This is a genomic window from Pseudomonas sp. UBA7530, from assembly GCF_002479365.1.
Taxonomy (GTDB): Bacteria; Pseudomonadota; Gammaproteobacteria; order Pseudomonadales; family Pseudomonadaceae; genus Aquipseudomonas.
In genome coordinates this window covers 1-57671 of record NZ_DLMS01000003.1, presented here as the reverse complement: position 1 = coordinate 57671, position 57671 = coordinate 1, and the positions used below count along the sequence as shown (strand labels likewise).

Sequence of the window (57671 nt, the reverse complement as noted above, 5' to 3'; positions counted from 1 at the left end):
GCTTCTGATGATGCGCGGGAGCGGCAGCCAGGATGGATCGTCTCGTCCAGCATCTACTGCGGCGGTTACTCGCTATGGAGCTGGCCTGCGATAGTAGGCGTCCCACAGCTTGTTGCGGAATTTGTTGCTTGGGTCGACGCGTTTTTTCAGCGCGAAGAACGCTTCGGCGCGCGGATAGGCGGCGAGGAACTGCTCACGGTTGGCGTGGATTTGATACGGCAGGTAGTAGCTGCCCTGGTGGGCGATGGCGAGGTCGATCAGTTGCCGGGTCCATTCGGCGACGGCATCGCGCTCGCTGGGCGAGACGCCCTGGCGGTAATAGATCACCAGCGCGAAGGTGTCTTCGCGAGCCCAGGCCAGCAGCGTACCCGGGTCGGCCTTGGCATGGCGGATGGAGATATTGGCGACCTTGACCTTGTGCTCCTGGAGCACCTCCTTCATTCCTGCTACGAACTGCTCCAACTGGGCTTGCGGGACGAAATACTCCTGCAGCACGTAGCTGTAGTCGGGGCCGGAAATGGGCTGCAGCTCGCGCACATCCAGGCTGGCTTCATGGTTGCGCCACTGCACCTGCGGTCGTTTGAGCAGTAGCGGGTCGACCAGGCTTTCACGCACCTTGGCGCCGCCATTGCTGCTGGCTACTGCCAATGCGGCGCGCATAGCCTTGTAGTCGCGGTCCAGCGGCACCAGGCCTTCCGTCACGGTCAGCGGTGCGTCCGTACGCAGGTAGGACACGGCGCGAACGCTGTTGTAGTCGTCGGTGTAGAGAATGCCGTTGTGCATCACCATGTCCGGGTTGTCGATGACCTGGCTGGCGAAGAACTGCGCATAGTCACTGAGCGGCATGACTTGCGTCTGACGCATCAGCTTGCTGTTCTCCACCAGCGGCAGGGTGGCTTCGACGATGACGCCCAGCCCGCCGTAACCGCCAATGGCACCGTAGAAGAACTCGCTGTTGTGCGTCGGGCTGGCGTCCACCACCTGGCCGTCGGCCAACACCAGACGCAACGAACGCACGCCGAGCACCAGCGGCCCCTGGCCGACGTAACGGCCGTGGGCATTGACGCTGAGCGCGCCGCCTACGGTGAAGTTGGCGTAGGACTGCATGATCTGCGGCGACAGACCGTGTGGGTCGATGTACTCCAGCACTTCGCGCCAGGTGATGCCGGCCTGCACACGAATCTCCCGGCGCTCTGCGGAAAACTCCAGCACCTGGTTGAAACGGCGCATGTCCAGTTGCAGGGCCTGCTCGGTAGCGATCTGCCCGCCCATGCTGTAGCGACCGCCGCCAATGGCGATGGGCCCGGCATGCCCGCGCACCGCCTCGACGATCTGCTCCAATTCGGTAGGCGCCAGCACCTGCGCGACCTCGATGGGGTTCATGCCGCTGACGTCGTTGACGATTTCCCCGGCATGGGCGGCCTGGCACAGAAGCAGGATAAGGAGGGGGAGGATGCGCATCGGACGTCCTTGTTCGCGGCAGTGAAGCGGATGATGTTGCTGCTGGGGCTGTTGCTCGCGCGGCTATGCAGGTGCCGCCAGGCGAGCGCTGCCGTGCATTGTTCCTCAACTGCGCCTGCGAGTGTCAATTGAAATGTCGGCGGCACCTGGCGGTTGGTATCCGCCGCGCCGGTCAGCCAGGGCTGGGCAAATTCAAGCCGGCAGCGCCGGGCGTACGCGAAGCGTCATGCCGGCATGCACCGCCAGGGTGGCGATTACCAGCGCGCCACCGTAGAGCGTCGCATTGGCCGGCGTCTCCTGCAGGAAGTACCAGACCCAGAGCGTACCCAGCACGCTTTCCAGCAGGTAGAACAGCGCGACTTCGGCAGAGGGCAGATAACGGGTCGCGTTGTTGATCAGCAAGGTCGCCAGCGGCATCTGCACCAGGCCCATGATGGCCAGCGCCCAATAGCTCGAAGCGCCCAGGGCGAAGGGCTGAGCGTTGGGCCAGGCGATCAGTGCCGCCGCCAGCCCGCCGAGGGCGATCAGCGGCATGCGTTCCAGCTTAGGGTGGCGGCGCAGTAGCGTCAGGTTGGCGCCCACCGCCGCCGATGACAGCAGCGCGTAGCCGTTGCCGGCCAGGTCGGTCGCGTTAAACGCGCCGGCGAATACCAGCATGATGCCCAATGCCGCCACGCCGATCGCCAGCCAGGTGCGCAGGGCCACCTGCTCGCCGAGAAAGAAGCGGGTGAACAGCGCGGCGAACAACGGCGCGGTGCACAGAATGACCACCACATTGGCGACCTGGGTATGGATCACCGCCAGCACGAAGAAGATCGAGATCAACGCCAGCAGCAGGGCCGAACAGGCGCTGAGGAGCGGTTGCGCACGGACGCTGGCACGGCTTCTGGCTGACAGCGAGAACACGCCGAGCGCCAGGAACATCAGCAGACCGCGCCAGAACACGATGCTCCAGCCATCGGCCTGCGCCAGGCGCACCAGCAGACCATCGAAGCTGAGTAGGGTGATGCCGCTGGTAACGAGCAGCAAACCGCGCGCTGAATCTTTCATCCGTGTGTCCTCGACGTGCCGCTGTGGGCATCCTGTTGCTGCTGGAGGAAGGCTGCCTCGAAATGGTGCACAGCCAGACGCTGTGTCGATGGTGGACGTGGTTTTTGCTGCAGACCTGCCCAGAAGCGCCGCGAGTGCTGCGGTTCGCGACCTTATCGTCGTGGGGAAGAGCGCGGCTGTTTTCATCTAGCGTTGGCGCTGGCGTGCGGGTTTCTTGCTACGTGAGGCTGCAACTACTGAACAGCCGAGGCGGGTCCTGTGGCTCGCTGTTGGAGAAGGGCGGCAGAGCAGGACACCGGACAGAATAGCCCTGCATACCTTTATTCTCGGGCAAAGCGGCTGCGTTGCAGACCGCTCGCAACGTGCACGACAGCTCTTCATCACGTAGTGCGGGCTGCTACTGGTTTCCTTTCATCTGAGGTGAGCCATTCAAGATTCAGCAGGCTTGAAGTAAGGAATAAATACTTCTATGTATCAAATGAAAAACATTATCATGCGCGCCCGTTAATAAATCACCTTTGTCTGGATGCGTGCTGAGATGTTCTCCCTTTCGCGACTAACCTCCATTTCGCTGGGCTTTTCCGTTCTACTGACAACCGGCTTTGCTTGCGCCGCGACGGCCAACCTGCCTGAGATCGTGGTCTATGGCGAGGCCGACGAGGAAGCCGATAACCCCCGCGTCAAGGAGGTCAGCACCGCCACGCGCACTGCCACGCCGGTGCGTTACGTGCCGCAGGCCATCGATACACTGAAGACGAGCAACGTGCTGAACTATGGCACCAATGATCTGGGCAAGGCGCTCAGCGGCCTGCCCAACGTCAGCAGCGGGGCGGATACCCGTTTCGACAGCCTGCGCATCCGTGGCTTCGATGCCAGCAACGACTTTTACCTGGATGGCGTGCGTGACGACAGCCAGTATGTGCGCGACCTGCACAACATCGAGCGCATCGAAGTGCTCAAGGGGCCGGCAGCCGTGCTCTATGGGCGTGGCAGCCAGGGCGGTATCGTCAACCGCATCAGCAAGGCGCCCGAAGCTGGCCGTCGCTCCACGCTCGAGGCACAGGGCGGCAGCGAAGACCTGCGCAGCCTGTATGCCGACCTCAGCGCCGACCCCTCCGACACCATCAGTCTGCGCCTGAACATGGGCAATGAAGACAGCAACAGCTTCCGTGGCGGCGTCTCCAGCCATCGTCAACTGTTCGCGCCGTCCATGAGCTGGCAGCTGACGCCTGAGCTGAACTGGCTGGTGCAGTATGAATACAGCCGCTTCGACCGCACCCCGGATCGTGGTATCCCCGGCGTTGGCGGGCGCCCGGCGGACGTCAAGCGCGACACCACCTATGGCGATGACCGCGATTTCATCGACGACACCACGCAAACACTGCGCTCCAGGCTCACCTACGAATTGAATGACAACTGGCAACTGCGTCATACCGCCAGCCTCTTCAAACTCGACAGCGACTTTGACAACACCTACCTGACTGGCTTCAACGCTGCTACCCAGCGCGTGACCCGGCAACGTTGGCAGCAGGACCTGCGCACCCGCAACCTGTTCAACAACCTGGAGGCCGAAGGCACCGTCGACACCTTCGGCTTAGAGCATCGTCTGCTGAGCGGTGTGGAAATGGGTAGCCAGCGTCGTGACCCGAAGCTCTACAGCGCGCTCGCCGTTAATCAGGGCGGCCAGGCCGTACCCGCGCTCGACCTGTACAAGCCGGATCGCAGCCAGAGTCACCGGGGCGCCATGACCCTCTCCAGCAACAACCACACCGAAGTCGAAAGCCGTGGCATCTACGTGCAGGATCAACTGCGCCTGAATGACCAATGGCAACTGTTGGCCGGCTTGCGTTACGACGAGTTCGAGGTGGCCACCACCAACAAGCTGCGCAACCTCAAGGAAGATCGCAACAGCTACGGCCTCAGCCCCCGCGCCGGTATCGTCTGGACGCCGCTGCAGCATCACTCCTTCTACGCCTCCTGGAGCAAGACCTTCTCCCCGGTCGGCGGTGGTCTGATCGGTATCACCCCGGGCGCCTCGGGCAATGGCAACGAACTCGAGCCCGAACAGACCCGGCAGAAGGAAGTCGGCGTCAAGAGCGACTGGCTGGACGAGCGCCTGAGCACCACCCTAGCCGTATACGAGCTGGAACTCTACAACCGCCGTACCAGCGACCCGAACGACCCGACCCTGACCATCCTCACCGGCCTGCAGCGCTCGCGTGGTATCGAGCTGACCGCAACCGGCCGACTGGTCGGCAACTGGTACCTGCGCGGCGGCATCGGTTTGCAGGACGCCAGCATCGTCAAGGACAACAACGGCCTGGAAGGCAACCGCGTCAGCAACGTTGCCAAGCGCAATGGCAGCCTGTTCGTCACCTGGAAGCCTGAGCTGGGCTGGTACGCCGAAACCGGTGTGACCTTGGTGGGCGAGCGCTTTGCCGACAACCAGAACACCACCGTACTGCCTGGCTATGGTACCTGGGACGCCCTGGCCGGCTACCGTCACAAGGACTGGGATGTGCGCGCGGCGCTGAACAACATCACTGACCGTACCTACTACAGCTCTGCCACCAGCGCCGGGCAGATCCAGCTGGGCGAACCGCGTAACCTTGTGGTCAGTGCCAGCTACTCGTTCTGATCGGGCGAGAGCCCCCTGTCGTAACGCTCTATCAGCGTTGGCGGGCGTTGAACGTCCGCCAACCGCGCGTGTGCATGGGCGTAGTTGGCTGACCGCCGCAGGTGACGGCGCTCGGCATTTCGTGAAGCCCCCACGCCTGGCGTGGGCATCGCTTCAATGCAGCGCGCGTGAAGGCAGGCGCTCGTCGACCAGTTGCTGAGCCTGCAGGGCGAGCGTGTCGAGGTGCTGGTCGCGCTGCTTTTCCGCCTGTTGCATGGCGCGCTGGCCGTGCTGCTTGAGCAGGTAGGCGTGAATTTGCCGGACCTCCGTGGAGGCGAACACGGGCGCCAGGTCAGCGACGGCGAACATGCCGCTGGAGCGATAGTCGCGGCTGTTCATCACCACCTGCGCACCCTGGGCTGCCAGCACCTGCAAACCCAGGGCCTCGAACAGCGGTACCTTGTCTGCCGTGCAGGCCAGCTCCAGGTGCGGGCGTCGCTCCAGCACGCGTTGCAGCAGCGCCCGGCCGATGCCCTGAGCGCGATGCTCGCTGTGCACCGCCATATAGGCGAGGGTGCAGGCGGCAGCATCGTCCGGGCTGGGCAGGTACAGGGCAAACCCGAGTACACGGGCCGGGTCTTCATCGTCCAGCGCCAGTAGCAACTGCACGGGGCCTTCGACGTCGCCGTTCATGGACTGCAGGTGCAGATGCAGCTCATAGCCGATCACGTACTGGTAAAGCTGATACAGCGGGTTGCTCGGCAGCAGCGGTACCGCGCTGACGTCGGCGAAGTAGTCCACCACCATCTGCTGCACCTGGCTCTTCAGTGACTCGGGCGGAGGGCTGCTGAGGTGAGAAAGGGTGAACATCAGGAGGCTCCGCAGGGCAAGGGCGTGGCCGGGGATTGTAACCCGCCGGCTGCGTCCATGACGTTTCGTAGGCGATGGCGCCGCGAACCCGATCTCGACCTTGATCGGGAATGCCAGCAGATCGGCGCTACGGTGTGCCTCTATCCGCTCGGCCGCGATTCGCCTCCGTCCGGTCATCCACCCGCGTGCTGTTGCGGCCGCCGCGCTTGGACTGATACAGCGCGGTGTCGCCTTGCTCGATCAACGCCGCCAGGCTGGCCGGTGGTCGATCGAACAGCGTGGCGCCGATGCTCAGGGTGACGGCCTCGGGAGTGTCGAATGTTTGCGCTGCCATCGGGTTGAAGCGTTGGCGCAGCGCATCGCTCAAGGCCACGACACGCTCGTTCGACGCATCGCCCAGCAGGATGACGAACTCGTCTCCGCCCAGGCGAGCCGTCAGCGCACGTTCCGGCAGCAGCGCGCGGAGCATCTCGCCGAGGGCGATCAGCAAACGATCCCCCGCAAGGTGGCCGTGGAGATCGTTGACCTGCTTGAAGTTGTCGATGTCGATCAGCAGTAGTGCGCCAAGGCGGGTGGGCGAAGTTTCCTTCAGCAGGTTGCCGGCTCTCGCCTCCAGCGCGCGGCGGTTGTACAGCGCGGTCAGCGGATCGCGAGCGGCCAGGCGCTCGATGCGTTTTTCGCGGCGCCAACGCACGGTGCCGGTCATCGACAGGGCAATCAGCATCAGCGCCATGGCACCTTCCACCAACGAAATCTGGATGATCAGGCCACGAAAGGCGTTGAGGTCGATCAGCGCGCCGGGAATCACTGCGGTCATTGCCTTGGCCGCATAGAACAGGCCGTGCATCAGCAACACATAGCGCAACTGCACGGCGCCCACGCTCAATGACCTGCCGTGAGGACGCAGCAGGGCGCTGGCCTTGAGGGTGACCAGGGCGACCAACATCGAGTTGGTGAACAGCATGACCCTGGACCACAGCGGCCCCTCCGGCAGGAGCAGCATCGCCAGCCAGGCGACGAAAATCAGGTACCAGGCCCGCGAGAAGCGCGCTTCGGTGAAGCGGGCCACACCCAGTAAAAACAGCCAGTGGGCGGTGATCAGCAGGCCATTGGCGAACCAGATGCCAATCAGGATCAGGCCGCTGCCGCGCAACAGGGCAAGGGTCGAGCCGATGGCGATGGTCGCGAAGCCCGCACTCCAGAACAGCAAGGGCGACTCCCGCACGTTGCGCCACTCAACCGCCAGGTACAGCGCAGCGGCCACGGCGAGGGCGATGGTGAGAGTCAGCATGGTCGGGGCGTCGAACGCCATGTTCTACAGGGCCTGTACGGATCGATGAGAAGGGAGCGGTGGGCATTCCGCCTGCGGTCTGTTTGGCGGCAGATTTTAAGGGTTAGGGCGGATTTTCACAGCGCTGGCGGTCGGGTGTCTGCAGTGGCGATTGGACGCTTTGCTCGTTCCCACGCTCTGCGTCATGAACGCCATCGCAGCGTCCTGGCCTATAGCGTCTCGGGTAACATGGCGGGGCATCGAACACAGATCCGGAAGACCCATATGCCATCGCCGAAACGAAGATACTCAGGCATCGAGCGCGAGCTGATCCGCGCGCTGACCCTGGCCTGTGAAACGGCGAAAAGCGAAGTCGTCGGCTTCCAATGGCTGACCCATGATGTGGACTACGAGCAGTTTCCGCAGAGCCTTGTCGTAACCTGGGTGTTCGACACCGAGGCGAACAAGGCGCGGGCACTCGCCAGTGCCGACAAGGCGAGAATGCTGGCGCTGACCCTGGCGGCTTTCGACGAGGTGGGTATCAGCGTATCCCGCATCGCCGACCACGTAGCGTTCTCGGTCGAACGACCGGCAAGGGGCAAGCGTGGCCAAGGACATTGAGAACCCCTGCGTGTCGCTGTGCCAGCTCAACGGCGAGCTGTGCGTCAGCTGTGGACGCACGCGCGAGGAAATCCGCAAATGGCGGGGCATGAAACGCCCCGAGAAGATGGCCACCGTGCAGAAGGCCGCAGCAAGGATGAAGGCGATTGCCAAGAAGAAAGGTAAAAGTCAGTAGGGTGGATGACGCTTTTTTTCATCCACCATCGGGTAGCTCACTCACCATAACCACCCTCGACCTGCTCCGGCACACCACACCAATCTGCTGGGTAAATACCTTCCGCCACTGCCCGATGGAAGCTCGAATAGGGCCAATCCGCCAACCGTGCCACATGGCCGTGTTTAAGCGGGTTGTAGTGGATGTAATCGAAGTGGCGCTGGTAATCGCGTTCGTCACGGATCAGATGTTCCCAGTAGCGCCTTTGCCAAATACCACGCTCACGCCTGTTCTGTTGGTTGACGCTTAGCATTTCGGTGGCGGGTAGGCGTTTGCTGAAAGCGAACTTGATGACCTTCCAGCGCAGGGCAAAATCTGCGTCGCTAGGCGGGAGTGTCCACAGGCAATGCATGTGCTCGGGCAGCACCACCCAGGCATCGATATGGAAGGGGTGACGGGTTTTGGTGGCGCGCACAGTCTCGCGCAGCAAGTCGATTTCGCGGATCAGCAGATCGCTGGTGCGATCGCGCAGGTTGACGGTGAAGAAGTAGGTGGCGCCAGCAACGCGGGCGCGCCGGTAATTGGGCATTGCGGCTCGTCCTTGAGCGGTGGCTGTATCTAAACCATGGTGGACAAGCTTCGCGTTGTCCACCCTACACGGTATGTCGGCGACCCGTAGGGTGGATGACGCTTTTTTCATCCACCGTCAGCGGTTGTCCGGGCTACTCGCTGGCAGCCGACTGCAGCTTCGACGATCAATCAATGGCCGCTTCGCCGAAGCGATAATCCACCGCTACGAGTCGATCCAGCGAGTTGCCGTAATGAAAGGTGAATGGTCGCCCGGCAGCCATGATCCGCTTCAGGCAGTTCGCCTCGAACTTGCCAAGATCGGTGGTGGTAAGGCCGCCTCTGTGGTCGATCAAACCTAGTTCACCGAAGAAGAACACCAGTTCATCGGCCTGGTTGGCACGGGCATTGGCGCTGGTGATCAGCTTGTAGCGGTAATGGCCTTCGGCAACGGCCTTATCGAGGTCGCTGTTGCCGATACTCACCGACGAAGGCAGACGGAAGCTCTGTGTCGCCAGAAACGGGTTGAGCATGTCGACGCTGCCACTCTCGCCGGGGGCGTTCAACTGGTAGTGGATTTGCGGCAGCGGCTTCTCCAGGCCCAGGGTGACCTGGCAGTGCACCGGGCTGGACTGGTACAGGCGGACACCTGGCGCTTCGCGCTCCTGGTACATCAGTCGTGGCGTGTCGAAGTACTCGATGCGGCTGGTGAATTGCGGGCGCATCGTGTTGGCCTTTGCCTGCAGCATCCGGATCGTGTCGGCAAATGGATCACCCTTTACCACTTCGGGCTCCTGCTGCTTGATGCGCAAACGCACCTGTTGCGCCTCGGCACGTGCCTTGAGCAGATCGTTGAAGTAGGTGGTCAGGCTTGTCTGCTGTTGCTGGCTCAGCGCGTCTTCGGGGAATGAGACGGCTACCGCCTTGCCATTGTCGTGTGTGTCGAGCGTCGCCTGGCTGCTGTCGATACCGGCGTTTTGCAGGCCATCCAGAATTGCTTGCTGGTATTGCGAGTCGAGCCCCCAGCCACTGGCAACAGGTTGCTCGAAGTGCAGAACCAGGCGTTCTTCCTTGCAGGCGCCAAGCAGTATCAGCGCGCCAAGCAGCAGGATGCGATGGACGTTCATTAGACCTCTCCCTAGGTCAGCAATGGGCCGCGCATGATAGCGCCTGGTTTGTGCGGGGGAAGGGAAGTGGGGCACGACCGTGGGAATTCCCCTGCGGGGCGTGGGCGATCAACCTTAGCTAACGTCCAGCTGGCGCTGGGTGATGTCCTTCATCTTGGCGCCGAGGATCGCCGCCTCGATTGCCTTCACCGTGTCCTTGGCCGGAGGCATTTCGAAGACGGCACTTTCGGCGAGGGTGTACAGGCGCTCGCCGCTATTCAGGGTCAGTTCGAGAAATGCCACGTGCTCCGACCAGGAGCGGTAGCGGCGCACCATGAAAAGGCTGTGGCTGGCCTTGGTCGAGCTGATTTTCGCCAGGGGAATCCGGCGGTTGCCGTCCTCGCTGCACAGCACCAGTTCGTCCGCGTGGATGAAGGCAGGTTGGCTTTTGGCGATCCGGCGCCATTCCACGATGAAGCGGCCCAAGATGATCAGCATGACGCAGGGCAGAGGCGAGAGCAGGGCGAATTCATCGTTTGCCAGGCCCTTCAGGGTGATGCCGGCCATGAGCAGCAGGAAGAGAAGGGTGATGATCCTGTAGAACTGGACGTTGCCGAACTCCGACTGGGACAGTAAACGGACTTCCATGCGTCATTTTTCCTGGGGGTTATTGCTGCGGAGTTGGGACAGCGTATTGCATCTGTTGCGGTGTTGCTGGGTCTGCTCCGCAAAACGCGGGCGGAGCAATCTGTAGGGATGATGCTTTTATTACCCGCCATCAGCGGTTGTCCGGGCTGCTCGCTTGGTTCGCGTGAATCCGCCGCTTATGTTAGGTCCTTCATACCGGTTCCGCTCTTACAGCGGCTCACTTTTGGCAAACGCCCGGATGGCCGGCCCCGCCAAAAGTAAGCAAAAGGTTTTTGCCCCTACCATCCGGCCCGACTTCGTCGGGTTCCCTCGCTTCATCGTCGTTCCAGGGGCACGCCGCGAAGGGCCATCCCTGGCCCATCGCGGCTCTCGCGGCATCCATGCCGCTCAACCCCTTGACTCGCTTCGCTGGCCCTCCGGGCCAGCCTGCGGCTGTTACTTCGCTGCGCTTCGTTTCACAACGATCCCACTCGGCCTCCTGACGGGGCGTTTGGCATCGTCTGTGAGATTTGTGTCTTAGAAACAAAGCCAGAGCATTGCGGTTCGGCCGCAATGCTCTGGCTTTAAGCTCTGCTTTTGCTTGCTGTTCTGCCTTCCACAAAACGCTCAGGCACCGCGATCCCCGAATCCCGTCAGGAGGCCGAGTGGAGGTGCTGCGGAGAGGGGCGTTTGGCATGGATGCCAAACGAGGAGTGATGGGCCAGGGATGGCCCTTCGCGACGACCCTCGGAACAGCGCCGGAGTGAGGGGAGTTTCGCGCAGCGAAACCCGGATGCCGGGCGCGCTTTCTCTTTGGTTACTTTCTCTTTCGCGCGAGCAAAGAGAAAGTAACTCGCCGTAAGGGCGAAACCAGTAGAAGAGGGTGACGTAGAAAATAAATCTGTCACCTTTTCTGTCATGTTCCTTAGATTCTGTTCTAAGTCGGTAATTGTATTTGTATTGTGTTTTTCGAGTATGGGCGTGACGAAGGTTAGAAAGAAAGCCGCGGTAGACGCACATGAAATTGCTGCCGCAGTCAGAGGATGCTCTTTCTAGTTCACTACTATTCCTCTTGGGTTTATCTAATAGGCGCGTGGCCGAGGTATAGGTCAGCGGTCATATGCTTTTGGGGATGTAGAACCAATCCCTGTTCAATGCCCTCCAGTCTGAACTCTCACGCTTCGGTGCAGTAGTAAACCTGAGCCGCTTTATATCGTCTCGAGGCGGACGCTGAAGCGTCGAGTTTTACATTCTCATACGGAGGGTGATATTGATCAATTTTTACTGCACGGGAGCGTTGGAATGATCAACGGCGACTGTTACTTCTGCTTTTCCTGACTCAAGATCCATTGTTGCTCGAACTGCTGCCTTGTCTTTCACTAGAAAAACTAAGGCAATAACTGCCGCAACAAACATGATGCCAATTACTATAGCAACGACAATACCTAAGTTTTCTTTCATGGCTGCCCCCGTATGACAGATAGTCGACCTCCTTGTCGTCCATAAATTAATTTCCGATCTAATAAGACTGCAAAAAGTAGCAAGTCAGCCACTGCCAGATAGCTATGTTCTTAGCCTCGCAATTTGGCAGCGGCATCTGGATGGTTGATGATCAATCCCAGCTCAACGCCCCACCAGTCTGATACTCGATCACTCGGGTTTCGAAGAAGTTCTTCTCCTTCTTCAGGTCCATGATCTCGCTCATCCACGGGAAGGGGTTGGTGGTACCTGGGTACTCTTCCTTCAGGCCGATCTGGGTCAGGCGGCGGTTGGCGATGAATTTGAGGTAGTCCTCCATCATCGCGGCGTTCATGCCCAGTACGCCGCGCGGCATGGTGTCGCGGGCGTATTCGATTTCCAGTTGAGTGCCCTGCAGGATCATCTGGGTCGCTTCGTCCTTCATCTGGGCATCCCACAGGTGCGGGTTCTCGATCTTGATCTGGTTGATCACGTCGATGCCGAAGTTCAGGTGCATGGACTCGTCACGCAGGATGTACTGGAACTGCTCGGCGGTGCCGGTCATCTTGTTGCGACGACCCATGGAGAGGATCTGGGTGAAGCCGCAGTAGAAGAAGATGCCTTCCAGTACGCAGTAGTAGGCGATCAGGTTGCGCAGGAACTGGCGGTCGGTTTCCGGGGTGCCGGTCTGGAACTGCGGATCGGAGATCGAGCGGGTGTACTTCAGGCCCCAGGAGGCCTTCTTCGCGACGCTCGGGATCTCGTGGTACATGTTGAAGATCTCGCCTTCATCCATGCCCAGCGATTCGATGCAGTACTGGTAGGCGTGGGTGTGGATCGCTTCCTCGAAGGCCTGGCGCAGGATGTACTGGCGGCACTCGGGGTTGGTGATCAGGCGGTACACGGCCAGTACCAGGTTGTTGGCCACCAGGCTGTCGGCGGTGGAGAAGAAACCGAGGTTGCGCATGACGATGCGGCGCTCGTCTTCGGAGAGACCGTCGGTGCTCTTCCACAGCGCGATGTCGGCGTTCATGTTCACTTCCTGCGGCATCCAGTGGTTGGCGCAACCATCCAGATACTTCTGCCAGGCCCAGTCGTACTTGAAGGGGACGAGCTGGTTGAGGTCGGCGCGGGCGTTGATCATCTGCTTGTCGCCGACCTGTACGCGCGCGGAGGCGCCTTCGAGGTCGTCCAGGCCTTCCTGGATGTCGAGGTCGTTCAGGGCTTTCTTGGCGCGGGCGACGGCGTCGGAGTCGTTGGCGTCGACGGCGCGAGCCTGCTCGACCGAGCCGGCAGCTTCGCTGTCGAGCTTGTCGAAGTTGGTGCCGGCGCTTTGTGCGCTGGCTTTGCTTGCGGCGGCGGCTTCTGCGCCGTCTTCCTTGTCGAATTCATCCCAGCTCAGCATGGCTTGGCTCCTGCGTGAGGGCCGGTCAATGAACCGGCCTGTATGGATATACAGATAATTTGAATTATGTTCCGTTGCGTGATGCGCGCAAGGGTAAACGGGTACCACTGGTCAGCAGGCGGTGGGTTGCTGGCTGACCGTTGCCCCTCGACCCGGAGGAGGAGGGGCGGGAATTTGTGAGAGGGGCTAGGCTCGGGTAGGAGTGGATTTATCCGCGAATTTCGCGGCTGAAGCCGCTCCTACGGAAGAGCCTTGCCCTCTCCCTAACCCTCGGTTCGGGCTTCCTGCTTCACCCTACCTCCTGCATCCCTGCAGTCGTCTCCCGCAAGCGGGAGAGGGGACTGACTGTTGCTTTGCTTTAGAACTGCATCAGACCTTCGAGCGTGTAGCTGAGCGAGTGAGCGCTAGGCGCCTGGTAGGTCGGAGCCCCTGAGCGTACTTCAGTACGTGATGGGGGCCGGCCTACCGGGCAACGACGCGGGCGCCGCTCAGATACGCGCGAAAGCCTTACTGGCACGCTTCGCAGTCGGGTTCGTCGATGGCACAGGCCTTGGGAACCGGTGCCGGCGCCGGGGCGGCCTGCTGGGCAGGCGCCTGGGCCTTGGCCGAGAAGCCTTCGTCACCACCAGCGGATACTGCGTTGAGCTTGCCGGTGTTGATGGTGGATTTCTCGGTGCTGGTAGCGGCCAGGGCACGGAGGTAGTAGGTGGTTTTCAGGCCACGGTACCAGGCCATGCGGTAGGTCACGTCCAGCTTCTTGCCCGAGGCGCCGGCGATGTACAGGTTCAGCGACTGAGCCTGGTCGATCCACTTCTGGCGACGGCTGGCGGCGTCGACGATCCACTTGGTTTCCACTTCGAACGCGGTGGCGTACAGGTCTTTCAGATCCTGCGGGATGCGCTCGATCTGCTGCACGGAACCGTCGTAGTACTTCAGGTCGTTGACCATGACCGGGTCCCACAGGCCGCGGTTTTTCAGGTCGCGCACCAGGTAGGGGTTGATCACGGTGAATTCGCCGGAGAGGTTCGATTTCACGTACAGGTTCTGGTAGGTCGGCTCGATGGACTGCGACACGCCAATGATGTTGGAGATGGTCGCGGTCGGCGCGATGGCCATGATGTTCGAGTTGCGAATACCTTTCTTCACGCGCTCGCGGATCGGCGCCCAGTCCAGCGATTCGGACAGGTCGACGTCGATGTACTTCTGGCCACGGGCTTCGATCAGCAGTTGCTGCGAGTCCAGCGGCAGGATGCCCTTGCTCCACAGCGAGCCTTCGAAGGTGCTGTAGCTGCCGCGCTCGTCGGCCAGGTCACAGGACGCCTGGATAGCGTAGTAGCTGATGGCTTCCATCGACTTGTCGGCGAACTCGATGGCCGCGTCGGAGCCGTAGGCGATGTGCTGCAGGTACAGGGCGTCCTGGAAGCCCATCAGGCCGAGGCCGACCGGACGGTGCTTGAAGTTGGAGTTACGTGCCTGATCCACGCTGTAGTAGTTGATGTCGATGACGTTATCGAGCATGCGCACAGCGGTCTTGACGGTGCGACCGAGTTTCTCGATGTCCAGCTTGCCGTCGACGATGTGGTTGACCAGGTTGACCGAGCCCAGGTTGCAGACCGCGATCTCGTCCTTGTTGGTGTTCAGGGTGATCTCGGTGCACAGGTTGGAGCTGTGTACCACGCCCACGTGCTGCTGCGGGCTGCGCAGGTTGCACGGGTCCTTGAAGGTCAGCCACGGGTGGCCGGTCTCGAACAGCATCGAGAGCATCTTGCGCCACAGGTCCTTGGCCTGGATGGTCTTGTACAGCTTGATCTTGCCGTACTCGATCAGGGCTTCGTAGTACTCGTAGCGCTCTTCGAAGGCCTTGCCGGTCAGGTCGTGCAGGTCCGGTACTTCGGACGGGCTGAACAGGGTCCACTTGCCGTCTTCGAAGACGCGCTTCATGAACAGGTCCGGAATCCAGTTGGCGGTGTTCATGTCGTGGGTACGACGACGGTCGTCACCGGTGTTCTTGCGCAGCTCGAGGAATTCCTCGATGTCCATGTGCCAGGTTTCCAGGTAGGCGCACACGGCGCCCTTGCGCTTGCCGCCCTGGTTGACCGCCACTGCGGTGTCGTTGACCACTTTGAGGAACGGCACGACGCCCTGGGACTTGCCGTTGGTGCCCTTGATGTAGGAGCCCAGCGCGCGCACCGGGGTCCAGTCGTTGCCCAGGCCGCCGGCGAATTTGCTCAGCATGGCGTTGTCGTGGATGGCGCCGTAGATGCCCGACAGGTCGTCCGGCACGGTGGTCAGGTAGCAGGAGGACAGCTGCGGACGCAGGGTGCCGGCGTTGAACAGGGTCGGTGTGGACGCCATGTAGTCGAACGAGGACAGCAGGTTGTAGAACTCGATGGCGCGATCTTCGCGGTTCTTCGGCTCTTCGATGGCCAGGCCCATGGCCACGCGCATGAAGAACACCTGCGGCAGTTCGAAACGGATGCCGTCCTTGTGGATGAAGTAGCGGTCGTACAGGGTCTGCAGGCCGAGGTAGGTGAACTGCTGGTCGCGCTCGTGGTTGATGGCGCGGCCCAGTTTCTCCAGATCGAACTCCTTCAGCTTGGCGTCCAGCAGCTCGAACTCCACGCCCTTGTCGACGTAGGCGGGCAGGGCCTTGGCATACAGGTCGGCCATCTCGTGGTGAGTGGCGCTGCCAGCGATGCTGAGGAAGCTCAGGGCCTCGGCGCGGATGTTGTCCATCAGCAGGCGGGCGGTGACGTAGCTGTAGTTCGGCTCACGCTCGACCAGGGTACGGGCAGTCATCACCAGGGCGGTGTTGACGTCCTTCTCGGCCACGCCGTCGTACAGGTTCTTCAGGGTTTCGCGCTCGATCAGACCGCCGTCGACTTCGGCCAGGCCTTCGCAGGCCTCCGTGATGATGGTCTGCAGGCGGCCCATGTCCAGCGGCTGTACTTCGCCAGCGGCGGTGGTGATGCGGATGCTCGGGTGCGGCTGGGCGATTTCGCTGCCGGCACTGGCCTTGCGCTTGCTGGCCTGGGCTTCGCGGTAGATCACGTAGTCGCGGGCGACTTTCTGCTCGCCGGCGCGCATCAGGGCCAGTTCGACCTGGTCCTGGATTTCTTCGATGTGGATGGTGCCGCCGGACGGCATGCGGCGCTTGAAGGTGGCGGTGACCTGCTCGGTCAGACGCGCGACGGTGTCATGGATACGCGACGAAGCGGCAGCGGTGCCGCCTTCTACTGCAAGGAAGGCCTTGGTGATGGCGACGGTGATCTTGTCATCGGTGTAGGGGACGACAGTGCCGTTGCGCTTGATCACACGCAGTTGGCCGGGCGCGGTGGCAGCCAGATCCTGGGAGGATTCAGCGGCCTGCGGCGCCACGGCCTGCGGGTTCTCGCGAGTAGTGTCGGTATGCATGGAGATCTCCGTGTTCTGTAATTTTTGGTTGGACGTCACGATTAGAAACTGTGCCCTGTCCGCCGTTCATTCCATTAGCAGGCCGTTGAAAAACTACCTGCGTTGGCAATCCTGCGTTAAAAACGACCTCAAAATGCTCATTTACAGCACGTAAACTGCGCTTTTTCGGTCGTTTTTGCCTTGTCTTGCCTGCCTCGCCTACGTTTTTCAACGGTCTGCTAACAACTGAGCCGCACGCGGCAGCGGGGCCGGGTACGGGTGTCGCAATAGCTGGCAGGGTGGGCACGACTTCAAGTGCCGTCCTGGCGCATAAGTCACAGCGGGGCATTACCACGCCCCGCCTACTACATATAGTGGTCGACTGGCGGACAAGACCGCTGCCTGACCGGCTCACGCGTAACGTCGAGCGTTGCGGCGTGGCTGTAACCCAGGCCGGGCCTGGGTTAGGGCGAAACGATTGGCCGGAACATCTGGAAAACCCTGTGAAAAGGGCTTGCGCGATTCGTTCTTTTTGTGTCCGGTTTTCTGTGGCAACCCAATATCTGGTGGGTGCTGCGCGATGGGGATACAAGATAGTGCGCTGTTGGAGGCATTGCAAGGCACTGGAAAAGGAACAACCTGTGGATAAGGTGTGAGTGTCTTGTGGGTGCCGGCGGCGTAGCCCGCATGTTCTCTGGCTCTGGCTGCTGATGACCGTTCGTCGCGCCTAAGAGCGGGATTTCAGCGAGTTGGCGAAGCTGTTCTGCGGCGCACAGACTACCACTATATATAGTGCTTTTGGCATGTGCTGTGCTTGACGAGACGGTCAGGCTCGGGCAGCGGGTTTGCCGCTCGCGCCGAGACGCACACAGCCCCTAGAATGGCTGCGGTATTTGCGGCGCTTGCCGGTATGCGAAGGGGATAGGTGTGGAACAAGAAGCGTGGCAGATTCTGATTGTCGAGGATGACCAGCGCCTGGCGCAGTTGACCCGCGAGTATCTGGAGGGCAACGGCCTGCGCGTTGCCATCGAGGCCGACGGCGCCCGTGCGGCGGCGCGAATTCTCGCCGAGCAGCCGGACCTGGTGATTCTCGACCTGATGCTGCCGGGTGAAGACGGCCTGAGCATCTGCCGCAAGGTGCGCGGCGGCTACAAGGGGCCGATTCTCATGCTCACCGCGCGCACCGACGACATGGACCAGGTGCTGGGCCTGGAGATGGGCGCCGATGACTACGTGTGCAAGCCGGTGCGCCCGCGCGTGTTGCTAGCGCGCATTCGCGCGCTGCTGCGCCGCCGCGAGGGGGGCGAGAGCGAGCGTGACGAGAGCCAGGCGCGGCGCCTGCAATTCGGTGCCCTGGCCATCGACAGTGCCATGCGCGAGGCCTGGCTGGGCGAGCAGGGTATCGAGCTGACCAGCGCCGAGTTCGACCTGTTGTGGCTGCTGGCGGTCAATGCCGGGCGCATCCTGTCGCGCGAGGAAATCTTCAATTCCCTGCGAGGCATAGAGTACGACGGCCAGGACCGCTCCATCGACGTGCGCATCTCGCGCATCCGCCCGAAGATCGGTGACGACCCGATGCATCCGCGGATGATCAAGACGGTGCGCAGCAAGGGCTATCTGTTCGTCGCCGAGGCCGCCGAAGCGCTGCCCTTCGGTGATGCACCGCTTCTGCGCGATTGATCGGGCGGCCATGAACTCGATCTTCCTGCGTATCTACGGCGGCATGCTCGCCGCGCTGGTGCTGGTGGCGCTGCTGGGCGTCGGCACGCTGCATCTGGTCAACGAAGTGCGCGGCGATCAGTACCGCGAAGGCCTGGCGCGCGGCACCTTCCGCCTGATGGCGGACAACCTGCTGCCGATGAACGCAGTGGAGCGTAAGCGCGCCCTGGTGGTGTGGTCGCGCCTGCTCGGCATCCCGCTGGAGCTGCAGGCGCTGAGCGACGTGGCGCTGGAGAGCAGCGAGCGCAACCGGCTGCAACGCGGCCACGTGCTGGTGCAGCAGACCGGCCCGCACTCGGCCAAGGTCTACGGCCTGCTCGACGGCACGCAGCCGCTGCTGCTGACCGGCGAGATCCAGCAGATCAGCGAGCAGCTGGCGCGGGCCACCAACTACCTGCTGATCGACGAGCTGGTGCGCTACCCGGTGCATGAGCAGCCGCAGCGCCTGGCCGAGCTGAAGGAGGCCAAGCAGTTTGGCTTCGATCTGCAGCTGGTGCGGCTCGAGGACGCCACCGTCGACCCCGATCAGCGCCGCCGCATCGACGAGGGCGATACGGTGATGGCGCTGGGCAAGGGCGGCGACTCCATCTACGTGTTCTCCGGCATCGTCGATACCCCCTGGGTGCTGGAGATCGGCCCGCTGTACCAGATGAACCCCTATCCGCCGCAGCTGCTGGTGCTGATCGGCGCGCTGGGCCTGAGCCTGATCGGCTTGATCGTCTACCTGCTGGTGCGCTCGCTGGAGCAGCGCCTGCGTGCGCTGGAAAGCGCTGCCACGCATATCGCCAGCGGCCGCCTGGATGCGCGCGTGCCGACGCGCGGCGCGGACTCGGTGGGGCGCCTTGCCAGCAGCTTCAATGCCATGGCCGAGCATCTGCAGACGTCCCTGAGTACCCAGCGTGAGCTGGTACGAGCGGTGTCCCACGAGTTGCGCACGCCGGTGGCGCGGCTGCGTTTCGGCCTGGAAATGATCGCCGATGCGCCCAGCGAAAGTGCCCGGCGCAAATATATGGATGGCATGGACAGCGATATCCAGGACCTCGACAAGCTGGTCGACGAGATGCTGACCTACGCGCGCCTGGAGCAGGGCTCGCCGGCGCTGAATTTCCAGCAGGTGGAGCTCAAGGCGCTGATCGACCAGGTGATCGACGAGCTGGCACCGCTGAGCAACAAGGTGCGCGTGGAATGCGGTGCGGCGCTTAGCGTGCAGGCCGAGGGCGCCTGCTGGGTCGAGGCCGAGCCGCGCTACCTGCATCGGGCGTTGCAGAATCTGGTGAGCAACGCCATGCGTTATGCCGAAGGGCGGGTGCTGATCAGTTGCCAGGTCGGCTACAAGCGTTGCCGCATCGACGTCGAGGATGACGGGCCGGGCGTGCCGGAAGAAGCCTGGGAACGTCTGTTCAGTCCTTTCCTGCGCCTCGACGACAGCCGCACGCGCGCATCCGGTGGTCATGGCCTGGGCCTGTCCATCGTGCGCAGGATCATCTACTGGCACGGCGGCCGCGCGCAGATCGGCCGCAGCGACAGCCTCGGCGGCGCGCGCTTCAGCCTGGTGTGGCCGCGGCGCCAGGGCGAGTAGGCGTCGGCGTAGCGCTGCAGCCCGCAGCCCGGCTGCAATCCGCGGTGATTTCTGCATCATCCCCGGATTTTCATCCGGGCTATGAAACTGTGGGAGCGGCCTTGGCCGCGATGTTTCTAATCCGCCCCGTTCGCGGACAAGTCCGCTCCCACAGTGCACGCTGCCACAAGGGGCAGCAGCTACAAGCGCACCATCACCGTCCGCTCGAGCGCACCATGCGCCGATGAAGCGCGCCGGCCCGGAACCAAAAAGCCCGCACTTGGCGTAATGCTGTTGATAAAGAATCGGTCGAACGCGACCAGCTCTGTAGCCCGGATGCAATCCGGGGCTGGCCGGCCACCTGTTCCCGGATTTCATCCGGGCTACGCCGCGACCGCCGCCTGTTCTGTAGGGGGCGTGCGCACCGAGCTAGCCATGGTGAGGCGATGCATGATTACGCCGCCACCGCCACCAGGCTCAGCACCTTGTTGTCGAACAGGGCGAATTGCCCGTCCAGCTCGCTGCCCGCGCGCCAGTCCTCGTTCAGGTCGATCAGCAGGCGCAGGCGCGCGCTGTCCTTATCGATGTCCAGCAGCTCGGCGTCCTGGAAATAGAAGCGTGTCAGGGTCAGCGGGTAGAGCGCCTTGAACAGGCTTTCCTTGATCGAGAAGGTCAGGCTGATACGTGCGGCGCGGGCATTCTCATCGAGGCCGTGCAGGCGTTGCAGTTCGGCGGGGGTGAGGATTTCGCCCTGCAGACGCTGGGCGCGTTCGGCCGGTAGCAGGCGCTCGATGTCCAGGCCCAGGGCGCGCCATCGATCTTCAGGCGCGACCAGCGCAGCAGCCCAGTTGTTGCCATGGGTAATGGAGCCGACCACGCCACGCGGCCACTGCGGCGCGCGGTCTTCACCCGCTGCCGGCACGCTGGCCTGGCCGGTCACGCGGCGCAGCGCCTCGCGCGCACACAGGCGCCCGGCCATGTATTCGGCCTGACGCTTGGCCACGCCGCGCACGGGCGGAATACCGCAGCGGGCGAGGTCGTCTTCGGCGAGCAGGGCGGGGTCGAAGCGCGTGCTGATCAACTGCGCCCCGGCGAGTGGGCGCGGTAGCAGGTCGTAATCGTCGAGGGGGCTGCAGCAGGCCGGGTGGTAGACGTTCATGGGCGCGATTGTGCCGCGCCGCGGACCGTGCAGTCATCCGCCGTTTACATTTCTTTGCAGGCAGTTAACAAAGCTAAACGGACGCTGTGCCTGGCTTTTGTCAGACTGCGCTGGCATTCCCCCAGGGAGTGCAGGTGAGGTTGTAGTCAGTGCGAGGGCACTGACGTTTTCTCCGAGTTCGAGAACGGTAGCCCGATTGGGCTGCCGTTTTTTTTTGCGCTGCGTTTGGCACACCCCACTGGACCGAGGTCGTCGGACGTGGGAGGCGCTTCAGCGGCGAAAGCATCGCGGCTACGACTGCATGGATGCAGGAGGTAGAGCGAAGCAGGATGCCCGAGCCGAAAGCCCCTCCCACAAAGGTAAATGTTGTTCATATAAAAGTGGTGGAGCGCGATTAGTCCCCTGGCCTCTTTGGGGGAAGGGCGGGCCGCGTTCGAATAGGAGAAGCCGGCGGTTTTGCTGCTGTTCGGTCCTCTCCCCCAGCCCCTCTCCCATGGATGGGAGAGGGGGCTAAGCGCACGCAGCCTTAGATGAACAGCATCACTTCCCACGAAGTGGCTTTAGCCAAGGCGTTCGCATTTGCCCTGTGGCTTTCGTGGGGCGATTTGCAGTCAAATGCCTGTGCGGGCAAAAACCGACTCCCGCGAGGACCATGGACGATGACCCAACAATCGCAATTCGCTCTGCTCGGCAAGAAGCGCTTCCTGCCGTTTTTCGTGACGCAATTGCTCGGCGCCTTCAACGACAACATCTTCAAGCAGTCGCTGATTCTCGCCATCCTGTTCAAGCTCAACACGGGCGTCGACCGCGATCTGCTGGTCAATCTCTGCGCCTTGCTGTTCATCCTGCCGTTCTTTCTGTTCTCCGCGCTCGGCGGCCAGTTTGGCGAGAAGTTTGCCAAGGATTCGTTGATCCGCAAGATCAAGGCTGCCGAGATCCTGATCATGCTCACCGGCGCTGCCGGGGTGCTGCTGGACAGCCTGCCGCTGATGCTCGCGGTGCTGTTCGCCATGGGCACGCAGTCGGCGCTGTTCGGCCCGGTGAAGTATTCGATACTGCCGCAGCACTTGAAGGAAGAGGAGCTGGTGGGCGGCAACGCCTTGGTGGAGATGGGCACCTTCCTGGCAATCCTGGCCGGCACCATTGGCGCCGGAATCATGATGGCCAGCAGCAGCTATGCGCCCATCGTCGCCGGCTCGGTGGTCGGTGTGGCGCTGCTCGGTTACCTGGCCAGCCATGGCATTCCCAAGGCTTCGGCGGCTATGCCGGAACTGCCGCTGGACTGGAACATCTTTCGCCAGTCCTGGGCGATCCTCAAACTTGGCCTGGGCCAGCGCCCGGCGGTTTCACGCTCGCTGGTGGGCAACTCCTGGTTCTGGTTTCTCGGCGCGATCTACCTGACGCAGATCCCGGCCTACGCCAAGGAGTGGCTGTACGGCGACGAAAGCGTGGTGACGCTGATTCTCACCGTGTTCTCGCTGGGGATCGGCCTGGGCTCGATGCTCTGCGAGCGCATGAGCGGGCACAAGGTGGAGATCGGGCTGGTGCCGTTCGGCTCCATCGGTCTGACCCTGTTCGGTATGTTGCTGTGGTGGTTCTCTGGCGGCTTCCCGCAGGGCGCCACGCCGCATGACTGGCTGGCGCTGCTGGGCCATGGCCAGGCCTGGTGGATTCTCGGCTGCATTCTCGGCATCGGCCTGTTCGGTGGTTTTTACATCGTGCCGCTGTACGCGCTGATCCAGTCGCGCACCGCCGAGCACGAGCGGGCGCGGGTAATCGCGGCGAACAACATCCTCAATGCGTTGTTCATGGTCGCCTCGGCCATCGCCGCGATCCTGTTCCTGAGCGTCGCCGGCCTGTCGATTCCGCAGCTGTTTCTGGTGGTGTCGCTGATGAACATCGCGGTCAACAGCTACATCTTCAAGATCGTCCCCGAGTTCAGCATGCGCTTTCTCATCTGGCTGCTGGGGCATTCGATGTACCGCGTCGAGCACAAGAACCTGGGCGTGATTCCGGATGAAGGCCCGGCGGTGCTGGTGTGCAACCACGTGTCTTTCGTCGATGCGCTGCTGATCGGTGGTGCAATCCGCCGGCCGGTGCGCTTCGTCATGTACTACAAGATCTATGATCTGCCGGTGCTCAATTTCGTCTTCCGCACCGCCGGCACCGTGCCGATCGCCGGGCGCAGCGAGGACCTGCTGATCTACGACGCGGCGTTCAAGAAGATCGCCGAGTACCTGCGTAACGGCGAGCTGGTGTGCATCTTTCCAGAAGGCAAGCTGAGTGGGGATGGCGAGATCGATGAGTTCAGGGCCGGGGTCGAGCGTATTCTCGAAGAGAACCCGGTGCCGGTGATTCCGATGGCGCTGCAGGGATTGTGGGGTAGTTTCTTCAGTCGCGATCCGCACAAGGGATTGTTCAAACGCCTGTGGTCGCGGGTGTGCCTGGTGGCTGGCGCGCCGGTTGCGCCGGAGCAGGCCAAGCGTGACGTGCTGCAGGCGCAGGTGGCCGAGTTGCGCGGGGATTGGCGTTGAGCTTGTGGGAGGGGCTTTCGGCTCGGGCATTCTGCTTCGCTCCCTGCATCCATGCAGTCGCAGCGGCGAAAGCGTCGCGGCTAAAGCCCCTCCCACATGGCTGGATTCCGGCTTTCTCAGTGGCTCAACTTGAGCCCGACCAACCCGCAGACGATCATCGCCACGCTGGCCAGGCGCAGTAGTGCCATCGACTCGCCGAACAGGATGATGCCGGCGATCACCGTACCCACGGCGCCGACGCCGGTCCAGATGGCGTAGGCGGTGCCCAGCGGCAGCTCCTTCATGGCCAGGCCCAGCAGGCCGAGGCTGACCAGCATGGCGCAGACGGTCAGCACCGTTGGCAGGGGGCGGGTGAAGCCTTCGGTGTATTTCAGGCCGATGGCCCAGCCGACCTCGAACAGACCGGCGAGAAACAGGATGATCCAGGACATGGTTACCTCCGTGGCTGAAGGGGCCGTCCCCGGATGAGCCACCCTGGGCTCAGGGTGTGGAGGTCGTCCTCGCGCGCACCGTTATTGTGCATATCGGCGTGTCCGGGGCAAGGCGCCCGGATTGGCGTGCGGCACTCAATCAGCCGGTGCTTTGTTTGCCATCCTGGCCCATGCGCCGGTAGAGGGTCGCAAGCAGCGGGCCGGACAGGTTGTGCCAGACGCTGAACAGAGCGCTGGGCACGGCGGCCAGCGGGCTGAAGTGTGCGCTGGCCAGCGCGGCACCGAGGCCGGAGTTCTGCATGCCGACTTCGATGGACAGCGTCTTGCGCTGCGCCAGCGACATGCCGAACAGGCGCCCGGCGAGATACCCCAGGCCCAGGCCGATGCCGTTGTGCAGGATCACCACGGCCATGATCAGCAGGCCGGATTCGGCGATCTTGCCCTGGCTGGCCGCGACCACTGCGGCGACGATGGCGACGATGCTCACCACGGAAATCAGCGGCAGTACCTCGACGGCGGTTTTTACTCGCTCGCCAAGCAGACGCTGGGCGATCAGGCCGAGGGCGATGGGCAGCAGCACCATCTTGAGGATGGAAATGAACATGGCGCCGAACGACACCGGCAGCCATTCCGAGGCCAGCAGCCAGATCAGTGCCGGGGTGACGAGCGGGGCGAGCAAGGTGGTGACGGCGGTGATCGATACCGACAGCGCCAGGTCGCCACGGGCGAACCAGGTGATCACGTTGGAGGCGGTGCCGCCGGGGCAGCAGCCCACCAGAATCACGCCCACGGCAATCTCAGGTGGCAGGGCGAATGCCTGGCACAGCACCCAGGCCACCAGTGGCATGATGCTGAACTGCGCCAGCACCCCCAGCAGCACCGCCAGCGGGCGGCGAGCAACTTCATGGAAGTCTGCGCCCTTCAGGGTCAGGCCCATGCCGAACATGATCAGCCCGAGCAGCGGGACGATCCAGGCGGTCAGCGGCAGGAACCAGCTGGGTTGGAAGAAGGCCATGACGGCGAACAGCAACACCCAGACGGCGAAGGTGTTGCCGATGAAACGGCTGAGGGCGATCAGTGCTTGCATGGAATGAGGCCTGGGCTTTTCGGGAAAGCCGGCAAGCCTATCAGAAGCGACGCAATTTGCCTGAACGGCACAATGCGGGCGGGCTCAGACATCATCGGCGCAACCTGCGCGCAGATGCCTTGTCCGAATCTCTACAGCGACTCTTCATCCGCCGGATAGCGGCTGGCGGTCAGGCTTTCCTTGATCTTGCGCAGGTGCGGCTGGAAGTCCACGCCACGGCGTAGGGTGACGCCGGTGGCGAGTACGTCGAGTACGGTGAGTTGAATGATGCGTGAAGTCATTGGCATGTAGATGTCGGTGTCTTCCGGCAGCGGAATGTCCAGGCTCAGGGTGCTGGTCTTGGCCAGCGGCGAGCCGGCGGCGGTCAGTCCGAGGACAGAAGCGCCATTCTCACGCGCCAGGCGCGCCACCTCCACCAGCTCGCGGGTGCGTCCGGTGTAGGAAATGATCACGAACAGATCGCCGGTGTGGGCCACCGAGGCGATCATGCGCTGCATCAGCACGTCGGAGTGGGCCGAGACGGCGAGGTTGAAGCGAAAGAACTTGTGCTGCGCATCCAGCGCTACCGAGGCTGAGGCGCCGAGGCCGAAGAAGTGGATCTGCCGCGCCTGGATCAGCAGGTCGACCGCGCGGCTGACGTGCTGTGGGTCGAGGCTCTGGCACGCGCTATCCAGCGACGCGATGGTGCTGCCAAAGATCTTCCGGGTGTAGGCCTCGGGACCGTCGTCGGCGGACACTGCGCGGCTGACGTAGGCGGCGCCGCTGGCCAAGCTTTGCGCCAGCTGCATCTTCAGCTCGGGGTAGCCGTTGGCGCCGAAGGAACGGCAGAAGCGGTTGACCGTAGGCTCGCTGACACCGGCCGCCTGTGCCAGTGCAGCGATACTGAAACGAGTGGCCTGCTGCGGGTCATGCAGAATCACTTCGGCGACCTTGCGTTCGGCCTTGTTCAGGTCGTCCAGGCGGCTCTGGATCTGTTCCAGCAGGTTGCGCACTCGGTCCATAGGGGCTCCTAACAGCAGGTTTGACGGGCTCGGCAGCAGGCGATCGGCAGCCAAGCGGCCGACCTATCCTACTGATGCTGCCCTCGGGCCACCACTGGCTTATCAGTGGTTATAGAAAATGTTGTTGCTATGACAACATTTTTTCTTGATAAATGCAGTATCACCCGGTATTTCTAGTTCATCTTGATAAAAGAACAAACTCATGCCTGCGATGAAACTCGAATCCTGCACCTTGGCCTTGTTCGGCGCGCTGGGCGATCTGGCTTTGCGCAAGCTATTTCCCGCGCTTTATCAGCTCGATCGCGCCGGTTTGCTGCACGATGGCACGCGCATCCTGGCTCTGGCCCGTGATGGCGGTGAGCCGAGTCGGCATCTGCTTGCTATCGAGCAGGCGTTGCGCCTGTACGTACCGGCGAAGGAGCTGACGGAACCCGACCTGGCGCGCTTCCTTGCGCGGCTGAACTACCTGACGATGGATTTTCTCAAGGCCGAGGACTACGCCGCGCTGCTCGAGCATGTCATCCCTCAGGATCAGTTGATCGCCTACTTCGCCACGCCGGCCTCGGTGTATGGCGGCATCTGCGCCAACCTGGATGCCGTGGGGCTGGCCGAAGGTACGCGGGTGGTACTGGAAAAGCCGATCGGCCATGACCTCTCGTCCTCGCGTGCGGTCAACGATGCCGTGGCCCAGGTGTTCCCGGAGAATCGCGTCTATCGCATCGACCACTACCTGGGCAAGGAAACGGTGCAGAACCTCATCGCCCTGCGCTTCGCCAACAGCCTGTTCGAGACCCAGTGGAACCAGAACCACATCTCCCACGTGGAAATCACGGTGGCCGAGAAGGTCGGCATCGAGGGTCGCTGGGGTTACTTCGATCAGGCCGGGCAGTTGCGCGACATGATCCAGAACCACCTGCTGCAGCTGCTCTGCCTGATCGCCATGGACCCGCCCAGCGATCTGTCCGCCGACAGCATCCGCGACGAGAAGGTCAAGGTGCTCAAGGCGCTGGAGCCGATCAGCGTCGAGCAGCTCGGCCAGCGCGTGGTGCGCGGCCAATATGTCGCCGGCAGCAGCGATGGACGGCCGGTGCCGGGCTATCTGGAGGAAGAGAATTCCAATACCCAGAGCGACACAGAAACCTTCGTCGCCCTGCGTGCTGACATCCGCAACTGGCGATGGGCCGGTGTGCCGTTCTACCTGCGCACCGGCAAGCGCATGCCGCAGAAACTGTCGCAGATCGTCATCCACTTCAAGGCGCCGCCGCACTACATCTTCGCCCCGGAGCAGCGCCAGCTGATCGGCAACAAGCTGATCATCCGCCTGCAGCCGGACGAGGGCATTGCCCTGCAGGTGCTGACCAAGGATCAGGGCCTGGACAAGGGCATGCAGCTGCGCAGCGGCCCGCTGCAGCTGAGTTTCTCCGATACCTACCGCAGTGCGCGCATTCCCGATGCCTACGAGCGTCTGCTGCTGGAAGTGATGCGCGGCAACCAGAACCTGTTCGTGCGCAAGGATGAGATCGAATACGCCTGGCAGTGGTGCGATCAGTTGATCGACGGCTGGCAGCGCCTCGGCGAAGCGCCGAAACCCTACACCGCCGGCAGCTGGGGCCCCATGGCCTCGGTGGCCTTGATCACTCGGGATGGCAGGAGCTGGTATGGCGATCTCTGAACTGAAACTGCCGCAGGGCGTACAGGCCTGCCCCTACGACAGTGCCGAACAGCAGGCCCAGGCGATGGCGGTGCGCGTGGCCGATGTGCTGCGTGCAGCCATTGCCAGTCGCGGTCAGGCCACGCTCGTGGTGTCTGGTGGGCGCAGTCCGGTGCCGTTCTTCGAAGCGCTGGCGCAGCAGGACGTGCAGTGGGCGCAGGTGCTGGTGAGCGTGGCCGACGAGCGCTGGGTGCCGATCAATCACGCGGGCAGCAACGAGGCCCTGGTGCGTCGTCACCTGCTGCGTGGCGCGGCCGCCGAGGCGCGTTTTCTCGGTCTTTATCAGGTCGCTGGCAACCTCGAACAGGCAGCCGAGCTGGCTGATGCGGCGGTCGCCGAACTGGCACCGATAGACGTGCTGGTGTTGGGCGTGGGCGATGACGGCCACACTGCCTCGCTGTTCCCGCACAGCCCCAATCTGCACCAGGCGCTTCAGCCAGCTTGTGCGCGCCGTGTGCTGCCGATGCTGGCGCCGAGCGAGCCGGCGCAGCGCCTGACCCTGACCCTGCCGATACTGGCCAGCGCACGCCTGCCGCTGTTGGCGATCCAGGGCCAGGCGAAACTGAACACACTCAGCGCGGCGCTGCAGCCCGGTGAAACCTCCGAGCTGCCGATTCGCGCGTTCCTGCATTCCCCTCTCGAAATCCATTGGTGCCCCTGACATGACCAGCCTCGACCAAGACCAGCGCGCGCGCATGGCCGACAAAATCGCCGAGATCGACCGCATCTGCGCCCAGGCGCGGATCATGCCGGTGATCACTATCGCCCGTGAGGCGGACATCCTGCCGTTGGCCGACGCCCTGGCCGCCGGCGGCCTGCGCGTGCTGGAGGTGACCCTGCGCTCGGAGCACGGCCTGGAGGCAATTCGTCGCCTGCGTGCCGAGCGTCCCGAGCTGTGCGTCGGCGCCGGCACCGTGCTGGACGAGAGCATGCTCGCCGCCGCAACTGATGCCGGTGCGCAGTTCATTGTCACGCCGGGGAGCGCGCGCGAATTGCTGCTGGCGGCGCTGGACAACCCGCTGCCGCTGCTGCCAGGTGTGAGCAGCGCGTCCGATGTGATGGTCGGCTACGCCCTGGGCTATCGCCGCTTCAAGCTGTTTCCGGCAGAGGTCTGTGGCGGCGTGGCGATGCTCAAGGCGCTCGCCGGCCCCTTCGGCGGCGTGCGTTTCTGCCCGACTGGTGGCATCACGACGGACAACCTGCAGGGTTACATGGCGCAGCCCAACGTCATGTGCGTCGGCGGCACCTGGATGTTCCAGCGTGAATGGGTGGAAAACAGTGATTGGGCGCAGATTCAGCGATGCAGCGTAGAGGCCCTGCAATTGCTGAAGTGACGCCATTTTCGTCCAAGGGCAGTCATTTGGTCATCTAGTTGAATGATGACTTAATAGTGGCGTCATGATATCGTCGACTAATTGGTCACTCTATGTGAGTGCTGAAGGCTAGCGGGCTGGCAACAAGAAAAATTCTCCAGCGGATGCCCAATCCCTCTTCCTTGGACGGAGAATTCTCATGAGCAAATGGCTCGGCAATGTCAGCGTTAGGTTGAAACTCGCTTTCAGCTTCGGCTTCATTCTGTCTCTTACTCTCGTGCTCGCTTTCAGCGGCTGGACCGGCATAAGCCGCATGAGCGAGCGCAGCCAGCGGGTGGTCGAGATCAACCAAGTCAACGATCTGCTCAGCGCCCTGAGAGTGGACCGCGTGCGTTATGTCATGAGCAACGGTGACGAGGAGCGTGGAGAGACCATGCAGCAGTCTCTCGACCGATACCGGGAGGCTCACCAGCGCATCATCGGTAACTTCGTATCGGCTGGGAACATCGGTCTGCTCAAGCAGCAGGATAGCCTGATCGTCAACTATCAGGCCTCGCTGAAGGCCATGAAAGCCGGCTTTGCGCAGGCGGCGCAGGCGCGCAAGGAAATGGGAGGGCTGGCACGCGACGTCTTCGCCGAGATCGAGGCGCTCGAGGGCGGCATAGAGCGTATGCCGGAGTACGACCCGCAGCGCCAGGTGCGCTACCGCGCGATGCGTGATGCCCGTGAAGGTATCCAGCTGATGCGCTACGAGGTACGTGGCTACACCGCCAACGTCAACGCCGACACCGAAGCAGCCGTGGCTCGACAGGTGCAGCGCACGGCCGACAGTCTGGTCCAGCTGGAGCTGTCCATGGGCAGTGAAAGCGCCACGCAAGTTAAGGCGATTCAAAGCGGTTTCGAAACCTACCGGGCGGTGGTAGCGGCCTTCCAGCAGGCCAATACTGCGGCGCTCAAGGCGCGTGACGAGTTGGACCAGGCCGGTAACGAAATCGTCAGGCTGAGTAACGAGCTGATCCGCAACCAGATCATGCAGCGCGACAGTGACAGCTCGTCAGCCAAATCCATACAGTTGATCGCCACGCTGGTAGCACTGCTCGTCGGCATTGGCGCAGCCATCGTGATAATCCGTCAGATCACCCGCCCGCTTGGCGAGACGTTGGCGGTGGTCGAGCGCATCGCCTCGGGCGACCTGACCGACCTGCCGGAAACCAGCCGTAGCGACGAAATTGGCGTGGTGCAGCAAGGCGTCCAGCGTATGGGCCGCTCCCTGCGTGAGCTGATCGGTGGCATCAGCGACAGCGTCAGCCAGATTGCCAGCGCGGCCGAGCAGCTCTCGGCTGTGACGGAGCAGACCAGTGCCGGGGTCAACAGCCAGAAGCAGGAAACCGATCAGGTGGCGACCGCCATGCAGGAGATGTCGGCCACGGTCAACGAGGTGGCGCGCAATGCCGAGCAGGCCTCGCTCGCCGCGGCGGACGCGGATGCCGAGGCGAACCAGGGGGATCGCGTCGTGGCCGAGGCGATTGGCCAGATCGAGGCGCTGGCCGGCGAGATGGCGCGCTCCACCGACGCCATGAATCTGCTGCAGAAAGAAAGCGAGAAGATTGGCAGCGTGATGGACGTGATCAAGGCCGTGGCCGATCAGACCAACCTGCTGGCGCTCAACGCAGCCATCGAGGCCGCGCGTGCGGGCGAAGCAGGACGCGGTTTTGCTGTCGTTGCCGATGAAGTGCGTAGCCTGGCGCGGCGCACGCAGCAGTCCACCGAAGAAATCGAAAGCCTGATCGGCGCTCTGCAGCGCGGTACCGAGGAGGTGGCGGGGGTGCTCGGCCAGAGCCGCAGCCTTACCGAAGGCAGCGTCGAATCGGCGCGCAAGGCTGGCGTTGCGCTGGGTGTGATCAATCAGAAGGTGTCCAATATCCAGTCGATGAATCAGCAGATCGCCGCGGCTGCCGAGCAGCAGGGTGCGGTCGCCGAAGAGATCGGCCGCAGCGTACTGAGCGTGCGCGACGTGGCCGAGCAGACCGCTGCTGCCAGCGAGGAAACCGCCGCCAACTCGGTGGAGCTGGCGCGCCTGGGTGGCCAGCTGCAAAGCATGGTCAGCCGCTTCCGCGTTTGATCCGGTAAAAGTGGTGCGCACGGCGTGCACCACTTCAATAGCCTGCCGGCGAGACCTACGCCGTGATAGTGGCTGCTACACGCCTTGTTACATCCTCATCTTTGCCTGAAAACTGTCGCCATCGTCTGTCATGAGGTGCTGACGGGTCGGTGCAACTGGCTGCAGCCCGTCGGATGGCTGGCAAATTACTGGCAGGCCAGCTTGGCAGCGTTGCTGCCCGTTCCCTAGAATCGCGGCCTTTTTCTCGCTGGCCACAACAATAAATCTCCAGCCCTTTGCATTGGTCAATTCTGTTGGAGAATTTATGAAAAGCTGGTTTGCGAACATCAGCGTCACCTACAAGCTTGCCATCGGCTTTGCGCTTGTCCTGCTCATGACGGCGGCACTGGCCCTGGCTGGCTGGTCCAGCCTGGGCAGCCTTATACAGCGCAGCGACTGGATGAGCGATATCAGTCGATTGAGCGATTCGTTGACCAACCTGCGCGTGGTGCGCCTGCAGTACATGCTCGCCAATGGTGATGAGCAGATTGCCCAGAACGTACAGAAAACTCTGGATGAATTCTCCGCTCAGCACCAGCAGGTTCTGTCTACCTTCAAAAGTCCGGAGAACGTGCGCCTGCTGAAAATGCAGGAGAGCGAGATCAAGGCCTACCAGATTTCCCTGAACGCCATGCGTGCCGCCTACCGTGGGATCAACGATGCGCGTCAGGGCATGGTGAGCAGCGGCGGCAATGTCGGGCAAACGCTCGATGAGATCAGTGCCGCGGTGGTGGCCCTGCCGGACTACGATGAAAGCCGGTTCGCACAGTTTCAGGCCATCGCCAAGATCAAGGACGACTGGCAGGTGGTGCGTTACCACGTGAGGGGCTACATCTTCAACGCCACTGCGGAAACCGAGCGTACCGCCATGACGCAGATCGATGCGAGCCTGGCAGCCCTTGGCCAGTTCCGCGAGCGTTTCGCCGGTGAGCATCTTGAGCGTATCAACCGCGCCGAGGGTGCTCTGAGCGATTATCGTAACGCGCTACTGGCGTTCAAGTCCGCGAATGAAAGTGTGGCTGTGGCCCGCAAGGAAATGACCGAACAGGGCTATCGGATCGTCAATGCCAGCGCCGAGCTGACGCAGATCCAGATGACCCGCCGCGACAGTGAGAGCGCCAGCGCCCGCACCCTGCAAATCAGCGCCACGTTACTGGCCCTGCTTTGCAGTGTGCTGGCGGCGTGGGTCATTACCCGGCAGATTACCGGCCCGTTGAAGGACACCCTCAATGCTGTCGAGCGCATCGCCGCAGGTGACCTCACCCAGAGCTTGCAGGTCACGCGTCGCGATGAAATCGGTGCGCTGCAGCAAGGTGTGCAGCGTATGGGTAACGCCTTGCGTGAACTGATCAGCGGCATCCGTGACAGCGTCAGTCAGATCGCCAGTGCCGCCGAGGAATTGTCGGCAGTGACCGAGCAGACCAGCGCCGGGGTCAACAGCCAGAAGCTGGAGACCGACCAGGTGGCCACGGCCATGCAGGAGATGTCGGCCACGGTGCAGGAGGTGGCGCGCAACGCCGAGCAGGCCTCGCTGGCGGCGTCGGATGCGGACCGCGAGGCCTATCAGGGCGACCAGGTGGTAGCTGAAGCGATCAAGCAGATCGAAGAGCTGGCTGCGGAAATGTCCCGCTCCAATCAGGCCATGCACCAGTTGCAGCAGGAAAGCGACAAGATCGGCAGCGTCATGGACGTGATCAAGGCCGTGGCTGACCAGACCAACCTGCTGGCGCTCAATGCGGCCATCGAAGCGGCGCGGGCCGGTGAGGCCGGGCGTGGTTTCGCTGTGGTGGCGGACGAAGTGCGTAATCTGGCACGGCGTACCCAGCAGTCCACCGAAGAGATCGAAAGCCTAATTGGTGCGCTGCAACGCGGTACCCAGCAGGTGGCCGGTGTGCTGCAGGAAAGCCAAGTGCTGACCGAGGGCAGCGTGGAGCGTGCGCGCAAGGCGGGTGACTCGCTGGCGAGCATCAACCAGAAAGTCTCCAACATCCAGTCGATGAACCAGCAGATCGCCGCCGCGGCTGAGCAGCAGGGCGCCGTGGCCGAAGAGATCGGCCGCAGCATCATCAATGTGCGCGACGTGGCAGAACAGACCGCCACGGCCAGTGACGAGACGGCCAAATCCTCGGCCGAGCTGGCGCGCCTGGGCGGCCAGCTGCAACTGCTGGTCAGCCGCTTCCGCGTTTGATCCTGCCCGCGCGGCGCGCTCCCTGAGGCGCCGCGCGACGCATCCGCGCCGCGGGTCGTATCTGGCGACCCGGCACAAATCTTTCATCGTCTGTCGATTCTCTCTTCACCCGTTCGACTACTGCATAGAACCCCGCCCTGGGTTCACTGTCAGCCGTAGGGAGGCACCCTGCGCGCGACTTCGACTCGAACAAGGAGAAAGGCGATGCGTTTCATGGTGATTGTCAAGGCGACTGCCGATTCAGAAGCCGGCGTGATGCCCAATGAGGAGTTGCTGACGGCCATGGGCCGTTACAACGAGGAGTTGGCTGCCGCTGGCGTGATGCTGGCCGGCGAGGGGCTGCACCCCAGCAGCAAGGGCGCGCGGGTACGGTTTTCCGGGGCGCAGCGCACGGTGATCGATGGTCCGTTCATGGAGACCAAAGAGCTGGTTGCCGGTTTCTGGATCTTTCAGTGTGAGTCACTGCAGGCCTGCATCGATTGGGTCAAGCGTTGCCCCAACCCCATGCCTGGCGAATCCGATATCGAGATTCGGCAGATTTTCGAGGCCGAGGATTTCGGCGCCGAGTTCACCCCCGAGCTGCGTGAGCAGGAAGACCGTATTCGCGCGCGCATCAGCAAAGAAGACCAAGGAGAGTAACGATGAAGATACATGCCTATCTGATGTTCGACGGCCAGTGCGAGGAAGCCTTCAATTTCTATGCCGAGCTGCTGGGCGGCAAGCTGGAGCTGATGCGCTTCGGCGAAAGCCCTGATGCTGGCGAGGTACTGCCGGAGTTTCACGACCGGGTGATGCATGTGTGCCTGACGGCGGGTGACCAGGTCCTGATGGCCTCGGACACCATCCCGCAGTATCCGCACGAGGGGATCAAGGGCTGCTCGATTTCCCTGCAGGTGGATAATGTGCCGGAGGCCGAGCGCCTTTACGAAGCGCTGTCGGCCGGTGGCGAGGTGCAGATGGAGCTGCAGGCCACCTTCTGGGCGACCCGCTTCGCCATGCTCACCGACCGCTTCGGCGTGCCGTGGATGATCAATTGCGTGATCGATAGCCAGCAGGGCTGATAGCGAGCCTTGAGCGTAGCCCGGATGCGATCCGCGGGCTCTCGTTCGCGGCTGAAACGGAATGCCGCCCAGCCGCTCCAACAGGCTTTGCTCCATGTAGGGCGGGTGCAACCCGCCAGAGATGGTGGCGGGTTTCACCCGCCCTACGGGCTGGCGCGGATGTAGTTCGGTGAAAAGTGGGATCGGGTGGCTTCGCGGCTGAAGCCGCTCCTACCCAACTATTAGTCTGTAGGAGCGGCTTCAGCCGCGAACGCTGTTTTTCAGCCCACCAGCGTCAGCGGTTCGCGCTCTTCCTCTACCTGCACGCCGGCGAGGAAGTCCTCGCCCCAACGGCGGATGTCGTTGAAGCAAACGATATCGAACAGCTCGCGCAGACGCGCCTGGGCCTCGCTCTTGGGCAGGTTCAGCGCCAGGTAGCAGGTCTGCGCCAGGTCGGCCGGGTCGTGCGGATTGGTCAGCAACGCGCCCTTGAGCTCAGCCGCTGCACCGGCGAACTCCGACAGCACCAGTACACCGCGCCCGCCCAGCAGGCCTTGCGCGGCGACGAACTCCTTGGCCACCAGGTTGAGGCCGTCACGCAGTGGGGTGATCCACATGACGTCGGCCATGGCGTACCAGGCGCTGACTTCCTCGAACGGCAGGCTGCGGAAGAAGAACTGCAGCGGTGTCCAGCCGACGCGGGCGAAGCGTCCGTTGATGCGCCCCACGGCCTGTTCGATTTGCGTCTGCAGCTCGTCGTATACCGTCATTTCGCGTGCTGCCGGCACGCACACGGTGACCAGGGTGACCTTGCCGAGCAGCTCGGGGTTGTCGTCGAGCAGGCGCTCATAGGCGTTGAGCTTTTCCAGAATGCCTTTGGTGTAATCGAGGCGCTCGACCGCGAGAATCAGCTTCACGCCCTTCATCTCTTCGCGCAGCTGGCCCATCAGTTCCTTGATCTTCGGTGCCTCCAATGCGTTGCGCACGCGGTCGATGTCGAGGCCTACCGGGTGTGCGCCGAGCTTGACCTGGCGTGTACCGGTATCCAGCGCCGTGGTCATGCGCTCCAGGCCCACGGCGCAACCATAGGTGATGAAGCGCGGGGCGCAGCTCTGCCGTTCCAGGGTCTTGAGTGGGAACACACCGCGGGCGACGTCGACGAAGTTCTCCACCTGACGCGGGATATGGAAACCGATGTAGTCGCATTGCAGCAGGCTGCCAATGATCTGCCGGCGCCAGGGCAGCACATTGAACACGTCGGCCGAGGGGAAGTAGGTGTGGTGGAAGAAGGCGATGCGAAGATCCGGGCGCAGCTCGCGCAGGTAGGCCGGCACCATCCACAGGTTGTAGTCGTGCAACCAGACGATGGCGCCCTCGGCGGCTTCCAGCGCGGTGCGTTCGGCGAAGGCGCGGTTGACCTTTAGGAACACCAGCCAGTCGTCTTCGTTGAAGGTGGCGCGCTCCCAGAAGGTGTGCAGGGTGGGCCAGAAGGCTTCCTTGGAGAAGCGCTTGTAGAAGATGTCCACATCCTCCTTGCTCAGCTTGACCCGCGCGGCGGTGAGCTTGGGATAGCGCTCGGCGTCCACCGTGGTGTGGCTGTCGAACGGCTCGTCGCCGTCCTCGTGCACGGCCCAGGCGACCCAGGAGCCGGGCTGGCCGTCACCGAAGAAGCTGAGCAGGGTGGGGATGATGCCGTTGGGCGAGGTGGGACGGCGGCGCTGCAACTTGCCATCGGCGCCTCGGTATTCCTCATAAGGCAGGCGATGGTAGACCATCACCAGCTCGGCCTTGCCCGGCTGGGCGGCCTGGCGCCGTTCGGCAGCGATGCCGTGCTCGCCGAGAAAACCGAAATGGGCGAAGGCCTCGAGAATCCCGCCGCAGCCTGGGCGGACGGCGTGCAGGGTGCGCGAATGGCTGCGCGTGGCTTCCAGCAGCGCAGCTTCCGACTGGCCGACGCACACGCCGTGGAAGTTGGCGCTGAGCATGGACAAATCATTGAGCGTATCGCCGGCCGCCAGCACCTGATCATGGTCCAGCTCCAGCCAGTCGGCCAGGGCCTGCAGGCTGCTGCCCTTGTTCACGCCTTTGGGCAAAAAATCCAGGTACAGCTCGGCGGAGTAAAGCAGGTCGCAGCCCAGTTCATCGGCGATCTCGCCTAGCGCCGGGTTTGCCGCCTGCTCAGGCGTGCAGAAGTAGGAGCAGCGGCGTGCCTGCGGCACGTCCTGGCGCTCCAGGCCGAACGGCTCGATGGCGCTGGCCACCTGGGTTTCGCCAGGCCAGCGTGCATCGACCACGCTCTGCAGCGGCTGGATCGGTTGCAGGCTGTCGCCATGCACCAGGGTCGCGCCGACGTCGGCGACGATATAGTCCGGCTGCGGCAGCGTCGGGTCGGCCAGCAGCGGCAGCACCGCTTCCAGGCTGCGCCCGGTGACGTAGGCGAGCTTGATCTCGGGGTGGGCGGCGATGGTCTGGTAGAGGCTCAGGCGGTCTTCGGGATCGCCGGCGAGAAAGGTTCCATCCAGGTCGGTGGCTAATAGCATCGTGTTTCTCCAGAAGTGGCCAATGCGGTGCGCGTCGATGACGGGCGGCCGACCGGCCGGGTTCTGGCTGCTTGGGGTAGGCTCGGGGCCTTGCCGAAACAGCCATCCTTAGGTGTTCAGGAGGCGTGGGGGAAAGGTTCCTCCGTGGCTTCTTGGTCTTGCGCTGGCGCATCGGGCATCAGCTCCAGCACCGTGGGGCTGGTGCGTAGCATCGGCACGAAATGCGCGGCGTCGCCGCTGACCAAATCGCTGACATGGCGCAGCCGGTAAAAGGTGTAGGCAGCCAGCAGGCCGAGGGTGCTGGCGAAGTACAGCGGCAGCGCGCTGGCGCCCAGTTGTTCCATCAACACGCCGGCCAGCAACGGCCCGCACACCGAGCCGATGCCATTGACCATCAGCAGGCTGGCGGAGCCGGAGAGAATCTCGTCTGCGTGCAACTGGTCGATCAGCTGCGCTACGGCGATAGGGTAGATGGCGAAGGCCAGGCCGCCCCAGATGAAGATCGCGCCGAGTAGCAGGGGCCCTGCCGGCAGCAGGCTCATGATCAGCGCAAGGACGACCGCCAGCACCACCACCCAGAGCAGCACCTGGCGCCGGTCGCGGCGATCCGAATAGATGCCGATGGGCCATTGCAGCAGCGCGCCGCCGAGAATGGTGGCGGTCATCAGCAGGCCGACTCCGGACGTATCGAAGCCGGCAAGGCTGGCATAGACCGGCGCCATTCCCCAGAAGCCACCCATCGCCAGGCCTGACAGGCCAGCGGCGATGATCGCCAGCGGGGCGATCCGCCACAGTTGGCGCAGGTTGGTCGGCGGCGACTCGGGCAGTGTCGGTTGTGCCTGGCGGGTGAGCGTGATGGGCATCAGCGCGGCGCTGATCAAGATGGCGGCGATGGCGAACAGGGTGAATTGCACCGGGTCGGCCAGATGCAGCAGTTGCTGTGCCAGCGCCAGGGCGCCGAGGTTGACCGCCATGTACACGGCGAATACCTGGCCGCGTTTCTCGTTGGGTGCCTGGGCGTTGAGCCAGCTCTCGATGACCATGTACAGCGTCACCAGCCCCAGGCCATAGAGCACGCGTAACAGCAGCCAGACCCAGGGATCGATCAACAGCAAATGGAGCAGGGCAGCGATGGCGGCCAGGGCGGCGCAACAGGCGAACGCGCGAATGTGCCCGATGCGCCTGACCAGCGGCGTCGCCAGCCAGGTGCCGAGGAGGAACCCGACGAAGTACCCGGACATTATCAGGCCGAGCATCGTGGTGGAGTAGCCTTCGGCGACGCCACGCAGGGTCAGTAGGGTGTTGAGCAGACCATTGCCAAGCAGGAGTAACGCGACCCCGCTCAGCAGTGAACTGATAGGGGCAATGAGAGACCACATGCGAACTACCCTAGGGAACTGTGCCCCTCATGGCAAGCACGAAGCACGCCATGATATTTGCGTTTCGCTTGTAAGTAATTGATTTTAAAGTGTTATTTTTAATGATAAACGGTGGGTCAATTTTTCTGCGGTAAAAATTGCCCGATCATGGTGCCTCGCTTGCCACGCGAAGGCCGCACCATAGCCGGGAAGAGGACAGGCGGCAGGTGATAAAGGCCCGCCGCCTGCCTGTTTCAGTTCACGCAGACTCGGGCAATGGCTGCAGCCAGTTGATCCAGCCGGTTGCCATCCAGCCCGGCGACGTTGGCGCGGCCGCTGCCGACCATGTACACGCTGAACTCCTCGCGCAGGCGTTGCACCTGCAGCGGCGACAGCCCGGTGTAGGAGAACATGCCGCGCTGTTCGGCGATATGCGCGAAACGCTCGTTCAGCCCGTGCGGCGCAAGTGCTTCGACCAGGCCACGGCGCAGGCTGGCCACGCGCAGACGCATACTTTCCAGTTCGTCCAGCCAGAGGCCTTTCAGCTCGTCGTCGCCGAGGATCTGCGCCACCACTGCAGCGCCATGGGCGGGCGGGGTCGACCACAGGTTGCGGGCGATGGAGGCCAGCTGGCTGCGGATGTCGATGAGTTTCTCGGCGTTGCCGGCGCAGACGATCAGGGCGCCGGTGCGCTCGCGATAAAGGCCGAAGTTCTTCGAGCAGGAGCTGGTGATCAACAGCTCCGGCAGTTCGGCGGCGAACAGGCGCACGGCCCAGGCATCCTCCTCCAGGCCGTCGCCAAAGCCCTGGTAGGCGAAGTCGATCAGCGGCAGCAGTTCGCGCGCTTTGACCACTTCCAGCACGCGCTTGAAGTCGCGCGGGGTGAGATCGAAGCCGGTGGGGTTGTGGCAGCAGGCATGCAGCAGCACCACGTCGCCCTTGGGCAGGTGGGCCAGTGCCGCGATCATCGCTTCCACGTCGAGGCGGTTGTCGGCGCCGACGTAGGGATAGTGGCCGACCTTGAGCCCGGCTTCGGCGAACAGGGTTTCATGGATCGGCCAGGTCGGATCGCTCAGCCAGATGCCGCGTCCCGGCAGGCAGTGGCGGATGAAATCGCCCACCAGGCGCAGCGCACCGGTACCACCGGGTGTTTGTGTGGCAGCGGCGCGCTGCTCGGCCAGCAGCGGCGAGTTGGCCCCCAGCACGAGCTGGCTCAGGCGCTCGCCGAACGCCGCGTCGCCATGGCCACCGACATAGGTCTTGGTCTGTTCGAGGTCGATCAGGCGCTGCTCGGCCAGTTTCACCGCGCGCGGAATCGGCGTCAGGCCCTGGGCGTCCTTGTACACGCCGACGCCAAGGTCCAGGCGCGCCGGGTTGCTGTCCAGGCGATAGGCTTCCATCAGGCTGAGGATGGGGTCGCCCGGTACGCGGGCGACCTGGTCGAAGTGACTCACTTGCGGCCCTCGGCGCTGGCGGCGAGCACGTCGGTGCGCGCGGCCATGATGAAGTCGTTGCGGTGCAGGCCGCGCATTTCGTGGCTCCACCAGGTGACGGTGACCTTGCCCCATTCGGTGAGCAGTGCCGGATGGTGGCCAACCTCTTCGGCGATGGCGCCAACGGCATTGGTAAAGGCCAGGGCATGGCGGAAGTTCTTGAACAGGTACACGCGCTCCAACTCCATATGATCGCCACGCACCTCGATGTTCCAGTCGGGGATCTCGCGGATCAGCTCGGCCAGTTCTTCATCGGACACTTTCGGCGCATCGGCGCGGCAGGCTTCGCATTGGGCTTGGGCAAGACTCATGGGGGTTCTCCTGAATAGATTTTCGTAGGGTGGAAAACCGCGAAGCGTTTTCCACCGCAATGGTCAAAGGGAAGATAGCGTGAACCATTTGCCCTCTCCCCCGACCCCTCTCCCATAAATGGGCGAGGGGAGTTGAAGGGCTACGCGGCTTTCGGCGGAAATTTCGGTGCATGCAGGCCCATCTGCATGGCCTTGTGCACCAGCGCCATGATGTCTTCGTGAGCCAGCTCGAACAGGCGCTTGAGCTCGGGTAGGACGAAGTACACTGGTTGCAGGATATCGATGCGATACGGCGTGCGCATTGCGTCCAGTGCGTCGAAGGGCTGGTGCTCGGGCACGTCGGACAGGGCGTAAAGGGTTTCCTTCGGCGAGGAGAGGATGCCGCCGCCATAGATGCGCCGGCCGGCCGGTGTGTCGAGCAGGCCGAACTCGATGGTCAGCCAGTACAGCCGCGCCAGGTAGACGCGCTCTTCCTTGCTCGCCTTGAGACCGAGCTTGCCGTAGGTGTGAGTGAATTTGGCGAACCAGGGGTTGGTCAGCATCGGGCAATGGCCGAAGATCTCGTGGAATATGTCCGGCTCCTGCAGGTAATCCAGCTCCTCGGGCGTGCGAATGAAGGTGGCGACGGGAAACTGCTTGCTGGCCAGCAGCTCGAAGAAGGTCTGGAAGGGGATCAGCGCCGGCACCCGCGCCACGCGCCAGCCGGTGGTGGATTCGAGCACACGGTTGATCTCACCGAGCTGCGGAATGCGCTCCATGGGCAAGCCGAGTTGCTCGATACCGTCCAGATATTTCTGGCAGGCGCGGTTCTGGATCACCTCCAGCTGACGGGTGATCAGGGTATTCCACACCTGATGCTCGCTTTCCGGGTAAAGGATAAAGCCGCTGTCGTCCGGTTCCCGGGCCAGGTATTGCGTACTCTTCATCGCTGCCTCCTTCAGGGGGCTGTTGTTCTTGTCTTGGACACAGATTTACCCCGCCCGCGTGATCGACGGCAGGCCCTAAGCGCGCACCTGCGCAGTAGCTGAAAGGAAAACTGTAAAGTTTGGATTACGATTCGGCCGAAGCGGCCAGTTATCGCCTTGCCGTTATGCTGAGGTGTCACATATTCTTGACGAAAATTACGCCGCTCAGTCGACTTTTCCGGGTGGCCCTATAACAAGAAAACCAAGAGACCGAGCCATGCGTATCAAGGTCCACTGCCAGAACCGTGTCGGCATCCTGCGTGACATCCTCAACCTGCTGGTCGACTACGGCATCAACGTCGCCCGTGGCGAAGTCGGGGGCGAGCAGGGCAACGCCATCTACCTGCACTGCCCGAATCTGATCAACCTGCAGTTCCAGTCGCTCAGACCAAAGTTCGAGGCCATTGCCGGCGTATTCGGCGTCAAGCGTGTCGGACTGATGCCCAGCGAGCGGCGCCATCTGGAGCTTAATGCGCTGCTCGGTGCGCTGGATTTCCCGGTGCTGTCCATCGACATGGGCGGCAGCATCGTCGCGGCCAACCGCAGCGCAGCGCAGTTGCTCGGCGTGCGTGTGGACGAGGTACCGGGCATGGCCTTGTCGCGCTACGCCGAGGATTTCGATTTGCCCGAACTGGTGCGCGCCAACAAGACGCGGATCAACGGCTTGCGGGTGAAGATCAAGGGCGATGTGTTTCTCGCCGATATCGCGCCGCTGCAGAATGAGCACGACGACAGCGAGGCACTGGCCGGCGCGGTGCTGACCCTGCATCGCGCCGACCGCGTTGGTGAGCGTATCTACCATGTGCGCAAGCAGGAGCTGCGTGGCTTCGACTCGATCTTCCAGAGCTCGAAGGTGATGGCGGCAGTGGTCAAGGAGGCGCGGCGCATGGCGCCATTGGATGCACCGCTGCTGATCGAGGGCGAAACCGGCACCGGCAAGGAGCTGCTGGCGCGCGCCTGCCACCTGGCCAGCCCGCGCGGGCAGTCGCCGTTCATGGCGCTCAACTGCGCCGGCCTGCCCGAGTCCATGGCCGAGACCGAGCTGTTCGGCTACGGCCCCGGCGCCTTCGAGGGCGCGCGCCCGGAAGGCAAGCTCGGGCTGCTGGAACTGACTGCGGGCGGCACCTTGTTTCTCGATGGCGTCGGCGAGATGAGCCCGCGCCTGCAGGCCAAGCTGCTGCGCTTTCTACAGGACGGCTGCTTTCGCCGTGTCGGCAGCGACGAGGAGGTGTATCTGGACGTGCGGGTGATCTGCGCCACCCAGGTCGATCTTTCCGAGCTCTGCGCCCGCGGCGAGTTTCGTCAGGATCTCTATCACCGCCTCAACGTGCTCAGCCTGCACATTCCGCCACTGCGCGAATGCCTCGACGGGTTGGAGCCGCTGGTCGAGCACTTTCTCGATTCCGCCAGCCGGCAGATCGGTTGTGCGCTGCCGAAGCTGGCGCCACAGGCCTTCGAGCGCATGGCCCATTACCACTGGCCGGGCAACGTGCGGCAGCTGGAGAACGTGCTGTTCCAGGCGGTCTCGCTATGCGATGGCGGCACGGTGAAGGCCGAGCACATTCGTCTGCCGGACTACGGCGCGCCGCAGCCGCTCGGTGAATTCTCCGTCGACGGCAGCCTCGACGATATCCTCGGCCGTTTCGAGAAAGCGGTGCTGGAGCGCCTGTTCCGCGACCACCCGAGCAGCCGCCAACTGGGCAAGCGTCTCGGCGTTTCCCATACCACCATCGCCAACAAGCTGCGGCAGCATGGGTTGGGCAAGGAGTAGGCGTAGGTGCGCCGCTGGCCTTGGCTGATGCCCGCAGTTTTTCGGTGCGCACGGCGCACCCTAGGCCACGCGTCTAGCTCACCTGACCGCCGCGCCAGGCCGCTACCACGCGCTCGCGCATTGCGCGGCGGTCCTGCAGGCGGTCGATCATCCGCTCGGCCAGGTCGAGCCAGTAGGGATCGGCCTTGGCCTGCACCACGCAAACCCCGGAGGCAAGATTGGCCCAGGCCGCTGGCAGGCGGTCGTGGCGCAGGGCGAAGCCGCCGTCGCGGTCGCGCGCCAGATAGCGCACGCGGGTGATGCCGGCCAGCAGGATACGGCCATAGCACATCAGGCAGGGTTCGAGGCTGACGTAGAGGGTCAGACCTCGGCGGTCGACCTGCGCATGTTCGTTTTCGAGCTGGTCGAGCACCTGCATCTCGGCGTGGGCGGCGCTGGCGTAGGCCGAGGCGAACACCTGGTTTCGCCCGCTGCACAGCAATTCACCTGCCTCATCCACCAGTAAGGCACCGACCGCGTAGCAGCCATCCTCGATTGCCAGCAGCGCCTGTTCGCAGCACAGCCTGGCCCAGGTGTCATCGACATGAGCGCTGGCGGGCGCCTGTTGCAACAGGGCCAGATGCTCGGGGTTCATGGCGTCTCCAGGGCCGGCGAAGTGTTGCCGGAGTATGGCCTGCCATTGGTCCGGTGCCCTACGACCTTGGTGCAATAGGCAGGGTGGGGCTGCGCGGCGACACTGAGCACGTCCCGATCATCCTGCGTGATATGGGTGCAAGCGTTTCCGCATTCCTCTCGGGGAATGCCTTGAATGGGCGGGCGACCAATTGGTCGCCCTTTTTTTGTCCCCGGCTTCCCTCTCGCCGAGCCTCGCCTAGACGCCCTGATTCAGCCTGTCGATCAGCGCCCGCACGCTCCCCGGCAACGCATCCAGCTCGCGCACCAGCATGCTGCGCTCGCGCACCGCCCAGGCTTCGTCCAGTTGCAGGATCGCCAGCTGCATGGTGCGGCTGTGCCGACGTGCGGCCGACTCGGGAATGATGCCGATACCGACGCCGCCTTCGATCATCCGGCAGATCGCCTCGAAGCTCGATACCTGAATGCGCAGCGCCAGGCTGCCGCCGAGCTTTTCCACCTGTTCGCGCAAGAAACTCAGCAGGGTGCTGCCCTCGTGCAGGCCGATATGTTGGTAGGCAAGGGTGTCGTTGAAACTCACCGATTGCCGCTGTGCCAGCGCATGGCCCAGAGGGACGGCCAGCACCAGGCGGTCGGTGCTGAAGTGCAGCACCTGCAGCCCCGGCGCCTGCACCGGACCGGCGATGATGCCCAGATCCGCCGCGCCATCCAGCACGCCACGAACGATGTCGCGGCTGAGGCGCTCCTGCAGGTCGACGGTGACGCCCGGGCGTTCGGCGAGAAAGCCGGCCAGCACCTCGGGGAGAAATTCGGTCACAGCCGTGGTGTTGGCGAAGATGCGGATATGCCCGGCGGCATCGGTGCCGTATTCGGTGAATTCGCTCTTCAGGTAATCGACCTGGCGCATGATCAGCCGCGCGTGCTGCAACAGGCGCTGGCCGGCCGGGGTCAGCTCGACACCGCGGCTATCGCGGTACAGCAGACGGCTACCGAGCTGGCTTTCCAGTGCCTTGATCCGCGCACTGGCAGCGGCCGGCGAGAGAAACGCTTTGCGCGCGCCCTGGGTCAGGCTGGGCGACTCGGCAATATGGATGAACAGGCGCAGGTCGGGCAGATCGAAATGCATGGGTTCCTCTGCTTCTGTGGGAGGGGCCGGGCGGCGATCCGCTTCAGCCGCGACGCCCTGGCTTCCCCGGAAAACATCGCGGCTAAAGCCCCTCCCAGATAGAAATATGGCGTTCAGCATAACCAAACGCTGGTTTAAATAAATGCGGATTCTCTGAACGCGTGCAGCATCGCATGCTCCAGCTCACACAAGAACCGAGCTGGAACCTGCCCCATGAGTGATTCTGCTTTTTCCGCCTGGATCGGTCGTAGCGAAGAAGTCCACGACCAACTCAGCCGCAATCTGGTCAAGCGCATCGCCGCCACCTTCGGCGAAGCCACGCCGGCCCATGGCGAGGCGTTGCCGCCGCTGTGGCACTGGGCGTTCTTTCAGGAACCGGTCGCCGAGAATGGTCTTGGCGAGGACGGCCATCCAGCGCGTGGGGGCTTCCTGCCGCCGGCGGACAACCGCAACCGCATGTGGGCCGGGGGCCGTGTCGAGTTCATCCAGCCGCTGCGCGTGGGCGGCGAAGCCAGCCGGGTATCGACCATCAAGCACATCGAGGAAAAGCACGGACGCACCGGCGCACTGCTGTTCGTCACGGTGCAGCACGACTACCTGCAGGACGGCCAACTGGCCATCCGCGAAGAGCAAGACATCGTCTACCGCGAGCCCAGCCCGCCCAAGACCAGCAGTGGCGAGCCGCTGGTTGCCGGCGACTGGCGTGAGGCAGTCACACCGTCCAGCACGCTGCTGTTTCGCTACAGCGCAGCGACCTTCAACGGCCACCGAATCCATTACGACTGGCCCTATGTCACCGAGACCGAGGGTTACAGCGGCCTGGTGGTACACGGCCCATTGATCGCCACCCTGAACCTGCGTGCCTTCTGCCGCGCCAACCCGCAGGTGCGCGTGCGCCGCTTCGCCTACCGCGGCCTGCGCCCGCTGATCGCGCCACAGCCGTTCGAGGTGGGCGGGCGCATCGACGGGGACGGCCATGCCGAACTCTGGGCAGGCAACGAAGCCGGCCTGGCGCAACGCGCCGAGGTGCAGTTCGACTGACTTTGTAGCCCGGATGCAATCCGGGAAATCGCTCCCCGGATTGCATCCGGGCTACGGCAATGCCTGAATCGAGGAACACCGATGAACGCTTATAACAACGAAGAACTCAACGCCATCCGCGAAGGCGTGCGCGCGCTCTGTGCGGAATTCCCCGCCGAATACTGGCGCAAGATCGATGAGGAACAGGGCTTTCCGGAGGCCTTCGTCTCGGCCATGACCGAGGCCGGCTGGCTGTCTGCGATGATCCCGGAAGAGTACGGCGGCTCGGGTCTGGGCCTGGCCGAGGCCTCGGTGATCCTCGAGGAGGTCAACCACTGCGGCGGCAACTCCGGCACCATCCACGGGCAGATGTACAACATGTTCACCCTGCTGCGTAACGGCAGCGAGGAGCAGAAGCGCTATTACCTGCCCAAGCTGGCCAGCGGCGAACTGCGCCTGCAATCGATGGGCGTCACCGAGCCGACCACCGGCACCGACACCACCAAGATCAAGACCACCGCCGTGCGCCAGGGCGACAAGTACGTGATCAACGGGCAGAAGGTGTGGATCTCCCGCGTTCAGCACTCTGACTTGATGATCCTGCTGGCGCGCACCACGCCGCTGGCCGAGGTGCAGCGCAAGTCCGAAGGCATGTCGATCTTCCTGGTCGACCTGCGCGAGGCCATCGGAAACGGCCTGACCGTGCAGCCGATCGCCAACATGGTCAACCACGAAACCAACGAGCTGTTCTTCGACAACCTGGAAATCCCCGCCAGCAGCCTGATCGGCGAAGAAGGCAAGGGGTTCCGCTACATCCTCGATGGCCTCAATGCCGAGCGCACGCTGATCGCTGCCGAGTGTATCGGCGACGGTCGCTGGTTTATCGAGAAGTCCGCGCAGTACGCCCGCGATCGCGTAGTGTTCGGCCGGCCCATCGGCCAGAACCAGGGCGTGCAGTTCCCCATCGCCGAGGCGCATATCGAGATCGAGGCCGCCGACCTGATGCGCTGGCGCGCCTGCGAGGAATACGACGCCGGGCGCAACGCCGGAGCGGCGGCGAACATGGCCAAGTACCTTGCGGCCAAGGCCAGTTGGGAGGCGGCCAACGCTTGCCTGCAGACCCACGGTGGCTTCGGCTTCGCCAACGAATACGACGTCGAGCGCAAGTTCCGCGAGACCCGCCTGTACCAGGTGGCACCGATCTCCACCAACCTGATCCTGAGCTACGTGGCCGAGCATTTGCTCGAACTGCCCCGTTCCTTCTGAGGCCGCGACCATGAGCAAGCACACTCAACAACTGGCTGCGTTCCTCGCGGAACTGTCCTACGAGCAGATTCCCGAGCACGTACTGAATCGCACCGAAGACCTGTTCCTCGACTGGCTCGGTTCGGCTCTGGCTAGTGAAGGCGCGCGGCCGATCCCGCTATTCGAGGCCTATGCGCAGAAGATGGGCCCGGCCGATGGCCCGGCGCGCATCCTGGTCAATGGCCGCGGCACCTCGGCGTATTTCGCCGCGCTGGTCAACGGCGCGTCGTCGCACCTGGTGGAGCAAGACGACCTGCACAACAGCTCGGTGCTGCACCCGGCCACGGTGGTCTTCCCGGCGGCCCTGGCAGCGGCGCAGGATCTCGGCAAGTCCGGTCGCGAGCTGCTGCTAGCCTCGGTGGCCGGCTACGAGGCGGGCATTCGCATCGGCGAATTCCTCGGTCGCTCGCATTACCGCATCTTCCACACCACGGCGACGGTGGGCACCCTGGCCGCTGCGGTGGCCGTGGGCAAGCTGCTGAACTTCGACAAACAGCAGTTCGTGCATCTGCTCGGCAACGCCGGCACCCAGGCTGCCGGGCTCTGGGAGTTCCTGCGTGACGCCGCCGACTCCAAGCAGTTGCACACCGCCAAGGCAGCGGCTGATGGCTTGCTAGCCGCCTACTTCACCGCGCAAGGCCTGACCGGCGCGCAGAACATTCTCGAAGGCGAGCAGGGCATGGCTGCGGGCATGTCCAGCGACGCCAATCCAGCCGCGTTGTCCGACCGTCTCGGCAGCCGCTGGGCGCTGGTGGAAACCTCGTTCAAGTTCCACGCCTCCTGCCGGCATACGCATCCGGCTGCCGATGCGCTGCTCGACCTGATGCAGCGTGAAGGCCTGCGTCATGGCGATATCGCTCAGGTCGTCACTCATGTGCACCAGGGCGCCATCGACGTGCTTGGCCGCGTAGTGGTGCCGCAGACCGTGCACCAGGCCAAGTTCTCCATGGGCACGGTGCTGGGTCTGATCGCCGTGCATGGCAAGGCGCAGCTCACCGAATTCGCCAACCTGTCGTTGACCGATGCCGACGTCGCGGCCTTCCGCGACAAGGTCAGCATGCGTCTCGAACCCGAGGTCGATGGTGCCTATCCGGCTCGCTGGCTGGGCCGGGTCGAGGTCGTCACGGTCGACGGTCGCACCCTGCATGGCGCCATCGACGAGCCCAAGGGCGATCCCGGCAACACCCTCAGTCGCGCCGAGCTGGAAGACAAGTTCCGTCGCCTGTTGGCCTTCGCCGGCAAGCGCAGCAGCGACGATGCGGGTGTGCTGATCGAGCGGGTCTGGCGCCTGCGCGAAACCGATGACCTGAGCCACCTGACTCTGTAGGAGCGGATTTATCCGCGAAGACGTAAGCCAACCCCACGCAACTGTAGCGCCTGACGCATTGCTTTCGCGGATAAAGCGGTACGCCGCCCGCCGCTCCTACAAGGATGCTCTTGCGTTTGGGTAAATGAGGTTTTCGACATGATTCACAGCAACCCCCGGCCACTGGATGGCATCACCGTGGTCAGCCTGGAACATGCCATCGCTGCGCCGTTCTGCACCCGTCAGCTTGCCGACCTCGGCGCGCGGGTGATCAAGGTCGAGCGCCCCGGCAGTGGCGACTTTGCCCGCGGTTATGACGAGCGCGTCGATGGCCTGGCCTCGCATTTCGTCTGGACCAACCGCTCCAAGGAAAGCCTGACCCTCGACCTCAAGCAGGATGATGCGACGCAGGTGCTCGACAGCCTGCTGGCCAAGGCCGACGTGCTGGTGCAGAACCTGGCGCCGGGCGCCGCTGCGCGCATGGGCCTTTCGTTCGAAGCGCTGCGCGAACGCTTCCCGCAACTGATCGTCTGCGACATTTCCGGCTATGGCGAGGGCGGCCCGTACGAGCAGAAGAAGGCCTATGACCTGCTGATCCAGAGCGAGGGTGGCTTTCTCTCCGTTACCGGTGGACCGGGCGAGGAGGAGATGGCCAAGGCCGGCTGCTCCATCGCCGATATCGCTGCCGGTATGTACGCCTACACCGGCGTGCTGTCAGCGCTGATGCTGCGCGGCAAGACCGGTGTCGGCAGTCGCGTCGATGTGTCGATGCTGGAAAGCCTGGTGGAGTGGATGGGTTACCCGTTGTACTACGCCTACGACGGCGCCACGCCGCCGCCGCGTGCAGGCGCTGCGCACTCGACCATCTACCCATACGGCCCGTTCCCGGCTGGCGACGGCGGTACGGTAATGCTCGGTCTGCAGAACGAGCGTGAGTGGCAGGCGTTCTGCGCCAAGGTGCTGGAGCAGCCTGAACTGGCCAGTGACGAGCGCTTTGCCGCCAACTTCAAACGCTCCGAAAACCGCAGTGAGCTGCGTGCGCTGATCATCGAAGCCTTCTCGCGCATGAGCACGGCGCAGGTGATCGAGCGCCTGGAGCAGGCGCAGATCGCCAATGCCCAGGTCAACGACATGGCCGGCGTCTGGGCTCATCCGCAACTTCAGGCACGCCAGCGCTGGCGCCAGGTCGACAGCCCCAGCGGCAGCTTGCCGGCACTGTTACCGCCAGGGCGCAACAACGCCTTCGAGCCGCGTATGGACGCCATTCCGGCGCTGGGTCAGCACACCGATGGGCTGCTCGCCGAGCTGGGCTATGGCGCGGGTGATATTCAACGCCTGCATCAACAGGGGGCCGTGTGATGAACCATTCCATCATTCGTACCGCGCTGTTCGTACCAGCCAGTAGACCGGAGCGCATTCCCAAGGCGCTTGCCGTTGGCGCCGATGCGGTGATCGTCGACCTGGAAGACGCCGTGCAGGAAAGCCTGAAGGTCGAGGCTCGTGCTCATCTCGATGCCTTTCTCACGGCCAACCCCGAGGCCCGTCTGCTGGTACGCATCAACGCGCCGGAGCATGCCGGCCATGGCGCCGATATCGAGCTGTGCGCACGCCATGCCGGAGTCATCGGCGTGCTCTTGCCCAAGGTGGAGTGCGCTGCTCAGGTTGCCCGCGTTGCCACTTGTGGCAAGCCGGTTTGGCCGATCATCGAGAGCGCAGCGGGGTTGTTGGAGCTGCCGTCCATCGCACGGGCCTCGGGCGTCGAGCGGCTGTCCTTTGGCGCGCTCGACCTCGGGCTGGACCTGGGCCTCAGCAGCGGCAGCGCCGCGGCCGACCGCATGCTCGATCAGGCTCGTTACGCCCTGTTGCTGCATTCGCGCACGGCAGGCCTGGCGGCGCCGCTGGACAGTGTGTTCCCCGCCATCGAAGACCGCGACGGTCTCGCCCGCACTGCGCGCGATGCCCGCGACATGGGCTTCGACGGTTTGCTGTGCATCCACCCCAAACAGGTGGAGGTCGTCCATCGCGCGTTGCTCCCGGCCGAGGAGGAATTGGCCTGGGCGCGCCGCGTGATGAAGGCGGCCAGCAGCGGCGAAGGCGTTTTCGTGGTCGACGGCCAGATGGTCGACGCCCCGGTGCTGGGCCGCGCCCAGCGACTGCTGCAACGCGCTGGCGAGAGCCCGGCCTGAATACCGGCCGGCGGCATTGCGCCACCGGCCATTTCGTCCCACGTACCGACCTACAAAAACAATGAGGTAACGTCATGTTCAAACTCACCGCCAAGGCGCTGGCCTGCGCCGCCATCCTCTCCTGTGCCGGCCTGGCACAGGCGGCCGATGAGCCCATCCTCATCAAGTTCGCCCATGTGGTGGCGGACAACACGCCCAAGGGACAGGGCGCGCTGTTGTTCAAGAAACTGGCCGAGGAGCGCCTTCCTGGGCGGGTCAAGGTCGATGTCTACCCCAACTCCTCGCTGTTCGGTGATGGCAAGGAAATGGAGGCACTGCTGTTAGGCGAGGTGCAGATGCTGGCGCCGTCGCTGGCCAAGTTCGAGCAGTACGCCAAACCGGTGCAGATCTTCGACCTGCCATTTCTGTTCGACAACATGGAGGCGGTCGATCGCTTCCAGGCCAGCCCAGAGGGGCGCGGCCTGCTGACCTCCATGGAGGACAAGAACATCACTGGCCTGGCCTACTGGCACAACGGCTTGAAGGTGATGTCGGCCAACAAGCCGCTGCGCGAACCGTCCGACGCCCGTGGTCTGAAATTCCGTGTGCAGGCCTCTGCCGTACTCGAGGAACAGTTCAAGGCGGTACGCGCCAACCCGCGCAAGATGAGCTTCGCCGAGGTCTATCAGGGGTTGCAGACCGGCGTGGTCAACGGCACCGAGAACACCTGGTCGAACTACTACAGCCAGAAGGTGCACGAGGTGCAGAAGTACATGACCGAGTCCGATCACGGCCTGATCGACTACATGGTGATCACCAACACCAAGTTCTGGAAGGGCCTGCCGGATGACGTGCGCAGCGAACTGGAAACCATCATGGCCGAGGTATCCGTCGAGGTGAACAAGCAAGCTGATGACTTGAACCGCAAGGCCAAGCAGGACATCGCCAAGGCCGGTACCACCGAGATCATCGAGCTGACCCCGCAGCAGCGCGCCGAATGGCGTGAGGCCATGCGCCCGGTGTGGAAGAAATTCGAGCAGGAGATCGGCGCCCAGCTGATCCAGGCGGCGGAGAAGTCCAACCAGCAGTGATGTTGTGCTGCAAACGAAAAAGCCCGGTGCTTGCACCGGGTTTTTTGTCGCGGCTAAAGCCCCTCCCACAACATTGGAAGGGCGTAGCCTTTTGGGTAGGCGATGGGGATATGGCTAAAGCCGCACGCCCTCCCTCAGAACCGCGTCATCCTGTGGGAGGGGCTTTAGCCGCGATTTGGTAGCCGAGCCTTAGAGCCCGGCTTCCTGCATCCACTTCGGCTTGGGATAGCGGCGATCGGATTTGCCGGCCTTGAGGATGGCGCCGGGTACGTCGTGGCCGATCAGGCCGGGCAGGGTGGCGGCTGTTTCGAGCAGGGCGTCGAGGTTCACCCCCGTCTCCAAACCCATGCGCTGGAACATATGCACCAGGTCCTCGGTGCAGATATTGCCGCTGGCGCCCGGCGCGTAAGGGCAGCCGCCAAGACCGCCGAGGGAGGCGTCGAAGCGATCGATGCCGGCATTCAGCGCCGCCAGGGCATTGGCCAGGCCCATGCCGCGGGTGTTGTGAAAATGCGCGGTGAACACCGCTTCCGGCCAGCGCCGCAGTGACTCGCGGCAGATGCGCTCGACCTGCGCCGGATCAGCCATGCCGGTGGTGTCGCACAAGGTCACGCCCTGCACGCCGATTGCCAGCAGGCGCTCGGTCAGCTCATGCACGCGGGCCTCGGGTACCTCGCCCTCGAAGGGGCAGCCGAAGGTGGTTGACAGCGAGGCGTTGATAAATACGCCGCTGCCACGGGTGACCTCGATGATCTCGGCGAACTGCGCCAACGATTGCTCCGGGGTCATGCGCAGGTTGGCCAGGCCGTGGGTGTCGCTGGCCGACATCACCAGGTTGATCTCGTCCACCTCGCAGGACAGCGCGCGCTCGCAGCCCTTCACGTTGGGCACCAGCACGGTGTATTCGACGCCTGGCACGCGCTGGATACCGCGCATCACTTCCTCGGCATCGCGCAGGTTGGGGATGGCCTTGGGCGAGGTGAAGGAGGTGACCTCGATCTTGGCCAGGCCGGTGTGGGACAGGCGGTCGATCAGGGTGATCTTGTCTTCGGTGGGTACGAAGGAAGCTTCGATCTGGAAGCCGTCGCGGGTGGCGACGTCCTGGATATAAAGGCGTTTGCTCATGGTAATCCTCAGGAGGAGCTGCAAGCCGCAAGCTTCAAGCTACAAGTAAAGGCCCGAAGCCGCTTGCTTGAGGCTTGCCGCTTGAAGCTTGCAGCTGCTTTTAAATAATCCCGCGCTCGCGCAGCCCTGCGACCTGTTCCGCGCTCAGGCCGAGGCCTTCGAGGATGTCGTCGTTGTGCTCTCCGAGCTGCGGGCCGCCGGTGCCGATACGGCCCGGTGTGCGGCTGAGCTTGGGTAGTACGCCTGGCACCTTGAGCGGGCCGACGCTGGTCTGCACCTGCTCGATCATCTGCCGCGCCAGGTAGTGCGGGTCCTGCACGATGTCGGCGGCGGTGTAGGGATAGCCGGCCGGCACGCGCGCGCCCTTGAGTGCTTCGATCACCTCATCGCGGCTGCGCTGGGCAGTCCACTCGGCGATGGCGCCGTCGATCAGTTCGGCGTGCTGGCTGCGTCCGTCGTTCTGCGCCAGGCGCGGGTCGTTACCCAGGTCCTCGCGACCAATCAGGCTCATCAGGCGCTTGTAAATGCTGTCGCCATTGCCGGCGATCAGCACGTAGCTGCCATCGTTGCACGGGTAGGAGTTGGACGGCGTGATACCGGGCAGGGCGCTGCCGGCTGGCTCGCGAACGTAGCCGAAGGCGTCGTATTCGGGGATCAGGCTTTCCATCATGGCGAACACCGACTCGTACAGCGCCACGTCGATCTCCTGGCCTTCGCCGCTGCGCGCCCGCTCCTGCAGGGCCAGCAGCACGCCGATCACGCCGTACAGCGAGGACAGCGAATCGCCGATGCTGATACCGACGCGCACCGGCGCCTGGCCGGGGTAGCCGGAGAGGTGGCGCAGGCCGCCCATGGCTTCGCCAATCACGCCGAAACCGGGCAGGTCGCGGTAGGGGCCGGTCTGCCCATAGCCGGAGATGCGCAGCATGATCAGGCGCGGGTTGATCGCCTTCAGTGCCTCATAACCCAGGCCCCAGCCTTCCAGCGTGCCGGGGCGGAAGTTCTCCACCAGCACGTCGGCCTCGGCCACCAGCTTACGCACGATGTCCTGGGCTTCGGCCTGTTTCAGGTCGAGGGTCAGCGAGCGCTTGTTGCGTGACTGCACGTGCCACCAGAGCGAGGTGCCGTCCTTGATCTTGCGCCATTTGCGCAGCGGGTCGCCGACGCCCGGCGGCTCGATCTTGATCACGTCGGCGCCGAATTCGCCGAGCAGCTTGCTGGCGAAGGGACCGGCGATGAGCTGGCCCATCTCGATCACCTTGAGCCCCTGCAGGGCCATGTTGCTGGTGTTGTGTTGAGTCATGGCTGCACCTGATTTGCCTGTGCGTTTCTCGTGGTGCGCAGAATGGCGCAGCGGCGCGGTGCCGACAATTGCTCAATGGCCAAGCTAGGCTTCGCGTATTGCGAAGTGGCATGCTGTAAATCAGCTTTCTGGCGGCTTCGCTTCGCCAGGCACGAAATGGAGACCTTTATGCGCCGCATCGATTTCGTCACCCTCAAGCTGTTCGTCGCCATCGCCGATGAGCGCAGCCTGACCCGCGCTGCCGAGCGCGAGCACTTGGCCCTGGCGGCGGTGAGCAAGCGCGTCAGCGACCTGGAAAACCAGCTCGGCATCGCGCTGCTCTATCGCCAGCCCAAGGGCGTCGAACTGACTCCGGCCGGCCATGCATTGCTGCACCACGCGCGCAACATGATGGACAACCTCGAACAGCTCAACGCCGACCTCAGTGAGTTCAGTGAAGGGGTCAAGGGCCATGTGCGCATTCACGCCAACACCTCGGCGGTGATCGAATTTCTGCCCGAGGACCTGGCCAGCTTCAGTCGCCTGCACCCGCAGGTGAAGATCGACCTGGAAGAGCGGGTCAGCAGCGAGACCATCCGCGCCGTGCGCGAGGGGCTGACCGATATCGGCATCTTCGCCGGGCATGTGCCGGCCGAGGATCTGCAGGTTTTCACCTACCGTCACGATCAGTTGGTGCTGGTCACCCCGCGCGAGCATCCCCTGGCCGAACGCGACGGCCTGTTCCTGCGCGAGGCGGTGGGCTTCGATTTCATCGGCCTGCAGCAGGACGCTTCCCTGCATAGCCTGCTGCAGCACTCGGCGCACAGCCAGGGCGTGGCCTTGCGCCTGCGCATTCAGGTACGCAGCTTCGAGGCCATTTGCCGGATGATCCATACCGGCATGGGTGTTGGCGTGTTGCCGGATCTGGCAGTGCGTACCTACCTGCCGGCGCTCGATGTGCGGGTGATCCCGCTGCACGATCCCTGGGCTCGGCGTGAGCTCAAGGTGGCGGTACGTAATCAGGACAACCTTTCGCTGACCGCGAAGCAGATGCTCGATCACCTGCGAAACAGTGGCGCGACAGAGGGATATTCAGCACTGCCTTCGTGAATGCCGAAGGCTCGGTTGTTCAAATGTGAATTTCAGCCGGGGGGGCGGCGGAGTAGAGTCCGGGCCAATCGAAGGGGTTTCTCCCTCGACGCTCAGACAAAAACAACAGGAGCCTTCCATGAAGTTTTCTTTCGTCCGTCGTGGCCTAGCCGGTGTGCTCGCCGGTTGCGCACTGCTTGGCGCACTCTCGGCACACGCAGCCGAGTCGCAGCCGACCGCCCCGATCCTGATCAAGTTTTCCCATATCACCGCTGATAGCACGCCGAAGGGCCAGGGCGCGCTGATGTTCAAGAAACTGGTGGAGGAGCGCCTGGCCGGCAAGGTCAAGGTCGACGTCTATGCCAATTCTTCGCTGTATGGCGATGGCAAGGAAATGGAAGCCCTGCTGCTCAACGAAGTGCAGATGCTGGCGCCGGCACCGTCCAAGCTGGAGCAGTACACCAAGCAGCTGCAGCTGTTCGACATGATGTTCCTGTTCGATGACGTGGCCGCCGCGCAGCGTTTCCAGTCCTCGGAAAAGGGCAAGGCACTGCTCAAGTCGATGGAGAGCAAGGGCATCACCGGCCTGGCCTACTGGCTCAACGGCATGCGCCAGCTCACAGCCAACAAGCCGCTGGTCGAGCCAAGCGACGCCCGTGGGCAGAAATTCCGCGTGCAGCCGTCCGATCTGCAGGCCGCGCAGTACAGCGCCCTGCGTGCGGTACCGCGCAAGATGAGCTTCGCCGAGATTTACCAGGGCCTGCAGACCGGCGTGGTCAACGCCCAGGACAACCCCTGGTCGAACATCTACTCGCAGAAGTACTTCGAGGTGCAGAAGTACATGACCGAGTCCAACCATGCCATCGGCAACTACCTGCTGATCACCAATACCCAGTTCTGGAACGGCCTGCCGGCGGACATCCGTAGCGAGCTGGAACAGATCGTCGACGAGGTGACCGTCGAGGTGAACAAGCAGGCCGAAGCGCTGAACGCCGAAGCGCGCCAGGCGATTCTCGATACCGGCAAGAGCGAGATCATCACCCTCACGCCCGAGCAGCGCGCCGCCTGGCGTGACGCCGTGCGCCCAGCGTGGAAGAAGTTCGAGGCCGAGATCGGCACTGATGTGATCGAGGCTGCGCAAGCCGCCAATCAGCAATGAGCCCATGACCGCCTCGGGCCCACGCACCCGGGGCGGTCTTTCATTCGCCGTCGCCTAAGACGGCGTTTGCCAATGACGAATATCGCGCTGGTCCTGGCTCGGTTAGATTCGTCCGACTCCTGACAATCACAAGAACTTCGCGGAGATGCCATGAACGCCTTGCGGCGCGTCTGGGAGCACTTCGAGGAAGGCTTCATTGCCTTTCTCCTGGCGGCCATGACGCTGATCACTTTCGTCTACGTGATCCTCAACAACTTCTACACCCTGTTCTATTGGCTGGGTGACTTCTTCGGCGGTAACGAGGCTCTGCTCGCTATCGGCGACTTCATTCTCGACCTTGCCCAGGCGATGACCTGGAGCAACGCCCTGACCAAGGCCCTGTTCGGCTGGCTGATCTTCTTCGGCCTGGCCTACGGCGTGCGCACCGCCGGCCACATCGGCGTCGACGCCCTGGTCAAACTCGCTCCGCGCGGCGTGCAGCGCGTCATCGGCGTGATCGCCTGCCTGTGCTGCCTGGGCTACGCCGGCCTGATCGCCGTCGGCAGCTTCGACTGGGTCCGCACCCTGTTCATCGCCGGCATCGGCGCCGAAGACCTGGGCCACTACGGCATCCAGCAATGGCATATCGGCATGATCGTGCCGTTCGGCTACGCCATGGTGTTCATCCGTTTCCTGGAAATCCTCGTGCGTATCCTGCGCAACGAGCAGACCGGCCTCGGCCTGGCTGACGAAGCCGCCGATGCGCTGAAAATCAACGAGCACGAGGAGGCCAAATAATGACCGTGCTGTTCCTCTTCCTGCTGCTGTTCCTGCTGATGTTCATCGGCGTGCCGATCGCCGCGTCGCTCGGCCTGGCCGGCTCGATCACCATCATGCTGTTCAGCCCCGACTCGGTGCGCTCGCTGGCGATCAAGCTGTTCGAGACCTCCGAGCACTACACCCTGCTGGCGATCCCGTTCTTCTTGCTGTCCGGTGCCTTCATGACCACCGGTGGCGTGGCGCGTCGCCTGATCGACTTCGCCAACGCCTGCGTCGGCCACATCCGTGGCGGTCTGGCCATCGGTGCGGTACTGGCGTGCATGCTGTTCGCCGCGCTGTCCGGCTCCTCGCCCGCTACCGTAGCGGCAGTGGGCTCGATCGCCATCGCCGGTATGGTGCGCTCCGGCTACCCGCAGGCGTTCGGCGCCGGCATCGTGTGTAACGCCGGCACCCTGGGCATTCTGATTCCGCCGTCGATCGTGATGGTGGTGTACGCCGCCGCTACCGAGCAGTCGGTGGGCAAGCTGTTCATGGCCGGTGTGATTCCCGGTGTGATGCTCGGCCTGGCATTGATGATCGCGATCTACATCGTCGCGCGCATCAAGAAGCTGCCGGCCCTGCCGCGCGCCAGCTTCCGCGAGTGGCTGCGCTCCGCCCGCGAGGCCTTCTGGG

General features: G+C 63.3%; 46 protein-coding genes and 3 pseudogenes. 26 read left to right on the top strand and 23 right to left on the bottom strand.

Features of this window, described 5'->3' with window-relative positions:
- Positions 1-72 precede the first annotated feature (72 nt).
- Positions 73-1461 carry an FAD-binding oxidoreductase gene (locus B2U07_RS06125; protein WP_275545759.1) on the bottom strand — a complete coding sequence of 463 codons (1389 nt, stop codon included), beginning with the start codon at positions 1459-1461 and terminating at the stop codon, positions 73-75.
- Between the two features lie 192 nt (positions 1462-1653).
- The gene (locus tag B2U07_RS06120; protein WP_275545758.1) at positions 1654-2511 is read right to left on the bottom strand and encodes a DMT family transporter; all 858 of its coding nucleotides are present in this window, start codon (positions 2509-2511) and stop codon (positions 1654-1656) included.
- A 538-nt stretch (positions 2512-3049) separates the two neighbouring features.
- Here B2U07_RS06120 and B2U07_RS06115 point away from each other — a divergent pair.
- Positions 3050-5149, top strand: a complete 2100-nt coding sequence (locus B2U07_RS06115; RefSeq protein WP_275545757.1) for a TonB-dependent receptor — start codon at positions 3050-3052, stop codon at positions 5147-5149.
- A 153-nt stretch (positions 5150-5302) separates the two neighbouring features.
- Here the strand turns inward: B2U07_RS06115 and B2U07_RS06110 are convergent, their stop codons facing one another.
- The gene (locus tag B2U07_RS06110; RefSeq protein WP_275545756.1) at positions 5303-5998 is read right to left on the bottom strand and encodes a GNAT family N-acetyltransferase; all 696 of its coding nucleotides are present in this window, start codon (positions 5996-5998) and stop codon (positions 5303-5305) included.
- A 127-nt stretch (positions 5999-6125) separates the two neighbouring features.
- Positions 6126-7310: a GGDEF domain-containing protein gene (locus B2U07_RS06105; RefSeq protein ID WP_296276357.1), complete on the bottom strand. Its 1185-nt coding sequence runs from the start codon at positions 7308-7310 to the stop codon at positions 6126-6128.
- A 123-nt stretch (positions 7311-7433) separates the two neighbouring features.
- Here B2U07_RS06105 and B2U07_RS06100 point away from each other — a divergent pair, with 123 nt between their 5' ends.
- Together B2U07_RS06100 and B2U07_RS06095 are read left to right on the top strand one after the other, a co-directional pair.
- Positions 7434-7889 carry a hypothetical protein gene (locus B2U07_RS06100; RefSeq protein WP_419096324.1) on the top strand — a complete coding sequence of 152 codons (456 nt, stop codon included), beginning with the start codon at positions 7434-7436 and terminating at the stop codon, positions 7887-7889.
- Entirely contained in the window at positions 7873-8064 is a 192-nt protein-coding gene (locus tag B2U07_RS06095; RefSeq protein WP_275545753.1) for a DUF1289 domain-containing protein, read from the top strand. Before B2U07_RS06100 ends, B2U07_RS06095 begins: the two co-directional genes overlap by 17 nt.
- A 37-nt stretch (positions 8065-8101) precedes the next feature.
- On the opposite strand, the gene B2U07_RS06090 is transcribed toward B2U07_RS06095, so the two are convergent.
- From B2U07_RS06090 to B2U07_RS06065, 6 genes are all read right to left on the bottom strand, one after another.
- Complete coding sequence (locus B2U07_RS06090; protein ID WP_275545752.1) at positions 8102-8632, bottom strand: REP-associated tyrosine transposase; 531 nt, start codon at positions 8630-8632, stop codon at positions 8102-8104.
- Between the two features lie 166 nt (positions 8633-8798).
- Entirely contained in the window at positions 8799-9737 is a 939-nt protein-coding gene (locus B2U07_RS06085) for a hypothetical protein (protein ID WP_275545751.1), read from the bottom strand.
- Between the two features lie 114 nt (positions 9738-9851).
- Positions 9852-10364, bottom strand: coding sequence for a hypothetical protein (locus tag B2U07_RS06080; protein WP_209450212.1), 513 nt, complete (start codon positions 10362-10364; stop codon positions 9852-9854).
- A gap of 1260 nt (positions 10365-11624) precedes the next feature.
- Positions 11625-11804, bottom strand: coding sequence for a hypothetical protein (locus B2U07_RS06075; protein WP_275545750.1), 180 nt, complete (start codon positions 11802-11804; stop codon positions 11625-11627).
- Between the two features lie 151 nt (positions 11805-11955).
- A complete protein-coding gene (locus tag B2U07_RS06070) occupies positions 11956-13206 on the bottom strand; it encodes a ribonucleotide-diphosphate reductase subunit beta (RefSeq protein WP_275545749.1) in 1251 nt (416 codons plus the stop codon).
- Between the two features lie 507 nt (positions 13207-13713).
- Positions 13714-16620, bottom strand: a complete 2907-nt coding sequence (locus B2U07_RS06065; RefSeq protein WP_275545748.1) for a ribonucleoside-diphosphate reductase subunit alpha — start codon at positions 16618-16620, stop codon at positions 13714-13716.
- A gap of 906 nt (positions 16621-17526) precedes the next feature.
- Between B2U07_RS06065 and B2U07_RS06060 the strand changes: the two genes are divergently transcribed.
- Positions 17527-18279, top strand: coding sequence for a response regulator (locus tag B2U07_RS06060; protein ID WP_275545747.1), 753 nt, complete (start codon positions 17527-17529; stop codon positions 18277-18279).
- Between the two features lie 10 nt (positions 18280-18289).
- Entirely contained in the window at positions 18290-19897 is a 1608-nt protein-coding gene (locus B2U07_RS06055; RefSeq protein ID WP_296276350.1) for an ATP-binding protein, read from the top strand.
- 433 nt (positions 19898-20330) lie between these two features.
- Here B2U07_RS06055 and B2U07_RS06050 read toward each other — a convergent pair whose 3' ends face one another.
- Positions 20331-21035 carry a 4'-phosphopantetheinyl transferase family protein gene (locus B2U07_RS06050; RefSeq protein WP_275545745.1) on the bottom strand — a complete coding sequence of 235 codons (705 nt, stop codon included), beginning with the start codon at positions 21033-21035 and terminating at the stop codon, positions 20331-20333.
- A gap of 659 nt (positions 21036-21694) precedes the next feature.
- Between B2U07_RS06050 and B2U07_RS06045 the strand changes: the two genes are divergently transcribed.
- The gene (locus tag B2U07_RS06045; protein WP_275545744.1) at positions 21695-23569 is read left to right on the top strand and encodes an MFS transporter; all 1875 of its coding nucleotides are present in this window, start codon (positions 21695-21697) and stop codon (positions 23567-23569) included.
- A 116-nt stretch (positions 23570-23685) separates the two neighbouring features.
- Here B2U07_RS06045 and sugE read toward each other — a convergent pair whose 3' ends face one another.
- The 3 genes from sugE to B2U07_RS06030 form a co-directional block, all read right to left on the bottom strand.
- Positions 23686-24000: a quaternary ammonium compound efflux SMR transporter SugE gene (gene sugE / locus B2U07_RS06040; protein ID WP_275545743.1), complete on the bottom strand. Its 315-nt coding sequence runs from the start codon at positions 23998-24000 to the stop codon at positions 23686-23688.
- 139 nt (positions 24001-24139) lie between these two features.
- Positions 24140-25087, bottom strand: a complete 948-nt coding sequence (locus tag B2U07_RS06035) for a bile acid:sodium symporter family protein (RefSeq protein ID WP_275545742.1) — start codon at positions 25085-25087, stop codon at positions 24140-24142.
- 131 nt (positions 25088-25218) lie between these two features.
- A complete protein-coding gene (locus B2U07_RS06030; RefSeq protein WP_197856081.1) occupies positions 25219-26079 on the bottom strand; it encodes a MurR/RpiR family transcriptional regulator in 861 nt (286 codons plus the stop codon).
- Between the two features lie 211 nt (positions 26080-26290).
- On the opposite strand from B2U07_RS06030, the gene zwf reads away from it, so the two are divergent.
- The 9 genes and pseudogenes from zwf to B2U07_RS05995 all read left to right on the top strand — a co-directional run bounded on the left by zwf (position 26291) and on the right by B2U07_RS05995 (position 34522).
- A complete protein-coding gene (gene zwf / locus B2U07_RS06025) occupies positions 26291-27760 on the top strand; it encodes a glucose-6-phosphate dehydrogenase (protein WP_275545741.1) in 1470 nt (489 codons plus the stop codon).
- Positions 27747-28460, top strand: a complete 714-nt coding sequence (pgl, locus tag B2U07_RS06020) for a 6-phosphogluconolactonase (protein WP_275545740.1) — start codon at positions 27747-27749, stop codon at positions 28458-28460. The genes zwf and pgl overlap by 14 nt, the downstream gene beginning before the upstream one ends.
- A gap of 1 nt (position 28461) precedes the next feature.
- Entirely contained in the window at positions 28462-29133 is a 672-nt protein-coding gene (locus tag B2U07_RS06015) for a bifunctional 4-hydroxy-2-oxoglutarate aldolase/2-dehydro-3-deoxy-phosphogluconate aldolase (RefSeq protein ID WP_275545739.1), read from the top strand.
- Between the two features lie 178 nt (positions 29134-29311).
- Positions 29312-30331: pseudogene (locus B2U07_RS23050) on the top strand (methyl-accepting chemotaxis protein); the annotation flags it as partial.
- Between the two features lie 39 nt (positions 30332-30370).
- Positions 30371-31234, top strand: a complete 864-nt coding sequence (locus B2U07_RS23045) for a methyl-accepting chemotaxis protein (protein WP_419096326.1) — start codon at positions 30371-30373, stop codon at positions 31232-31234.
- A 304-nt stretch (positions 31235-31538) separates the two neighbouring features.
- Positions 31539-32606, top strand: a pseudogene (locus B2U07_RS23040) (methyl-accepting chemotaxis protein); the annotation flags it as partial.
- The gene (locus B2U07_RS23035; RefSeq protein ID WP_419096325.1) at positions 32598-33461 is read left to right on the top strand and encodes a methyl-accepting chemotaxis protein; all 864 of its coding nucleotides are present in this window, start codon (positions 32598-32600) and stop codon (positions 33459-33461) included. The pseudogene B2U07_RS23040 and the gene B2U07_RS23035, both read left to right, overlap by 9 nt.
- Before the next feature lie 204 nt (positions 33462-33665).
- Positions 33666-34100, top strand: coding sequence for a YciI family protein (locus B2U07_RS06000; RefSeq protein ID WP_197855302.1), 435 nt, complete (start codon positions 33666-33668; stop codon positions 34098-34100).
- A 2-nt stretch (positions 34101-34102) separates the two neighbouring features.
- On the top strand, positions 34103-34522 hold the full coding sequence (locus B2U07_RS05995) for a VOC family protein (protein WP_275545736.1): 420 nt from the start codon (positions 34103-34105) through the stop codon (positions 34520-34522).
- A gap of 260 nt (positions 34523-34782) precedes the next feature.
- Here the strand turns inward: B2U07_RS05995 and ggpS are convergent, their stop codons facing one another.
- From ggpS to phhA, 5 genes are all read right to left on the bottom strand, one after another.
- Positions 34783-37041: a glucosylglycerol-phosphate synthase gene (gene ggpS, locus B2U07_RS05990; protein ID WP_275545735.1), complete on the bottom strand. Its 2259-nt coding sequence runs from the start codon at positions 37039-37041 to the stop codon at positions 34783-34785.
- Between the two features lie 116 nt (positions 37042-37157).
- Entirely contained in the window at positions 37158-38420 is a 1263-nt protein-coding gene (locus tag B2U07_RS05985; protein ID WP_197855305.1) for an MFS transporter, read from the bottom strand.
- A gap of 233 nt (positions 38421-38653) precedes the next feature.
- Positions 38654-39853: an amino acid aminotransferase gene (locus tag B2U07_RS05980; RefSeq protein WP_275545734.1), complete on the bottom strand. Its 1200-nt coding sequence runs from the start codon at positions 39851-39853 to the stop codon at positions 38654-38656.
- Entirely contained in the window at positions 39850-40203 is a 354-nt protein-coding gene (locus B2U07_RS05975; RefSeq protein ID WP_024308976.1) for a 4a-hydroxytetrahydrobiopterin dehydratase, read from the bottom strand. The genes B2U07_RS05980 and B2U07_RS05975 overlap by 4 nt, the downstream gene beginning before the upstream one ends.
- A gap of 140 nt (positions 40204-40343) precedes the next feature.
- Positions 40344-41129, bottom strand: a complete 786-nt coding sequence (gene phhA, locus B2U07_RS05970) for a phenylalanine 4-monooxygenase (RefSeq protein ID WP_275545733.1) — start codon at positions 41127-41129, stop codon at positions 40344-40346.
- Between the two features lie 256 nt (positions 41130-41385).
- Between phhA and B2U07_RS05965 the strand changes: the two genes are divergently transcribed.
- Positions 41386-42939 (top strand): sigma-54-dependent transcriptional regulator, encoded by a 1554-nt coding sequence (locus B2U07_RS05965; RefSeq protein WP_275545732.1) that lies wholly within the window; start codon positions 41386-41388, stop codon positions 42937-42939.
- 73 nt (positions 42940-43012) lie between these two features.
- Here the strand turns inward: B2U07_RS05965 and B2U07_RS05960 are convergent, their stop codons facing one another.
- Together B2U07_RS05960 and B2U07_RS05955 are read right to left on the bottom strand one after the other, a co-directional pair.
- On the bottom strand, positions 43013-43573 hold the full coding sequence (locus B2U07_RS05960; protein WP_275545731.1) for a nucleoside deaminase: 561 nt from the start codon (positions 43571-43573) through the stop codon (positions 43013-43015).
- 237 nt (positions 43574-43810) lie between these two features.
- Complete coding sequence (locus B2U07_RS05955; protein WP_115291076.1) at positions 43811-44698, bottom strand: LysR substrate-binding domain-containing protein; 888 nt, start codon at positions 44696-44698, stop codon at positions 43811-43813.
- Between the two features lie 213 nt (positions 44699-44911).
- On the opposite strand from B2U07_RS05955, the gene B2U07_RS05950 reads away from it, so the two are divergent.
- The 6 genes from B2U07_RS05950 to B2U07_RS05925 all read left to right on the top strand — a co-directional run bounded on the left by B2U07_RS05950 (position 44912) and on the right by B2U07_RS05925 (position 51585).
- Entirely contained in the window at positions 44912-45739 is an 828-nt protein-coding gene (locus B2U07_RS05950; RefSeq protein ID WP_275545730.1) for an FAS1-like dehydratase domain-containing protein, read from the top strand.
- An 81-nt stretch (positions 45740-45820) separates the two neighbouring features.
- The gene (locus tag B2U07_RS05945; protein WP_275545729.1) at positions 45821-46984 is read left to right on the top strand and encodes an acyl-CoA dehydrogenase family protein; all 1164 of its coding nucleotides are present in this window, start codon (positions 45821-45823) and stop codon (positions 46982-46984) included.
- 10 nt (positions 46985-46994) lie between these two features.
- Positions 46995-48350, top strand: coding sequence for an MmgE/PrpD family protein (locus tag B2U07_RS05940; RefSeq protein ID WP_275545728.1), 1356 nt, complete (start codon positions 46995-46997; stop codon positions 48348-48350).
- Between the two features lie 138 nt (positions 48351-48488).
- Positions 48489-49688, top strand: coding sequence for a CaiB/BaiF CoA transferase family protein (locus B2U07_RS05935; protein WP_275545727.1), 1200 nt, complete (start codon positions 48489-48491; stop codon positions 49686-49688).
- Positions 49688-50515, top strand: a complete 828-nt coding sequence (locus B2U07_RS05930; protein ID WP_275545726.1) for an HpcH/HpaI aldolase/citrate lyase family protein — start codon at positions 49688-49690, stop codon at positions 50513-50515. Before B2U07_RS05935 ends, B2U07_RS05930 begins: the two co-directional genes overlap by 1 nt.
- Before the next feature lie 74 nt (positions 50516-50589).
- The gene (locus B2U07_RS05925) at positions 50590-51585 is read left to right on the top strand and encodes a TRAP transporter substrate-binding protein (RefSeq protein ID WP_275545725.1); all 996 of its coding nucleotides are present in this window, start codon (positions 50590-50592) and stop codon (positions 51583-51585) included.
- Positions 51586-51774: 189 nt separating this feature from the next.
- Here B2U07_RS05925 and B2U07_RS05920 read toward each other — a convergent pair whose 3' ends face one another.
- Both B2U07_RS05920 and B2U07_RS05915 read right to left on the bottom strand, forming a co-directional pair.
- The gene (locus tag B2U07_RS05920; protein WP_275545724.1) at positions 51775-52710 is read right to left on the bottom strand and encodes a hydroxymethylglutaryl-CoA lyase; all 936 of its coding nucleotides are present in this window, start codon (positions 52708-52710) and stop codon (positions 51775-51777) included.
- Between the two features lie 100 nt (positions 52711-52810).
- Positions 52811-54013 carry a CaiB/BaiF CoA transferase family protein gene (locus B2U07_RS05915; RefSeq protein WP_275545723.1) on the bottom strand — a complete coding sequence of 401 codons (1203 nt, stop codon included), beginning with the start codon at positions 54011-54013 and terminating at the stop codon, positions 52811-52813.
- A 168-nt stretch (positions 54014-54181) separates the two neighbouring features.
- On the opposite strand from B2U07_RS05915, the gene B2U07_RS05910 reads away from it, so the two are divergent.
- The 4 genes and pseudogenes from B2U07_RS05910 to dctM form a co-directional block, all read left to right on the top strand.
- A complete protein-coding gene (locus B2U07_RS05910) occupies positions 54182-55102 on the top strand; it encodes a LysR family transcriptional regulator (RefSeq protein ID WP_041979976.1) in 921 nt (306 codons plus the stop codon).
- Positions 55103-55220: 118 nt separating this feature from the next.
- On the top strand, positions 55221-56240 hold the full coding sequence (locus tag B2U07_RS05905) for a TRAP transporter substrate-binding protein (RefSeq protein WP_275545722.1): 1020 nt from the start codon (positions 55221-55223) through the stop codon (positions 56238-56240).
- A 150-nt stretch (positions 56241-56390) separates the two neighbouring features.
- Entirely contained in the window at positions 56391-57017 is a 627-nt protein-coding gene (locus B2U07_RS05900) for a TRAP transporter small permease (RefSeq protein ID WP_197855320.1), read from the top strand.
- A pseudogene (gene dctM / locus B2U07_RS05895) lies at positions 57017-57671 on the top strand (C4-dicarboxylate TRAP transporter large permease protein DctM); the annotation flags it as partial. The gene B2U07_RS05900 and the pseudogene dctM, both read left to right, overlap by 1 nt.

Bases quoted from the DNA above. Each gene is read 5' to 3' on its own strand.
- B2U07_RS06125 (WP_275545759.1), bottom strand. From the start codon at position 1,461: ATGCGCATCCTCCCCCTCCTTATCCTGCTTCTGTGCCAGGCCGCCCAT.
- B2U07_RS06120 (WP_275545758.1), bottom strand. From the start codon at position 2,511: ATGAAAGATTCAGCGCGCGGTTTGCTGCTCGTTACCAGCGGCATCACC.
- B2U07_RS06115 (WP_275545757.1), top strand. From the start codon at position 3,050: ATGTTCTCCCTTTCGCGACTAACCTCCATTTCGCTGGGCTTTTCCGTT.
- B2U07_RS06110 (WP_275545756.1), bottom strand. From the start codon at position 5,998: ATGTTCACCCTTTCTCACCTCAGCAGCCCTCCGCCCGAGTCACTGAAG.
- B2U07_RS06105 (WP_296276357.1), bottom strand. From the start codon at position 7,310: ATGGCGTTCGACGCCCCGACCATGCTGACTCTCACCATCGCCCTCGCC.
- B2U07_RS06090 (WP_275545752.1), bottom strand. From the start codon at position 8,632: ATGCCCAATTACCGGCGCGCCCGCGTTGCTGGCGCCACCTACTTCTTC.
- B2U07_RS06085 (WP_275545751.1), bottom strand. From the start codon at position 9,737: ATGAACGTCCATCGCATCCTGCTGCTTGGCGCGCTGATACTGCTTGGC.
- B2U07_RS06080 (WP_209450212.1), bottom strand. From the start codon at position 10,364: ATGGAAGTCCGTTTACTGTCCCAGTCGGAGTTCGGCAACGTCCAGTTC.
- B2U07_RS06075 (WP_275545750.1), bottom strand. From the start codon at position 11,804: ATGAAAGAAAACTTAGGTATTGTCGTTGCTATAGTAATTGGCATCATG.
- B2U07_RS06070 (WP_275545749.1), bottom strand. From the start codon at position 13,206: ATGCTGAGCTGGGATGAATTCGACAAGGAAGACGGCGCAGAAGCCGCC.
- B2U07_RS06065 (WP_275545748.1), bottom strand. From the start codon at position 16,620: ATGCATACCGACACTACTCGCGAGAACCCGCAGGCCGTGGCGCCGCAG.
- B2U07_RS06055 (WP_296276350.1), top strand. From the start codon at position 18,290: ATGAACTCGATCTTCCTGCGTATCTACGGCGGCATGCTCGCCGCGCTG.
- B2U07_RS06050 (WP_275545745.1), bottom strand. From the start codon at position 21,035: ATGAACGTCTACCACCCGGCCTGCTGCAGCCCCCTCGACGATTACGAC.
- B2U07_RS06045 (WP_275545744.1), top strand. From the start codon at position 21,695: ATGACCCAACAATCGCAATTCGCTCTGCTCGGCAAGAAGCGCTTCCTG.
- sugE (WP_275545743.1), bottom strand. From the start codon at position 24,000: ATGTCCTGGATCATCCTGTTTCTCGCCGGTCTGTTCGAGGTCGGCTGG.
- B2U07_RS06035 (WP_275545742.1), bottom strand. From the start codon at position 25,087: ATGCAAGCACTGATCGCCCTCAGCCGTTTCATCGGCAACACCTTCGCC.
- zwf (WP_275545741.1), top strand. From the start codon at position 26,291: ATGCCTGCGATGAAACTCGAATCCTGCACCTTGGCCTTGTTCGGCGCG.
- pgl (WP_275545740.1), top strand. From the start codon at position 27,747: ATGGCGATCTCTGAACTGAAACTGCCGCAGGGCGTACAGGCCTGCCCC.
- B2U07_RS06015 (WP_275545739.1), top strand. From the start codon at position 28,462: ATGACCAGCCTCGACCAAGACCAGCGCGCGCGCATGGCCGACAAAATC.
- B2U07_RS23045 (WP_419096326.1), top strand. From the start codon at position 30,371: ATGGGCCGCTCCCTGCGTGAGCTGATCGGTGGCATCAGCGACAGCGTC.
- B2U07_RS23035 (WP_419096325.1), top strand. From the start codon at position 32,598: ATGGGTAACGCCTTGCGTGAACTGATCAGCGGCATCCGTGACAGCGTC.
- B2U07_RS06000 (WP_197855302.1), top strand. From the start codon at position 33,666: ATGCGTTTCATGGTGATTGTCAAGGCGACTGCCGATTCAGAAGCCGGC.
- B2U07_RS05995 (WP_275545736.1), top strand. From the start codon at position 34,103: ATGAAGATACATGCCTATCTGATGTTCGACGGCCAGTGCGAGGAAGCC.
- ggpS (WP_275545735.1), bottom strand. From the start codon at position 37,041: ATGCTATTAGCCACCGACCTGGATGGAACCTTTCTCGCCGGCGATCCC.
- B2U07_RS05985 (WP_197855305.1), bottom strand. From the start codon at position 38,420: ATGTGGTCTCTCATTGCCCCTATCAGTTCACTGCTGAGCGGGGTCGCG.
- B2U07_RS05975 (WP_024308976.1), bottom strand. From the start codon at position 40,203: ATGAGTCTTGCCCAAGCCCAATGCGAAGCCTGCCGCGCCGATGCGCCG.
- phhA (WP_275545733.1), bottom strand. From the start codon at position 41,129: ATGAAGAGTACGCAATACCTGGCCCGGGAACCGGACGACAGCGGCTTT.
- B2U07_RS05965 (WP_275545732.1), top strand. From the start codon at position 41,386: ATGCGTATCAAGGTCCACTGCCAGAACCGTGTCGGCATCCTGCGTGAC.
- B2U07_RS05960 (WP_275545731.1), bottom strand. From the start codon at position 43,573: ATGAACCCCGAGCATCTGGCCCTGTTGCAACAGGCGCCCGCCAGCGCT.
- B2U07_RS05955 (WP_115291076.1), bottom strand. From the start codon at position 44,698: ATGCATTTCGATCTGCCCGACCTGCGCCTGTTCATCCATATTGCCGAG.
- B2U07_RS05950 (WP_275545730.1), top strand. From the start codon at position 44,912: ATGAGTGATTCTGCTTTTTCCGCCTGGATCGGTCGTAGCGAAGAAGTC.
- B2U07_RS05945 (WP_275545729.1), top strand. From the start codon at position 45,821: ATGAACGCTTATAACAACGAAGAACTCAACGCCATCCGCGAAGGCGTG.
- B2U07_RS05940 (WP_275545728.1), top strand. From the start codon at position 46,995: ATGAGCAAGCACACTCAACAACTGGCTGCGTTCCTCGCGGAACTGTCC.
- B2U07_RS05935 (WP_275545727.1), top strand. From the start codon at position 48,489: ATGATTCACAGCAACCCCCGGCCACTGGATGGCATCACCGTGGTCAGC.
- B2U07_RS05930 (WP_275545726.1), top strand. From the start codon at position 49,688: ATGAACCATTCCATCATTCGTACCGCGCTGTTCGTACCAGCCAGTAGA.
- B2U07_RS05925 (WP_275545725.1), top strand. From the start codon at position 50,590: ATGTTCAAACTCACCGCCAAGGCGCTGGCCTGCGCCGCCATCCTCTCC.
- B2U07_RS05920 (WP_275545724.1), bottom strand. From the start codon at position 52,710: ATGAGCAAACGCCTTTATATCCAGGACGTCGCCACCCGCGACGGCTTC.
- B2U07_RS05915 (WP_275545723.1), bottom strand. From the start codon at position 54,013: ATGACTCAACACAACACCAGCAACATGGCCCTGCAGGGGCTCAAGGTG.
- B2U07_RS05910 (WP_041979976.1), top strand. From the start codon at position 54,182: ATGCGCCGCATCGATTTCGTCACCCTCAAGCTGTTCGTCGCCATCGCC.
- B2U07_RS05905 (WP_275545722.1), top strand. From the start codon at position 55,221: ATGAAGTTTTCTTTCGTCCGTCGTGGCCTAGCCGGTGTGCTCGCCGGT.
- B2U07_RS05900 (WP_197855320.1), top strand. From the start codon at position 56,391: ATGAACGCCTTGCGGCGCGTCTGGGAGCACTTCGAGGAAGGCTTCATT.